This window comes from Alkalihalobacillus pseudalcaliphilus, from assembly GCF_028610675.1.
Taxonomy (GTDB): domain Bacteria; phylum Bacillota; class Bacilli; order Bacillales; family Bacillaceae_D; genus Alkalihalobacillus; species Alkalihalobacillus pseudalcaliphilus.
Map to the genome: position 1 here is coordinate 1 of NZ_JAQQWS010000011.1, position 57,671 is coordinate 57,671.

At 38.1% G+C, this 57,671-nt stretch carries 61 protein-coding genes, 1 tRNA gene and 1 pseudogene (1 of these 63 running past the window's edge); 21 read left to right on the forward strand and 42 right to left on the reverse strand.

The window, feature by feature from the left end:
• The first annotated feature begins 738 nt into the window (after window positions 1–738).
• The 6 genes from PQ479_RS17570 to PQ479_RS17595 all read left to right on the forward strand — a co-directional run bounded on the left by PQ479_RS17570 (window position 739) and on the right by PQ479_RS17595 (window position 7,815).
• The gene (locus PQ479_RS17570) at window positions 739–2,388 is read left to right on the forward strand and encodes a BCCT family transporter (protein WP_047987419.1); all 1,650 of its coding nucleotides are present in this window, start codon (window positions 739–741) and stop codon (window positions 2,386–2,388) included.
• Window positions 2,389–2,888: 500 nt separating this feature from the next.
• Complete coding sequence (locus PQ479_RS17575) at window positions 2,889–3,566, forward strand: response regulator transcription factor (protein WP_273717136.1); 678 nt, start codon at window positions 2,889–2,891, stop codon at window positions 3,564–3,566.
• A gap of 11 nt (window positions 3,567–3,577) precedes the next feature.
• Window positions 3,578–4,615: a sensor histidine kinase gene (locus tag PQ479_RS17580; protein WP_047987417.1), complete on the forward strand. Its 1,038-nt coding sequence runs from the start codon at window positions 3,578–3,580 to the stop codon at window positions 4,613–4,615.
• A gap of 164 nt (window positions 4,616–4,779) precedes the next feature.
• A complete protein-coding gene (locus PQ479_RS17585; protein ID WP_047987416.1) occupies window positions 4,780–5,559 on the forward strand; it encodes an ABC transporter ATP-binding protein in 780 nt (259 codons plus the stop codon).
• Window positions 5,556–7,478 carry an FtsX-like permease family protein gene (locus tag PQ479_RS17590; protein ID WP_047987415.1) on the forward strand — a complete coding sequence of 641 codons (1,923 nt, stop codon included), beginning with the start codon at window positions 5,556–5,558 and terminating at the stop codon, window positions 7,476–7,478. The genes PQ479_RS17585 and PQ479_RS17590 overlap by 4 nt, the downstream gene beginning before the upstream one ends.
• Window positions 7,479–7,494: 16 nt before the next feature.
• A complete protein-coding gene (locus PQ479_RS17595; protein ID WP_047987414.1) occupies window positions 7,495–7,815 on the forward strand; it encodes a YxeA family protein in 321 nt (106 codons plus the stop codon).
• 543 nt (window positions 7,816–8,358) lie between these two features.
• Here the strand turns inward: PQ479_RS17595 and PQ479_RS17600 are convergent.
• From PQ479_RS17600 to PQ479_RS17635, 8 genes are all read right to left on the reverse strand, one after another.
• Window positions 8,359–8,431: transfer RNA gene (locus PQ479_RS17600), tRNA-Ala, on the reverse strand.
• 74 nt (window positions 8,432–8,505) lie between these two features.
• Window positions 8,506–8,667: a hypothetical protein gene (locus PQ479_RS17605; RefSeq protein ID WP_273717128.1), complete on the reverse strand. Its 162-nt coding sequence runs from the start codon at window positions 8,665–8,667 to the stop codon at window positions 8,506–8,508.
• Between the two features lie 298 nt (window positions 8,668–8,965).
• On the reverse strand, window positions 8,966–10,888 hold the full coding sequence (locus PQ479_RS17610) for an ABC transporter permease (protein WP_047987413.1): 1,923 nt from the start codon (window positions 10,886–10,888) through the stop codon (window positions 8,966–8,968).
• Entirely contained in the window at window positions 10,878–11,642 is a 765-nt protein-coding gene (locus tag PQ479_RS17615) for an ABC transporter ATP-binding protein (protein ID WP_047987412.1), read from the reverse strand. Before PQ479_RS17615 ends, PQ479_RS17610 begins: the two co-directional genes overlap by 11 nt.
• A gap of 102 nt (window positions 11,643–11,744) precedes the next feature.
• On the reverse strand, window positions 11,745–12,116 hold the full coding sequence (locus PQ479_RS17620; RefSeq protein WP_273717129.1) for a hypothetical protein: 372 nt from the start codon (window positions 12,114–12,116) through the stop codon (window positions 11,745–11,747).
• Between the two features lie 110 nt (window positions 12,117–12,226).
• On the reverse strand, window positions 12,227–12,637 hold the full coding sequence (locus tag PQ479_RS17625) for a YugN-like family protein (RefSeq protein ID WP_047987410.1): 411 nt from the start codon (window positions 12,635–12,637) through the stop codon (window positions 12,227–12,229).
• A 163-nt stretch (window positions 12,638–12,800) separates the two neighbouring features.
• Window positions 12,801–14,150, reverse strand: coding sequence for a glucose-6-phosphate isomerase (locus PQ479_RS17630; protein WP_047987409.1), 1,350 nt, complete (start codon window positions 14,148–14,150; stop codon window positions 12,801–12,803).
• Window positions 14,151–14,218: 68 nt separating this feature from the next.
• Window positions 14,219–15,382, reverse strand: a complete 1,164-nt coding sequence (locus PQ479_RS17635; RefSeq protein ID WP_047987408.1) for an iron-containing alcohol dehydrogenase — start codon at window positions 15,380–15,382, stop codon at window positions 14,219–14,221.
• A gap of 295 nt (window positions 15,383–15,677) precedes the next feature.
• Between PQ479_RS17635 and PQ479_RS17640 the strand changes: the two genes are divergently transcribed.
• A complete protein-coding gene (locus PQ479_RS17640) occupies window positions 15,678–15,902 on the forward strand; it encodes a DUF378 domain-containing protein (protein WP_047987407.1) in 225 nt (74 codons plus the stop codon).
• 69 nt (window positions 15,903–15,971) lie between these two features.
• Here the strand turns inward: PQ479_RS17640 and yugI are convergent, their stop codons facing one another.
• The 6 genes from yugI to PQ479_RS17670 form a co-directional block, all read right to left on the reverse strand.
• Window positions 15,972–16,394 (reverse strand): S1 domain-containing post-transcriptional regulator GSP13, encoded by a 423-nt coding sequence (gene yugI, locus PQ479_RS17645; protein ID WP_047987406.1) that lies wholly within the window; start codon window positions 16,392–16,394, stop codon window positions 15,972–15,974.
• A 193-nt stretch (window positions 16,395–16,587) separates the two neighbouring features.
• Complete coding sequence (locus tag PQ479_RS17650; RefSeq protein ID WP_047987405.1) at window positions 16,588–17,736, reverse strand: DEAD/DEAH box helicase; 1,149 nt, start codon at window positions 17,734–17,736, stop codon at window positions 16,588–16,590.
• Complete coding sequence (gene thiM, locus PQ479_RS17655; protein ID WP_047987404.1) at window positions 17,733–18,539, reverse strand: hydroxyethylthiazole kinase; 807 nt, start codon at window positions 18,537–18,539, stop codon at window positions 17,733–17,735. Before thiM ends, PQ479_RS17650 begins: the two co-directional genes overlap by 4 nt.
• A 744-nt stretch (window positions 18,540–19,283) precedes the next feature.
• Window positions 19,284–20,471 (reverse strand): aminotransferase, encoded by a 1,188-nt coding sequence (locus tag PQ479_RS17660; protein WP_047987403.1) that lies wholly within the window; start codon window positions 20,469–20,471, stop codon window positions 19,284–19,286.
• Window positions 20,468–20,962: an Lrp/AsnC family transcriptional regulator gene (locus PQ479_RS17665; protein ID WP_047987402.1), complete on the reverse strand. Its 495-nt coding sequence runs from the start codon at window positions 20,960–20,962 to the stop codon at window positions 20,468–20,470. The genes PQ479_RS17660 and PQ479_RS17665 overlap by 4 nt, the downstream gene beginning before the upstream one ends.
• Before the next feature lie 152 nt (window positions 20,963–21,114).
• The gene (locus PQ479_RS17670; RefSeq protein ID WP_273717130.1) at window positions 21,115–21,402 is read right to left on the reverse strand and encodes a hypothetical protein; all 288 of its coding nucleotides are present in this window, start codon (window positions 21,400–21,402) and stop codon (window positions 21,115–21,117) included.
• Between the two features lie 558 nt (window positions 21,403–21,960).
• Here PQ479_RS17670 and PQ479_RS17675 point away from each other — a divergent pair.
• The gene (locus tag PQ479_RS17675; RefSeq protein WP_053070303.1) at window positions 21,961–22,551 is read left to right on the forward strand and encodes a cysteine hydrolase family protein; all 591 of its coding nucleotides are present in this window, start codon (window positions 21,961–21,963) and stop codon (window positions 22,549–22,551) included.
• Window positions 22,552–22,584: 33 nt separating this feature from the next.
• Here PQ479_RS17675 and PQ479_RS17680 read toward each other — a convergent pair whose 3' ends face one another.
• Window positions 22,585–23,061, reverse strand: coding sequence for an S-ribosylhomocysteine lyase (locus tag PQ479_RS17680; protein ID WP_047987401.1), 477 nt, complete (start codon window positions 23,059–23,061; stop codon window positions 22,585–22,587).
• Between the two features lie 75 nt (window positions 23,062–23,136).
• A complete protein-coding gene (locus tag PQ479_RS17685; RefSeq protein WP_047987400.1) occupies window positions 23,137–23,550 on the reverse strand; it encodes a hypothetical protein in 414 nt (137 codons plus the stop codon).
• A 131-nt stretch (window positions 23,551–23,681) separates the two neighbouring features.
• Here PQ479_RS17685 and PQ479_RS17690 point away from each other — a divergent pair, with 131 nt between their 5' ends.
• The 3 genes from PQ479_RS17690 (at window position 23,682) to PQ479_RS17700 (ending at window position 25,661) form a co-directional block, all read left to right on the forward strand.
• A complete protein-coding gene (locus PQ479_RS17690) occupies window positions 23,682–24,530 on the forward strand; it encodes a YihY/virulence factor BrkB family protein (protein WP_047987399.1) in 849 nt (282 codons plus the stop codon).
• 83 nt (window positions 24,531–24,613) lie between these two features.
• The gene (locus PQ479_RS17695; RefSeq protein ID WP_047987398.1) at window positions 24,614–24,886 is read left to right on the forward strand and encodes an HU family DNA-binding protein; all 273 of its coding nucleotides are present in this window, start codon (window positions 24,614–24,616) and stop codon (window positions 24,884–24,886) included.
• Window positions 24,887–25,070: 184 nt separating this feature from the next.
• Window positions 25,071–25,661 carry a biotin transporter BioY gene (locus tag PQ479_RS17700; protein WP_047987397.1) on the forward strand — a complete coding sequence of 197 codons (591 nt, stop codon included), beginning with the start codon at window positions 25,071–25,073 and terminating at the stop codon, window positions 25,659–25,661.
• A 74-nt stretch (window positions 25,662–25,735) separates the two neighbouring features.
• On the opposite strand, the gene PQ479_RS17705 is transcribed toward PQ479_RS17700, so the two are convergent.
• From PQ479_RS17705 to ehuB, 6 genes are all read right to left on the reverse strand, one after another.
• Complete coding sequence (locus PQ479_RS17705) at window positions 25,736–27,070, reverse strand: Na+/H+ antiporter family protein (protein WP_047987396.1); 1,335 nt, start codon at window positions 27,068–27,070, stop codon at window positions 25,736–25,738.
• A gap of 214 nt (window positions 27,071–27,284) precedes the next feature.
• Complete coding sequence (locus tag PQ479_RS17710) at window positions 27,285–28,088, reverse strand: GNAT family N-acetyltransferase (RefSeq protein WP_273717131.1); 804 nt, start codon at window positions 28,086–28,088, stop codon at window positions 27,285–27,287.
• A 401-nt stretch (window positions 28,089–28,489) separates the two neighbouring features.
• Window positions 28,490–29,311 (reverse strand): ectoine/hydroxyectoine ABC transporter ATP-binding protein EhuA, encoded by an 822-nt coding sequence (gene ehuA / locus PQ479_RS17715; RefSeq protein ID WP_047987395.1) that lies wholly within the window; start codon window positions 29,309–29,311, stop codon window positions 28,490–28,492.
• Window positions 29,308–29,994, reverse strand: coding sequence for an ectoine/hydroxyectoine ABC transporter permease subunit EhuD (gene ehuD, locus PQ479_RS17720; protein ID WP_047987394.1), 687 nt, complete (start codon window positions 29,992–29,994; stop codon window positions 29,308–29,310). Before ehuD ends, ehuA begins: the two co-directional genes overlap by 4 nt.
• Window positions 29,991–30,662 (reverse strand): ectoine/hydroxyectoine ABC transporter permease subunit EhuC, encoded by a 672-nt coding sequence (gene ehuC, locus PQ479_RS17725; protein ID WP_047987393.1) that lies wholly within the window; start codon window positions 30,660–30,662, stop codon window positions 29,991–29,993. Before ehuC ends, ehuD begins: the two co-directional genes overlap by 4 nt.
• A gap of 132 nt (window positions 30,663–30,794) precedes the next feature.
• Window positions 30,795–31,649, reverse strand: a complete 855-nt coding sequence (ehuB, locus tag PQ479_RS17730; RefSeq protein WP_047987392.1) for an ectoine/hydroxyectoine ABC transporter substrate-binding protein EhuB — start codon at window positions 31,647–31,649, stop codon at window positions 30,795–30,797.
• Window positions 31,650–32,320: 671 nt separating this feature from the next.
• Between ehuB and PQ479_RS17735 the strand changes: the two genes are divergently transcribed.
• Window positions 32,321–32,770 (forward strand): hypothetical protein, encoded by a 450-nt coding sequence (locus PQ479_RS17735; protein WP_273717132.1) that lies wholly within the window; start codon window positions 32,321–32,323, stop codon window positions 32,768–32,770.
• Between the two features lie 97 nt (window positions 32,771–32,867).
• On the opposite strand, the gene PQ479_RS17740 is transcribed toward PQ479_RS17735, so the two are convergent.
• Entirely contained in the window at window positions 32,868–34,349 is a 1,482-nt protein-coding gene (locus tag PQ479_RS17740; RefSeq protein ID WP_047987390.1) for a leucyl aminopeptidase, read from the reverse strand.
• Between the two features lie 867 nt (window positions 34,350–35,216).
• Between PQ479_RS17740 and PQ479_RS17745 the strand changes: the two genes are divergently transcribed.
• Window positions 35,217–35,693, forward strand: a complete 477-nt coding sequence (locus PQ479_RS17745; RefSeq protein WP_047987389.1) for a divergent PAP2 family protein — start codon at window positions 35,217–35,219, stop codon at window positions 35,691–35,693.
• Between the two features lie 66 nt (window positions 35,694–35,759).
• On the opposite strand, the gene PQ479_RS17750 is transcribed toward PQ479_RS17745, so the two are convergent.
• From PQ479_RS17750 to PQ479_RS17760, 3 genes are all read right to left on the reverse strand, one after another.
• Window positions 35,760–36,461 (reverse strand): 3D domain-containing protein, encoded by a 702-nt coding sequence (locus PQ479_RS17750; protein WP_047987388.1) that lies wholly within the window; start codon window positions 36,459–36,461, stop codon window positions 35,760–35,762.
• A 612-nt stretch (window positions 36,462–37,073) separates the two neighbouring features.
• Entirely contained in the window at window positions 37,074–37,391 is a 318-nt protein-coding gene (locus PQ479_RS17755; protein ID WP_047987387.1) for a YuiB family protein, read from the reverse strand.
• 183 nt (window positions 37,392–37,574) lie between these two features.
• On the reverse strand, window positions 37,575–38,792 hold the full coding sequence (locus tag PQ479_RS17760; RefSeq protein WP_083991164.1) for an NAD(P)/FAD-dependent oxidoreductase: 1,218 nt from the start codon (window positions 38,790–38,792) through the stop codon (window positions 37,575–37,577).
• A gap of 342 nt (window positions 38,793–39,134) precedes the next feature.
• Here PQ479_RS17760 and PQ479_RS17765 point away from each other — a divergent pair, with 342 nt between their 5' ends.
• Window positions 39,135–40,127: an NAD(P)/FAD-dependent oxidoreductase gene (locus PQ479_RS17765; protein WP_047987385.1), complete on the forward strand. Its 993-nt coding sequence runs from the start codon at window positions 39,135–39,137 to the stop codon at window positions 40,125–40,127.
• A gap of 194 nt (window positions 40,128–40,321) precedes the next feature.
• Here PQ479_RS17765 and PQ479_RS17770 read toward each other — a convergent pair whose 3' ends face one another.
• Both PQ479_RS17770 and PQ479_RS17775 read right to left on the reverse strand, forming a co-directional pair.
• Window positions 40,322–40,675: a HesB/IscA family protein gene (locus tag PQ479_RS17770; RefSeq protein WP_047987384.1), complete on the reverse strand. Its 354-nt coding sequence runs from the start codon at window positions 40,673–40,675 to the stop codon at window positions 40,322–40,324.
• A 96-nt stretch (window positions 40,676–40,771) separates the two neighbouring features.
• Entirely contained in the window at window positions 40,772–40,972 is a 201-nt protein-coding gene (locus PQ479_RS17775) for an aspartyl-phosphate phosphatase Spo0E family protein (RefSeq protein WP_047987383.1), read from the reverse strand.
• Between the two features lie 496 nt (window positions 40,973–41,468).
• Between PQ479_RS17775 and mqnE the strand changes: the two genes are divergently transcribed.
• Window positions 41,469–42,563 carry an aminofutalosine synthase MqnE gene (gene mqnE / locus PQ479_RS17780; RefSeq protein ID WP_047987382.1) on the forward strand — a complete coding sequence of 365 codons (1,095 nt, stop codon included), beginning with the start codon at window positions 41,469–41,471 and terminating at the stop codon, window positions 42,561–42,563.
• A 201-nt stretch (window positions 42,564–42,764) separates the two neighbouring features.
• Here the strand turns inward: mqnE and dapF are convergent, their stop codons facing one another.
• From dapF to PQ479_RS17795, 3 genes are read right to left on the reverse strand one after another with little or no spacing between them, the layout of a single operon-like run.
• Window positions 42,765–43,613 (reverse strand): diaminopimelate epimerase, encoded by an 849-nt coding sequence (gene dapF, locus PQ479_RS17785; protein WP_047987381.1) that lies wholly within the window; start codon window positions 43,611–43,613, stop codon window positions 42,765–42,767.
• A gap of 10 nt (window positions 43,614–43,623) precedes the next feature.
• Window positions 43,624–43,863 (reverse strand): hypothetical protein, encoded by a 240-nt coding sequence (locus PQ479_RS17790; RefSeq protein WP_047987380.1) that lies wholly within the window; start codon window positions 43,861–43,863, stop codon window positions 43,624–43,626.
• 30 nt (window positions 43,864–43,893) lie between these two features.
• On the reverse strand, window positions 43,894–44,130 hold the full coding sequence (locus PQ479_RS17795) for a YuzB family protein (protein WP_047987379.1): 237 nt from the start codon (window positions 44,128–44,130) through the stop codon (window positions 43,894–43,896).
• A gap of 175 nt (window positions 44,131–44,305) precedes the next feature.
• On the opposite strand from PQ479_RS17795, the pseudogene PQ479_RS21930 reads away from it, so the two are divergent.
• Together PQ479_RS21930 and PQ479_RS17800 are read left to right on the forward strand one after the other, a co-directional pair.
• Window positions 44,306–44,464: pseudogene (locus PQ479_RS21930) on the forward strand (TetR/AcrR family transcriptional regulator); the annotation flags it as partial.
• A gap of 402 nt (window positions 44,465–44,866) precedes the next feature.
• Complete coding sequence (locus PQ479_RS17800) at window positions 44,867–45,937, forward strand: NAD(P)/FAD-dependent oxidoreductase (protein WP_047987600.1); 1,071 nt, start codon at window positions 44,867–44,869, stop codon at window positions 45,935–45,937.
• Between the two features lie 388 nt (window positions 45,938–46,325).
• Here the strand turns inward: PQ479_RS17800 and PQ479_RS17805 are convergent, their stop codons facing one another.
• On the reverse strand, window positions 46,326–46,637 hold the full coding sequence (locus PQ479_RS17805; RefSeq protein WP_047987378.1) for a YuzD family protein: 312 nt from the start codon (window positions 46,635–46,637) through the stop codon (window positions 46,326–46,328).
• 351 nt (window positions 46,638–46,988) lie between these two features.
• On the opposite strand from PQ479_RS17805, the gene PQ479_RS17810 reads away from it, so the two are divergent.
• The gene (locus PQ479_RS17810; RefSeq protein ID WP_420535562.1) at window positions 46,989–47,270 is read left to right on the forward strand and encodes a NifU family protein; all 282 of its coding nucleotides are present in this window, start codon (window positions 46,989–46,991) and stop codon (window positions 47,268–47,270) included.
• Between the two features lie 63 nt (window positions 47,271–47,333).
• On the opposite strand, the gene PQ479_RS17815 is transcribed toward PQ479_RS17810, so the two are convergent.
• The 5 genes from PQ479_RS17815 to yutH all read right to left on the reverse strand — a co-directional run bounded on the left by PQ479_RS17815 (window position 47,334) and on the right by yutH (window position 52,523).
• The gene (locus PQ479_RS17815; RefSeq protein ID WP_047987376.1) at window positions 47,334–47,561 is read right to left on the reverse strand and encodes a transcriptional regulator SplA domain-containing protein; all 228 of its coding nucleotides are present in this window, start codon (window positions 47,559–47,561) and stop codon (window positions 47,334–47,336) included.
• 86 nt (window positions 47,562–47,647) lie between these two features.
• A complete protein-coding gene (gene thrB / locus PQ479_RS17820) occupies window positions 47,648–48,577 on the reverse strand; it encodes a homoserine kinase (protein ID WP_047987375.1) in 930 nt (309 codons plus the stop codon).
• A complete protein-coding gene (gene thrC, locus PQ479_RS17825) occupies window positions 48,574–49,638 on the reverse strand; it encodes a threonine synthase (protein ID WP_047987374.1) in 1,065 nt (354 codons plus the stop codon). The genes thrB and thrC overlap by 4 nt, the downstream gene beginning before the upstream one ends.
• Before the next feature lies 1 nt (window position 49,639).
• Complete coding sequence (locus PQ479_RS17830) at window positions 49,640–50,935, reverse strand: homoserine dehydrogenase (RefSeq protein WP_047987373.1); 1,296 nt, start codon at window positions 50,933–50,935, stop codon at window positions 49,640–49,642.
• A 556-nt stretch (window positions 50,936–51,491) separates the two neighbouring features.
• Window positions 51,492–52,523 (reverse strand): spore coat putative kinase YutH, encoded by a 1,032-nt coding sequence (gene yutH, locus PQ479_RS17835; RefSeq protein ID WP_047987372.1) that lies wholly within the window; start codon window positions 52,521–52,523, stop codon window positions 51,492–51,494.
• 153 nt (window positions 52,524–52,676) lie between these two features.
• On the opposite strand from yutH, the gene PQ479_RS17840 reads away from it, so the two are divergent.
• The gene (locus PQ479_RS17840; protein WP_047987371.1) at window positions 52,677–53,177 is read left to right on the forward strand and encodes a phosphatidylglycerophosphatase A family protein; all 501 of its coding nucleotides are present in this window, start codon (window positions 52,677–52,679) and stop codon (window positions 53,175–53,177) included.
• Window positions 53,178–53,243: 66 nt separating this feature from the next.
• Here PQ479_RS17840 and PQ479_RS17845 read toward each other — a convergent pair whose 3' ends face one another.
• From PQ479_RS17845 to PQ479_RS17855, 3 genes are all read right to left on the reverse strand, one after another.
• Entirely contained in the window at window positions 53,244–54,014 is a 771-nt protein-coding gene (locus PQ479_RS17845; RefSeq protein WP_047987370.1) for a TIGR01457 family HAD-type hydrolase, read from the reverse strand.
• Window positions 54,015–54,273: 259 nt separating this feature from the next.
• Complete coding sequence (locus PQ479_RS17850) at window positions 54,274–54,903, reverse strand: helix-turn-helix transcriptional regulator (protein WP_047987369.1); 630 nt, start codon at window positions 54,901–54,903, stop codon at window positions 54,274–54,276.
• A gap of 73 nt (window positions 54,904–54,976) precedes the next feature.
• On the reverse strand, window positions 54,977–55,426 hold the full coding sequence (locus PQ479_RS17855) for a DUF86 domain-containing protein (RefSeq protein WP_047987368.1): 450 nt from the start codon (window positions 55,424–55,426) through the stop codon (window positions 54,977–54,979).
• Window positions 55,427–55,531: 105 nt separating this feature from the next.
• Between PQ479_RS17855 and PQ479_RS17860 the strand changes: the two genes are divergently transcribed.
• A complete protein-coding gene (locus tag PQ479_RS17860; RefSeq protein WP_047987367.1) occupies window positions 55,532–55,786 on the forward strand; it encodes a hypothetical protein in 255 nt (84 codons plus the stop codon).
• A gap of 89 nt (window positions 55,787–55,875) precedes the next feature.
• On the opposite strand, the gene PQ479_RS17865 is transcribed toward PQ479_RS17860, so the two are convergent.
• Complete coding sequence (locus PQ479_RS17865; RefSeq protein WP_047987366.1) at window positions 55,876–56,151, reverse strand: YutD family protein; 276 nt, start codon at window positions 56,149–56,151, stop codon at window positions 55,876–55,878.
• 156 nt (window positions 56,152–56,307) lie between these two features.
• Window positions 56,308–57,231, reverse strand: coding sequence for a lipoyl synthase (gene lipA / locus PQ479_RS17870; protein ID WP_047987365.1), 924 nt, complete (start codon window positions 57,229–57,231; stop codon window positions 56,308–56,310).
• A 215-nt stretch (window positions 57,232–57,446) separates the two neighbouring features.
• On the opposite strand from lipA, the gene PQ479_RS17875 reads away from it, so the two are divergent.
• Window positions 57,447–57,671: the beginning of a M23 family metallopeptidase gene (locus tag PQ479_RS17875; RefSeq protein ID WP_047987364.1), read on the forward strand. The gene runs 783 nt beyond the window's last position; only the first 225 of its 1,008 coding nucleotides appear in the window; the start codon lies at window positions 57,447–57,449; its stop codon lies off the right edge, out of view.

Below are 57,671 nucleotides of genomic sequence, written 5' to 3' on the forward strand. Positions count from 1 at the left end.
TGGCCTCTGTATCTTCACATTAACCCTCTCTTTGTGCAGTTACTCCAAGGTTTGGCCTCTGTATCTTCACATTAACCTTCTCTTCGTGTAGTTATTCCAAGGTTTTAGTCAGTATCTGTACAAAACTTAATTAATCGTTAAGTTGGCGAGAGATGACTTTCATATTTGTTGGTGGCGAAGTGTATGAGGCTTCGCCATGCGGGTTTTATTAAGAAATTTATTGTATAACTCAATTAAGTTACTCCACCGAAAGCTTCTCTAGCTATTTGGTGGATTATTTTTGTAGGCTTAACGCCACCTAAATTCTTTACTCTAATCGATAAGCCGTTGATAAAGGCGTTTGTGGAAGAATTGAAAATCCATTCCTTGCGAGTTTTTTATGCCCCAATCTTGGACAAAGGTGCTCAAGAAATATAAACAAATGAGCAAGCCCCTTATACCTACTACAAATCATTTAATTATAAAACAGTTTATCCATTCGTTTGATGGTAGTTTAGGTGGGATTAATCCTGATGTCTGTGTAACTTTTTAGGTTGACGTCAACTTAAATTCATTCTAGAATGTACCCTTTGACTTTTGGATAAAGGAGCGTTCGATAATGAGATGACTCTGAGCAAATTACCAGACATGTTTGAATGAATATAGTGGTGTTTTGTCATACTATAGTTGAGAAAATGAAAGAAAATATTTAAAGACGAAAGGTGTGAACTCTGAGTTTTTTAAACTGAAGAGGCAATCATGAAAACTAGTAAAAGCAGTTTATCCATTGTATTTTGGGTTTCATTAGGAATTGCAAGTATATTTATTTTGTGGGGAATCTTATTTCCTTCCAATGTAGAGTCTGTTCTCGGGACTATTGATAGCTTTTTAGCAAGTTATTTTGGTTGGGTATATATTATTGCAACAACTTTGTTTGTATTATTAGCCATTTTTCTTATAGTTGGCCCATTTGGTCGTATTCGTTTAGGAAGGCCAGATGAGAAGCCAGAATATAGTTACTTCACGTGGTTTGCTTTTCTATTTACAGCAGGTATGGGAGTTGGCCTTGTCTTCTTCGGAGTTTCCGAGCCTTTAACACATTATCACAATCCACCCTCAGCGAACCCGATGTCTATGGCTGCTGCTGAAGAGTCATTGCGTTACACCTTATTCCATTGGGGATTTCACCCATGGGCAACTTACGCAATTGTCGCATTGACATTAGCTTATTTTAAATTTAGACACCATGCACCTGCTTTAATAAGCTCAGCTTTAACTCCTATTCTTGGTAAAAGAACGAATGGAACATTAGGTTTCAGTGTAGATATTTTAGCCGTTTTTGTCACGATTTTCGGTATTGCAACATCACTGGGACTGGGGGCATCACAAATAACAGCTGGTCTAAGTTATACATATAATGGATTTGAAAACAATACGACCATGACTATGATTGTCATTGCTATTGTTACCGTATTATTTATTTTATCTGCCATGAGCGGTTTAGATAAAGGGATTCGTTACTTGAGCTGGGCTAATATCATTATTGCCGTCGCACTCATGCTGTTTGTGTTTGCACTTAGTTCACCTGTTCGAATTTTTGAAGGCTTTACTACTACAGTAGGTAACTATCTCCAGAATTTACCTAGTATGACTTTAGGAATGAATACATTTACAGGGGAAAGAGAATTTCTCAATGATTGGACGCTTTTCTACTGGTCATGGTGGATTGGGTGGTCTACATTTGTCGGGACATTTATTGCCCGTGTCTCACGTGGAAGAACAATAAGAGAATTTGTATTGGGTGTCATGGCTGTTCCAGTAGTATTTAGTGCCCTATGGTTTGCTATTTTTGGAATAGCAGGTATTGATTTAGACAATGCTTATTCTGGAGCTTTATATCAAATCATACTTGACCAAGGAAATGAAGTGGCCTTATTCGCTTTCTTAGAGCAATACCCATTTAGTCCCTTAATACTCGGAATTGCTATTTTGTTAATATCATCATTCTTTATCACATCAGCCGATTCCGCTACATTCGTGCTTGGTATGCTAACAACAGGCGGACGATTAAATCCTCAAGTAAAAGTCAAGGTAATATGGGGATTAATTCTTTCAGGGACTGCATCTGTTCTTTTACTTTCAGGCGGGTTACAAGCATTAGAAATGGCCATGTTAATCGCTGCTTTCCCTTTTACCTTCGTTGTCATCTTAATGATGGTCTCATTGTTAAAAGCCCTGAGTAGTGAATACGATATTCTACGCTTAGAATTAAAACACAAAGAGTGGGGAAAGCCATATCAAGAAGAATCCAAAGAAGAATTAAAAGTGATGAAAGAGGAATTCGAATCTACGATGCCTGAAGAAATTGTAGATGAGGCAATGAAAGACCAAACAAACCATGAACGTTAAAGCTTGTCATAGAACCTTCCCTTTGGGTAGGTTCTATTTTTCGAGGAGAGCTATATAACTGTTGAAGACATTCGCCCTTTTTATCGCTTGGATTACATCAATACTAAGCAATATTGGGAGTAGTTGAAACGACCTTCACTTATAAAATGTATTGTTGGCAAACTTGACCAATTTGTTGCGAATAGGCTATCCTTTTTATGTATTGTAAAATTGACTAACGAAATAGAGCTTAACAATGATCCTTCCATCAAACACTAAGCTTCTCGTATTTTAAGATAAAATGACAAAATTCGGTTTTGTTACTCACTACCATGTAACCAAAAGCCCAAAATAGCCTTTAAACCTATTAATATTCCTCATAAATACTATACACATACAAAACCCATATGGCGAAGCCCAGTTCACATCACATCGCCAACAATCATATTGAGAACCTTTAGATTCCTAATCTTAATAAGGAAGAATCGATCTGCATAAAGGAAGGAGGACACAACTTGAACATGAATATCTTTATTATTGAAGATGACCCCCTTATTTTAGAGGCGTTAAATGAAGGATTAAGCCAGTGGTCATATCAGGTAAGTAGTCCAAGCGATTTTTCTTTGGTTATGGAGGCCTTTGTAGCAAATCGCCCCCACTTAGTCATCATTGATATACAGCTCCCTAAATTTGATGGCTTCCATTGGTGCAGAGAAATACGTGCTATTTCAAAAGTACCCATCCTCTTTCTCTCCTCAAGAGATCATCCGATGGATATCGTGATGGCCATGAATTTAGGGGCAGACGATTACGTCCAAAAACCTTTTCATATGGATGTTCTTCTCGCCAAAATTAGGGCGATTCTACGGAGAACGTATACATATGAAGAAGCTTCAGCTGATGTGATTGAATGGAATCAAGCGATGATCGACTTAAAAAAAGGAGAAATCCATAAAGATGGAACAACGATAGAACTAACTAAAAATGAATTTTTTATTCTTTCAATATTAATAAAATCAAATAATGAGATTGTTTCACGTCACGAATTGATGAGAATACTTTGGGATGATGATCAATTTATAAATGACAATACATTAACTGCTAACATTACACGGCTACGCCAAAAGCTTTCCGCTCTTCAATTAGCCGATGCAATCGTCACAAAAAAAGGGCTTGGATACATGTCCATTACACTATAGGAGGGTCAAAATTGGTCATTGATTATCTAGTTTACAAAAAAAGTTGGCTCGGTCTCCTGGCGACACTCCTTCTATTAACAAACACGCTCATCCTAATTGATGCAGGCATTCGTGTTGAGTCCCTTTCAATGATTTATTTAAATGGGCTGTTCCTAACAGTCTGTATTATTTTTTTTGTTTGGAGGTACAAAAAAGAAACCGCCTATTATAAATCTTTGCTTACCGTTTTTAACGACCTAAGCGATGATTGGTTTCAAAGCATACCACCTCCAAATCAATCGTTTCCTGACCATTACTTATATAAAATTTTTCAATCCATTGATGAGCAAGAGCAAAACAAACGTCGTGAGGACCACTTCTCTCAACAGATGGGCCATAATGATCTTGCTTCCTGGGTGCACGAAATGAAAACGCCACTTACGGCGATGAAAATAACCATTGATGCTTACCCGTCGAATGAGTTAGCTCAAAGGCTTCAAACCAATTGGCTAAAGTTACATATCTTACTTGACCAGCAGCTTTATATGTCACGATTAGCCACTTTAGACGCGGACCTGTTGCCAGAGAAGCTAGAAGTAGACGCTTTGTTAAAAGAAGAAATTCGTCAGCTAGCTACCTGGTGTATGGAAAAAAATCTAGCGGTGGAGCTATCAGGAAACACAAAAATTACCGTATATACGGATAAAAAGTGGTGCGGGTTTGTCATGCGTCAACTTCTCACAAATGCCATTAAATACAGCCCGGCAAATGGAACAATTGTCATTCATATTCATTCAGATGATAACGATTCCGTTTTTGTAAATGTGACAGATCAGGGACCTGGTATTCAAGCACATGATCTCCCCCGAATTTTTGACCGAGGCTTTACAGGAGAAAACGGACGCATTCAACATAACGCTACCGGAATGGGGCTTTACCTTGCTCGAGAAATAAGCAAGAAGTTACATATTCAACTTCATGTTACTTCGGCTATAGGTGATGGCACATCCGTTTCCATGAGTTTTACTCGAACGAATTCATTTGAACAGATTAGACGATCCATGTTATAAAATTACGAAAAAAGTAGTCAGGCCTTATTCATTGTCTGCCTACTTTTTATTTGCCTAGGTGACAAAAATATCACATTAAACGTCATTTTATCATGTAAAGCGTACGACCTAGAATTGAAACAGAACTATACTATGTGTATACAAACAAGATAGGAGTGTACGGAATGATGAATCAAAAGAAACTTAAAACCATTTTAAATGCTGAAGGTGTAAGTAAATCCTATGGTTCCAAGGGCCATGTTCAAAAAGTCTTAAATGGTATAGACCTTCGTGTCATGGAAGGTGAATTTGTGGGTATCATGGGACCTTCAGGTTCAGGTAAAACGACTCTTCTAAATACGCTGGCAACAATTGATCGTGCCTCAGATGGTCAAATTTTTATACATGATCATGAAATTTCGAGCATGAAAGACAGCCAGCTTTCGAATGTACGCCGCCAGCATTTAGGATTCATTTTTCAGGACTATAATTTACTCGATACATTAACGGTAAAAGAAAATATATTGTTACCTGTCTCACTAACAAAAATAAGTAAAAGTCAGGCGGTGGAAGAATTTAACGCCATCGCAGAGATGTTAGGAATTAAGGAACTAGCGAATAAGTACCCTTCTGAAATTTCGGGCGGTCAGAAACAAAGAACCTCTGCAGCTAGAGCGTTAATTCATTCACCATCACTTGTATTTGCTGATGAGCCTACTGGTGCCCTTGATTCAAAAGCAGCCTCCAATTTATTAGAAAATTTACATGACATTAATCAATCGCGGCAAGTCACTATCGTGATGGTTACCCATGACCCTTTGGCCTCTAGCTATTGCAACCGTGTCGTCTTTCTAAAAGATGGAAGAATTTTTTCTGAATTATACCGGGGAGAGAAAACGAGAGAAGCCTTCTTTAAGGATATTCTTGATATGCAAGCCGTTCTTGGAGGAGGCAACCAAAAATGAACACACGGAAATTAGTGATCCGCAGTATGCGAAAAAACATCAAAATGTATTACCTTTATTTCTTCGCGATGATTTTCAGCATCAGTTTGTATTTTATCTTTTCCACTCTACAAAATGATCCGATGATTATCGAGATGAATCAAGCTAGCATGAACTTTGCAACAAGCTTTCAAGTGGCAGGAATTTTACTCATTCTGATTACCATTGTGTTCACGATGTATGCTACAAACATTTTCATTAGACGGCGTAGTCAAGAAATAGGCATGTATCAATTAATAGGCTTATCCAAGGCTTGGGTCGCTAGAGTACTCATCTTAGAACATACGATTCTTGGTCTAGGAGCTTTATTAATTGGCATGCTAGTTGGAGCTGTACTAGCACGACTTTTTCTTTTGCTGTTTATGAATCTTATAGGATTAGAAGCTATGATTGGTCTAACTTTTTCTGGTCAAGCAGTTATTCAGACTATGGCTGTTTTTGCTTGCCTGATTGCTGCGACATCGTTACAAATTATGATCACGGTTTATCGAAGTACACTCCTACAATTATTTCAAGCAAATAATCAACATGATCACTTTGTCAAACGTCCAAGTATCGTTAGCGGCATTTTAGGGTTCACAGGATTAGGTCTAATAGGATTTGGTTATTATGTGTCTACTTTAATCGTAGACCATGCCGATTTACTGATGTTCCTCATGTTAGCAGTCCTAGTCAGTACCATACTCGGAACCTATTTAGTCTTCCATACGACCATAAGCTGGCTCTTATATGTCTTTCGTAAAAAGAAAAATGGAAATCTTGGCTTGTATAATAGCCTTTCGATAGCACCATTAATGCATAGAATGAAAGGTCACGCCAATTCATTAACCTTAATAACGGTATTATCTGCGATGACGATTACGATGATTTCACTTTCCTATTCCTTATACTATTCGACCGAAAACGATGTGAGATTGGCGATGCCCTTTGATTTTGCCGTGGAAAACATGCAAGAGGAAGCCACTGTCATATCAAACATGTTAGAAGCAGAACAAATTGATTTTGAGCATTACCAACTAGATGCGATCCGATTTGACGGTGCATGGGTGGAGCAGGATTCAACTGCAGATAATCGTCACAGAACCTTTATGCTTTTCTCAGCCACTCAGTTAGTGGAGGCAGGCTTAGACGTTCAGAGTCCTCCATTTGGTGAAGCCATCTATTATAATACGCGGGCCATTATCGAAGGAAACGACATTTCCTTCCCCAAAGACGTACAGTACGCATCAGACAATGAAACAAATCAGCTGATAGTCTCTCAATTTTTGCTTGACAATGTAATGAATTACAGATTTTATGGTGAACAATTACTTGTTTCTCATGAGACCTTTGAAAGTATGAAAAACAACATTCAGGAAAATGAATATAAAGAAACTTTGAGCTTTGATGTGTTTCATGTCTTGGATACCGAACAATCAGATATTGCCTCTAGCATTTTTCTAATGAATGTAGACGATGACATGTATATCACTGACTTTTATACCGCTTACGAGGAATCTCGACAAACATTCGGCCTGCTCATTTTCATCGCTGGTATTTTAGGTTTTGTTTTTATCCTTTCAACAGGAAGTATTTTATATTTCAAACAAATGACAGAGGCAGAACAAGAAAAAACACATTATAAGACTTTGCGACAACTTGGATTTCAAGTGAACGATATCATGAAAGGCATTATCCGTAAACAGCTGTTTGTTTTTTTAATCCCGTTAGGAATTGGCTTAATTCACGCTGCTTTTGCTCTAAACGTCGGTTCTGTTCTCATCGCTGCAAGTATGCTCACGCCCATTATCATTAGTATGGCAGCCTATATCATCATCTACTTAGTCTTTGCAGCACTCACCATCCAATACTACAGAAGCATTGTCAAAAGTGCTTTATAGAAAGGAATATCTGTATATGAAAAAAGCGATAATCTCCATTCTCATTCTTATTGTAATCATAGGAAGCCTTTACGTTCTTTTTCGCGAGACATTCGACCGATTCAACCCATTCATTTCCGAAGACTATATTTATGTGGAAGTTCAAGATGAAGATGAACCTAAAGACGATAACGGAAGATTCACGTATGATTTGAAAGGAATAAACGAAAACAAAGAAACAAAACGTGTCGTATTTAGCACCAGTACACAGCTCGAACCAGGTACATTCATAAGAGTGCTCGCAAAAGGAATGTACGCGATAGAATATACATTGATAAGTGAGGATGACATGCCTTAGAAGATATGACTAGTAAGGTGTTTTAAACATGACAACTCATTTTACTAGTAAAACACTCACCACTTAAAACTTTATATGCTCACTATTAGAAAGTCGACTTCTCTCAGGAATCGACTTTCTTATATCACATACTCTTGCTACTATTACTTTTTAATTTCCTTTTTGAACTTTTTTCCTCTTTAAAACATTCAAAACACTTTCTAATTGTTGCTTCACTCATATTCTAAACCACTTTAATCATTATATGAAAGATAGTCTGTTAGAATGTAATACTTAGTGTCTTGATTACAATTCAAAAGAAACCCATGATCATCCATCCATACAGCAATCAATAAAAACACTTTTGAAGACCCCAGTAAAGAAATCGGTAATACCCATCACGAGAGATGACCAAAGTACATAAAAATTAACCAATACTCTACTTTGATAGTTGACAGAATCACTCCACTCTTTAGTACTACCTTGAATTTATTGTAAGAACAATTAAATAACGCGAGATTCCGAAAAGCCGAAATCCCACGTCATGATTGGTGTTGCGTATGATGGAGCATAGCGGGCTCGAACCGCTGACCTCTTCGCTGCCAGCGAAGCGCTCTCCCAGCTGAGCTAATGCCCCGTATGTTGCATCTAGATGCAATGTTATGTACAAAATTATTATAGAAGTTTTGAGCCTTTTGTGCAACTATTAATTTAACCTAAAAGCAAGCCGAGCCCCCACCAAGCCAATGCCGCAATGACCCCTATAAAGGCCGAGGCTAAAATAAGTTCTTTTTTTAATTTCTTTTCTTTCACAAAATCAAATAATGTCCACCCTACAAAAACTGTAAAACCAAAAACAATTGCATCAACCATCAACTTTTCCTCCCCGTTCGCACTTAAACCATTGTAGCAGATATCGCTTTTTAAATCCAAGTCGACTTAACGGGGTTTATATAGAGTGGATACCATGATTAAACTTTTCTCATTTCAACCTTAATAGGAAAGCTTCTCGCACCTATGACTCCTATCCTATCAAACCAATCACTACGATCAATGACAGAAAAAATCTGAGTACCTTCCTCTAAAGAAGTTGCAGATAAATCTTCCGTAAAATCTACAGTTTTGTTTCCTGTTTTTATATAATTCGCTTTTGTTTTCTTTGAAGATTCTTTTACCCCACAAGTACACGATACAATTTTCTCTTTACATTGATATAAAATAAGTATTGCACCGCTAAATAGCCAAACGAAATCGCAAAAAAGTAAGAACTCACGATAGGTGTTCGGAAAAAGCCACCCATATCATAAACCATCGCTGTTACATATAAGAAGGCTAGTATGAGGCCCACAGCAGTGGGTGTAAAAAAGATAATTCGTAATTCACTTCGTACAGCTCTTTTTAATTCTGTCCCTGTCATGCCAACTAGTTTTAATTTCTCGTACTTATTCTTTTCACGATCAGCCTCATAAAGAATATTCAAATAAAGTAACATAAACGAGGCAATGAAAAAGATCACACTCAGACAGGCAACGACCATAAAGGTTAACTGATCCGTAGTGCTTGTATCGTTGATTGATTTTGCCTGAATCATATATAAATCAGAATTACTCCTATCTGATAGTTCCGATGGTTCCCCATTTTGCCTGCGCTTTTCTAAGTGCGCTTCCAACTGCTTGGCCCCTACTGCCGTCTCCTGCCAGTCGTCAACATTTAACATATGTACGTGGACGACCTCACCATCAAATCCTCTGACCAATTCATTAAATGTCTTTTCATTCACCACATAAAGCTCATAGAAAAAGTTTAATACACGCCCCGCATATTCGTCTTGCTTCACAAATTGAAAGTTTTCCCCATCACCCTCCATCGTAAAGTCACCTTGGAAGTTGATATCCTCTTGATTCAAATCAATCTGATCATTAACAAAAAGTACATAAGCGTGCTCTTCTAAATCTAGTTTAATGCCCGTTAATTGATAAAAATCGCTTTCCTTCATAAATCGAAATGTATCTATCCACTGACTAGATAACTTCTCATACGTAAAGACAGAAACCGACTCATGCTCTGTTACCTCATTTTGTTCACCCTCGATTAACCCGTACAACCAATCATGTGGTGGTGAACCTTGATAGGTAAACGCAATATCAAAAGGATTAAGCTCAAAATGATTGGTCTCATTCATTTTGGCTTGAGATAACATCACCGTACTATAAATGACGGTAATCATAATCATCATTGACACAAGCATCATCACAGACGTTAGCTGTTTAAACTTATAATCTAGACTTGAGATCATCATCAGCCTTTTATAATAAAAATCATTATTTTTTTTCGAAAATCGAATGACTAGACTCATCACTTGATTAAATACCAAATATAGTCCTATAAAGGTCAGCATCGCCCATAAGTAAATAAAATCACCTACACCACTCGCATAGACCCCGTACATACCTACAATCGATATCACAATAAATACGAAACCAAGTGCACCTAAAGCAGGGCTACGAAAAACATGAGACTCTTTTATTTGGTCACTACGCAAATGCTCAATAATATTCTTTTTCGCAATGAAATAAAGCGAGCTTGTAACGGCCAGAGAAAAAATAACAAGATATACAATAAGAGCGGTAAGATACATGGAAGGCTGAAGCTGGAAAAAGACATCTTCCATTTTTGTCATTTGAATAAAGCTAACAAAAAATAAATAGGCTGTAGCTGTTCCGAGTAAAAGACCCGTCATAATCGATGCTACAGCGACAAGTGCATGTTCAATCAGAACAAGTTTGAACACATCGCGATTTGTCATTCCTAAGCTGACAAATAGACCAAGCTCTTTTTTTCTTTTTTTCATAAATAACTGGTTGGCATAATGAATAAAAAAAATGGAGAAAAAGGCCATAGCAACAAGTGGCAATGCTAATATGAGGGAGATACTCTTAGCCTCTGGACCTGTTAATGCTTGTATTTGCTCATTCAGAAACAAACTAGCAAACAGAAAAAAGAATAACACCATAAAGCTATTACACAAATAATAAAAGAGGTATTTCTGATAATTATGTCTAACCATCTTCATAACGACTTGATTAAAAGACATGGTGTCCGCCCCCTAGACGTGCAAGGTTATCAATAATAGCTGCTAAAAACTCCTTTCGTTCTCCATGACTAGTAATCTCTGAATCAATTTCACCGTCTTTGATAAAGACAACTCTTTGACAATAGCTAGCCGCAAACACATCATGAGTAACGAGTAAAACCGTCGTACCCAATTGTTTGACGACCTTCTCAAAGCAATCCATAATCACCGCGGAGGATTTTGAATCAAGATTACCTGTCGGTTCATCAGCAAAAATAATGTCCGGTTCATTCATTAAAGCTCTACTAATTGCTGTTCTTTGCTTTTGTCCACCTGAGATATGGTAGGGATATTTATCTAGAATCATTTCAATCCCAAAGAGCTTCGCTATATGATCCGTTCTTTCTTCTATCTCGAACGCATGCTTCTTTTCTAAAATCATCGGCAACATGATATTTTCTTTCACGGTAAGACTATCAATTAATTGAAACTCTTGAAAAACGAAACCTAATTCTCTCCTACGAAACAATGCTAATTCATCATTGCCCATCGCACTTAGTTCTTTTCCATTAATAAAGACGGTACCTGATGTTGCATCATCAATACCACTCATTACATGGAGTAAAGTTGTTTTTCCACTCCCAGATGGACCCATAATTGCAACAAACTCACCCTTGTTTACAGTTAAACTGACTTGATGCAAAGCTTTTGTTGCCTGTTCTTCACCTTGCTCTCCATAGATTTTATCTAGGTCTTCCACTTCAAGAGTTCTCATTCCGACACACCCTCATCCTTAACTGTCCTTTCATAAATTTTACCAGTTATCCACTTAAATCCTCACTGATATTTAAGACTTTTCTGTGTATTTTGCAGAGTCTTACATCGGATCACATGCCGCTACAACTATTACTAAAAACGTAAACAGAAACAAAATCATAGTTATCGCAGATGTTCCAATAGCAATAAGGCGATTATTGGACAACTCCTTATAACTCATAAAAGCACCAAGCCCCGTCAGTAAACACCACATCGGTATAAAAATCAAATCCGAAATACTTGTCGGCAGTGTTGCGTAGAATCCACTAAAAAAAGCCAAAAGATGTAGCAGTAAAGCTGAAAAGAAAATAAATGTCCAATTGTACGGTCTCTGAGCCGGAAGCTTTCCAGAGACAAGTGTATAGACCACTATAAAACCGCATGATATGACCACGATTACAGCGACTAAAGATAAAACCATTGTCAAGCTCACCTAACCACTCCTATCAAAATATGATTAGGTATTATCATAAAACAATATTTATTGTTTTTCAATAAATAAATATTAAATAAAAATAAAAAAACACCTTTAGTGGTGTTTTTTTAATGCAATAATGTTAACTCAAGCTCCGAAATTAGATTTTGAGCAACGGACATGTATTTGGAAGGAACCTCTGCGTCCTTGTTGGTCGGTGCTTGGAATTGATTGACAGAACTTACTAACACGCCACTTCCTGGTGTATCATCATTGTCTATTCCGCTTTGATATTCATGAGCTAATAAAAATGGCTGACCTAATTCAACAGAAACTCCACGCTGGTCTAAATCACCATCTACCGCTTTAAAAGGAAGCCTTAAAAATATATATTGGTCCTGCTGGTCAATTTTATAGTCAAAATAGCCATGATCATAATCCCAATTACCACCAATACTATACCCCAATGGCTTCAGTTCATCCTCCAAATATTTCAGCTTGAATTGTTGGCCTTCAATTCGAGTTGGCAATGCTAACATATCCTTCACCCTTTCAAAGTTATCGCTATCGTTAGCATACCACCACTTATTTTAATTATGCTTCCACGATGTTCTATTTACTTTTTGTTGTCGTCACCCTCTTTTTGCGACAATTTGCACAGCTAGAAAAAACCTCGTGCCCTAAACACGAGGTTTCCATTCATTATTTTAAACGCTTTTCCAATTCTGCTTTTTCTGCTTCAAATCCAGGCTTGCCTAGTAAAGCAAACATATTTTTCTTGTAGGCTTCAACCCCAGGCTGATCGAATGGGTTGACTCCTAATAAGTAACCACTGATTCCTACTGCTTTTTCAAAGAAATAAACTAAATAACCGAAATGATATTCGTTAAGCTCAGGAATATTGACAATTAAATTAGGAACATCTCCATCCGTATGAGCAAGCATTGTACCTTGGAATGCTTTTTTATTAACAAAATCCATCGTTTCACCAGCCAGATAATTTAAGCCATCTAAATCACTAGCGGCTTCTTCAATTGTTATATGCTCACGAACATTTTCTACATTTAAGACCGTTTCAAATAAATGACGACGTCCCTCTTGAATATATTGACCCATAGAGTGAAGATCGGTTGAAAAGTCAACAGAGGCTGGGAATAAGCCTTTATGATCCTTTCCTTCACTTTCACCAAAGAGTTGTTTCCACCATTCAGAAACAAAATGGAGCGATGGTTCATAATTCACCATTAACTCGATTGCTTTTCCGCGAGAGTATAAAATATTACGTACTGCTGCATATTGATAAGCTTGGTTTTCGGCTAAGTTAGGGTTATTAAAGTCTTGACTAGCATCTGCCGCACCCTTCATCATCGCTTCGATATCAAGTCCAGCTACAGCAATCGGTAGTAAACCAACAGCCGTTAAGACGGAGAACCTGCCACCAACATCATCTGGAATAACAAAGGATTCATAGCCCTCATCATTAGCAACTGTTTTTAAAGCACCTTTTTCTCGATCCGTTGTCGCATAAATACGATGTCTCGCTTCTTCTTTTCCGTATTTCTTTTCTAAGTAATCGCGGAAGACACGGAAGGCAATGGCAGGCTCTGTCGTTGTTCCCGATTTTGAAATGACATTGACAGAAACATCTTTGCCTTCGATAACAGATAATAGATCTCTCATATAGTTTGAGCTAATATTGTTCCCAACAAAAAAGACTTGAGGCGTTTTACGCTCTTCTTTATCTAAGACATTATAGAAAGAATGAGTTAGGGCATCAATGGCCGCTCGTGCCCCTAAGTATGACCCTCCAATCCCAATCACGATCAGTACATCTGAATCATTTTTGATTTTATCTGCTGCTTTTTGAATACGGGTAAATTCTTCCCGATCGTAATTAGTTGGTAAGTCAATCCAACCAACGTAGTCATTCCCTGCACCTGTTCCTTTGTGCAAGGCATCGTGTGCAGCTGTTACTGCGTTTTGTAAATAATCAATTTCGTGCTGACTAAAAAATGGTAAAGCTTTTGTATAGTCAAACTGTACTTTTTTCATGAAAAATCCTCCTCTAATTTTAAACGTTGTGGCTAACTGAACTGTTACGTCCCCACAAACAACCTTTTCTAAAGAGCTGCAGTTAAGATTTTTTCGACGTCTGCTGATTCAAGAGATTTAAAATTGCCAAATGCACCTCTTGCTCCTGCAATTTCAGCCATTTTTTTCACTTGACTTGCATCAATATTGTAATCAACGAGACGATTTGGAGCACCTAGGCTCGTCCAGAATTCAGAAAGCTTTTGAATACCTTCTAAAGCAACCTCTTCGTCTGATTTCCCTTCTGTCTCAACTCCGAACACGCGCGTAGCAAGTTGTACGTGACGCTCAATACGTTCATTTAAGCTATTACGTAACCAATGAGGAAAAATAATCGCTAATCCACCTGCATGAGGGATATCATATACGGCGGAGACGGCATGTTCAATATTATGAGATCCCCAGTCTCCACGAGCTCCCATTTGTGTAATCCCATTTAGAGCCATTGTTCCACAGTATAATACCGTCTCACGCGCTTCGATATTTTGTAAATCCTCTACAAGTGTAGGAGCTGTTTCTTTAACTGTTAACAAAATCGACTCACAGATACGGTCTTGTAAAGGTGTGTTTGTCGTATGGTGGAAATAAGCTTCAAGCACATGGCTCATCATATCAACAATTCCATATATCGTTTGATCCTTTGGAACAGATAAGGTATTAACAGGGTCGAGAATGGAGAATGTCGGAAACACATATGGACTTCCCCAGCCAACTTTTTGCTCTGTTTCCCAATTCGTAATAACCGATCCTGAATTCATTTCCGAACCAGTTGCTGCTAAGGTCAAAATGGTTCCAAAAGGAAGGGCTTCTTTTGCATGGGTATTTTTGATAATAATATCCCAAACATCACCATCATATTTAGCCCCTGCTGCAATAGCCTTTGTTGCATCAATCACACTGCCTCCACCGACAGCCAAGATGAAGTCAATTTTTTCTTTTTTACAAAGTTCAATTCCTTTATGTACAGTTGTTAATCTTGGATTAGGTTCAACCCCAGCTAACTCATAAACCTCTTTATTAGCTTGATTTAATTGGTTCACAACTTGATCATATAATCCGTTCTTTTTGATACTACCTCCACCATAAACAAGCAAAACCTTATCGCCGTAAAGGCTCATTTCATTCACTAATTCTGATGTTTGTTCTTGCCCAAATATTAACTTGGTTGGATTTCTGAAAACAAATGAATCCATTTATAAGTCACTCCTTCTTTTGGTTAAACTAACAATCCGTGGATAAATATCTTAACACTAATTGATGTATGACTTTATTCTATTATTCCCGAAAAGCGTCAACGCGTAAAGGCTTTTCTCAATTTTTTTACATTATTGACACGCTCTCATTTTAACTTTTTTCCTTAATAACTTCAAAGCTGTAGCCTCCATCATTAGGAGATATGTTCCTGTATATTATTCGTTAACTAACCTCATCCTAAACACAAAGCATCACTTTTGTATGCTTAAATTCCGAAGAAGGAGGTGATTTAGGATGAGTGGTTTACAACGAACAGCCCTAACCTTAGCAATTATCGGAGCGATTAACTGGGGGCTTATTGGTTTTTTTCGATTTGATTTAGTCGCTGCCATTTTCGGAGGACAAGCAGCTGTTATTTCAAGAGTTATTTATGCTATAGTTGGTTTAGCTGGATTATATTGTATCTCCCTTTTATTTAAGCCATCAGAAGAAATAGAACGAGTACCCGAAATTGAATAATATGGATTACGTATAAAAAATAAAGCACCTCAATGAGCATTCACTCATTAGGTGCTTTATTTTTAGTACTTATTTTTTAGCTCTTTTATTTAAGTCAGCTTGAATTTCATTTGATTGCTTTAACCACTCTTTTAATTTATCTTCAAGAGTATTGAAGCCTTGTTGAGATTTTTGCTGTTGAGCTTGTGGCTTACGTGCTCCGCCACCACCTTGGTTGCTTGGACGAGGTTTACGTGCTGGACGCTCAGGCGCCTCTTGTGTAGCACGGATAGATAAAGAAACTTTACCAGTTCCCTCATCAATTGACATGATTTTTACCTTTACTTCATCTCCTACAGTTAAGACATCGTTAATATCTTTAACAAAACCATGTGCTACTTCAGAAATGTGTACTAAACCTTGTTTTTCTTCGTCAATGGCAACGAAAGCACCAAATGGTTTAATTCCTGTAACTTTACCCTCGATGATACTTCCAACTTCATAGTTTGACATTTACATACAACTCCTAAATAATTTTTAACCTTTTAATATTAACATAGGATCTACGAATAAGCAAAAATATGTCTCAGGAGAAAAAATGTCCAATAATCGCTTGTTACAAGGCTTTCACACCGATTGTAAGGAATTAGTAATTTTTCCATTGATCATTTTTTATCGTAGTTAAGGATATTTTTAGTTTTAATCGTTATGCTTCATTTTTATTTAGATATAAAGAGCCTTGACTCACATTTACTTCTGATATCGTTGCCCCTAACTCACGCTCATATTTAGCTAACTTGTATTCGTCTTTTTGGGCAATCAACGATAGGACTATTCCGTCTTTCCCCATTCGTCCAGTACGACCAGCACGATGTAAATAACTATTTGGATCTGAAGCAGGGTCTAGTTGGATAATATGTGTGACATCATCAACGTCCAACCCTCGTGATGCAACATCTGTAGCAATCAATACGTGTACGTCACCATCACGGAATTGTTTTAATGCTCTTTCTCTTTCCTGCTTGTTCTGTTCGGATGAAAGAGCTGCAACTTTTATACCGCGGTAATCAAGCTTATCAAAAGTTTCATTCAAGCGCTCAAGCTGGTTCACAAACACAATCCCTTTTTTGATATTATCTGCGTGGATGATTTTCCGTGCCGTATCAATGCGATTACGTTCCTCTACTTTGATATAATAATGATCGACATTCTCTACTAAAAGATTGCCTTCGGATTCTAACTGAACAATAAAAGGAGCAAAGTCCTGAACCATCTCATGAAAACCAGGAGGAATTGTCGCTGATACAAATAAATATTGACGCTCACGTCCAACCCGCTTGGCGATACGCGTAAAGTTTTTCCATGCTTCATCCTCTGCGACCATTCGGTCCGCCTCGTCTATCGCAACTATTTCCACTTCATGTACTTTTAATTTTTTTCTATCAATCAACTCAAGAATTCTTCCTGGAGTGCCAATTGCAATTTGTGGTTTTTCTTTTTTTAATTTATCAAGCTGTCTATTAATGTTTGCGCCGCCGATAAAAGCACCTAATTTAATTCCGGTTCCAGCTGTTAAGGTTCTTGTTACATCTACAATTTGCATCGCAAGTTCTTGGGTAGGAGCTACCACTAATGCTTGCAAACCCTTTTTTTCCGATTGAATCTTACTTAAAAGCGGCAAAAGAAAAGCTAATGTTTTTCCCGTACCGGTTTGTGAACGAGCAACAATATCTTGTCCTTCCAAAGCTTCTGGAATCATTTTTTGTTGAATCTCGGTTAATTGCTCAATTCCCATTTCCTTTAATGCTGCTAATATGCCTTCTGATAATACATTACTTTTTAAAATATCTGTCATTCTGTCCACCCTTTTGCTTCTTCTACTTTCTTTAAAACCAGTACATCTTGATCAGAGATTGTAAATAATTGATTTAAAAACTCCGTTTGAAAAGAGCCAATTCCCTTTTCTTTCGTCTCCTGATAGGCTTTTTCTGAAGCAATATTAAAACTCGCAATTCCGTCGACAATCGCTTCTATAAATTCTTCTTCCTTGGCAACCGCTAAAAAGCTTGCGATATATGCTCCTAGTAAGCAACCTGTCCCAACGACCTTCGTTAACCAAGAATGGCCATTTTTTAATTTGAAATTCTTGGAATGACCATCACTTACATAGTCAACTTCTCCTGTGACAACCGTCAGACAGCGAAAAAGCCGAGATGCTTCACTAGCTAATTGATCGAATTCACCGTTAACCGCCCCATCGACTCCTTTCACCTGAACATCTTGTCCAACTAAAGAAGAGATTTCACCTGCATTACCGCGCAAAACGGTGACTTGAACTTCTTCTAAAATTCGTTTGGCTGACTCGGTTCTTAATGTCGTAGCTCCTGCCCCAACTGGGTCTAAAACGACCGGTACACCGTGTTTATTGGCAGATTTACCAGCGAGAATCATCGCCTCTACCTGTTCTTCACTTAGAGTTCCTATATTTAATAGTACGGCACCTGCCACCTTAGCCATGTCCGCGACTTCTTCTTTCGCATAGGCCATAACAGGTGAAGCTCCAATTGCGAGTAGACCATTGGCAGTAAAATTGGTGACAACTACATTGGTCATGGAATGAATTAAAGGCTGCTCTTGCCTAATTCTTTCTATATACATCCTCTCACATCCTCATTTTAATCTTATTCAAAGCTTACCTTGTTTCTTTTTTAAAAACAATTAAATCAATTTTCTAATATCATGTAGTTTCGTAACTATTGCCTGAGGAAGTGGACGATTAGTCTTTAACATGTCAGTTGCTCTTTGTCATGGCGGGAGTAAATGCTCGAATACGCCTCATCATGTCACTTACTCTTGGTCAAGGACGCTGTAACTACACGATTAACCCTTTTCATGTCAGTTACTCCCCACAATGGTCACAGTATCTACACGATTAGCCCCCTTCATGTCTGTTACTCCCCACAATGGTCACAGTATCTACACGATTAGCCTTTTTCATGTCAGTTACTCGCCATCAAGACCGGAGTAACTACACGATTAGCACTTTTCATGTCAGTTACTCCCCACAATGGTCACAGTAACTACACGATTAGCACTTTTCATGTCTGTTACTCTTCATCGCTGCGGGAAATGACCAGCCTCGACCTACTTAGGACGTAATAATATATTAAATGTGCATCAAGGTAATGGTTCTAGAATCAAGCTATTCCATACATTTTTTTATGAACCGAGTATAATATTCGGAATACTGTCAATACTTATGACTAGTAACGTATTCCCCCTTTAGAGAACATGAGCTACCCGCTTATGTTCTTTTTTTATCTACCTAAACCCATTATTCAGAAGTATAATCGTTATCAAACGACGAACGGAACTGTTATCAGCTAACAGTTCCGTCACCATTCATTCATTTTGATATTTTTTAACAAAGCGCTCCATTCGCTTAACAGATTCCTGTAAGTTTTCCATGGAAGTTGCATACGAACAGCGAATATGTCCTTCTCCTCCTGCTCCAAACACATTTCCGGGAACAACAGCAACTCGCTCTTCATATAAAAGTTTTTCAGCAAATTCTTCTGAGCTCAATCCCGTAGAGCGAATCGATGGAAATGCATAAAAAGCTCCCCCCGGCACATGGCAGTCTAATCCTATTTCAGAAAAGGACTTCACGAAGAAATTACGTCTTTGCTTATATGACTGCTTCATTCGCTCGACATCGTCCATGCCATTTTGTAATGCCTCTAGTGCTCCGTATTGAGCCATTGTCGGTGCACACATTAAACTATACTGATGTATCTTTAACATCGCTGCAAGGATATCTTTTGGAGCCATCACAAACCCTAGTCGCCATCCAGTCATCGCAAAAGCCTTAGAAAATCCATTAATTAAAATCGTTCGCTCTTTCATCCCTTTTAAAGCCGCAAAGCTTATATGCTGATAATCATAACTTAATTCAGCGTATATCTCATCAGAAAAAACGAGTAAATCATGTTTTTCTACTAATTCTGCAATTCCCTTATAATCTTCTTCTAACATAATAGCTCCTGTTGGATTATTGGGAAAACTGATGATTAGCGCTTTTGTTCTTTCCGTTATCGCTGCCTGAATTTGTTCTGCCGAAACTTTGAAATCATCCTCTATATGTGTACCAACTGAAATAGGTACCCCGCCAGCCATAGCAATCAAGGGTGCATATGATACAAAACCTGGCTCAACGACAATCACTTCGTCACCTTCATCTAAAATGGCTCGACAACCTACATCAATCCCCTCACTCGCTCCAACTGTAACTAGAATTTCTTCCTCTGGATCGTACTCAACTTGAAAACGTTGACTCATGTATATAGAAATCGCTTCACGTAGTTCTAAAATCCCTGCATTGGCTGAGTAGGCAGTAAAGCCCCTTTCCATGGAAGAAATACTCGCCTCACGAACACTCCACGGTGTAATGAAGTCAGGTTCGCCAACACCTAAAGAAATGATATTATCCATTTTTGATGCCAAGTCAAAAAAGCGACGAATACCAGAAGGCTGTATACTTTGCACTCTGGACGACAATCTTTGCTTCTTATTAATATTTACGTGTGTCATGGTGTCACCACAATTCTTCTATCTTCTTCCCCTTCTTCAAATACAATGCCATCATGTTTATATTTTTTCAGCTGAAAATGTGTAGTTGTTGACAAGACAGAGTCAATGGAAGAAAGCTTTTCAGATACAAATCGAGCAATTTCATGCATTGTCTTGCCTTCGATTACAACTTGCAGATCATAGGCACCAGACATTAAGTACAAGGCTTTTACTTCGGGGAAACGATAAATACGTTCTGCTACTTCATCAAAACCTACGCCACGTTTTGGAGCAACTTTTACGTCAATCATTGCTGTGACGGGTTCTGCTTGCTGTATTTTACTCCAATCAATCACTGCTGAGTAATTAAGAATAATTTTATTTTTTTCTAACTTACGTAAAATTTCTTCGACCTCATTTTCGTTCAAGTTAATCATCTTCGCTAACGTATTAAAGTCAATTCGGGCATCTTCTTCTATAATTTTTAAGACCTCTAGCTCTTTTTCTGTCATATTCTCCACTACTCCTTCCATACATGGTCATATGGATTCTTCATTTTATTTTACCTATCATACCATATTCGTCGGACTGAATTAATCCTCTTTTTTGAATATTTTTTCGTTTTGTTTTTGATAAAAGTTTACTGGCGGCTGGTTTCACTGCTTCATTTAAAAAAAGCTTGAGTAAACCCGAGCAAACGTGGAATCTCGGGGTTGCAGTCGGAAAAAGCGGGAGTAAACCCGAGCAAGCGTGGAATCTCGGGGTTGCAGGAGGAAAAAGCAGGAGTAAACCCGAGCAAACGTGGAATCTCGGGGTTGCAGGATGAAAAAGCAGGAGGAAACCCGAGCAAACGCTGAATCTCGGGGTTGCGGTCGGAAAAAGCGGGAGTAAACCCGAGCAAACGCTGAATCTCGGGGTTGCGGTCGGAAAAAGCAGGAGGAAACCCGAGCAAACGTGGAATCTCGGTTTAGCCTTTTTCGTGTGTGCAGTTACTCACCTTCTTCCCTCGAGTATTTCATTTACTCCCTATTAACGACCAGTTTTATCGCTTCATTGCCCCATATTTTCACTTACTCCGCATTGGCCGTCGGTTTCACTGCTTCATTGCCGCAAAACCACTTTCATGACTTTCATATTTGTCCTTAACTTGATGGATTTTCGTTTAATTTGGTTGTTTTTTTATTCGGTGGCTTTTGATTCACTTTGTTTTTGTTCTTATTCATTTTTATCATTTTTGTAAGGATGTTTTTTTGAACTTGAGAATTAGCAGTACCCAGCGGACGAAAATATGCGGAGACTCCCGCGGGAAATAGTAGCCTTCTGAAATCCACTGGCTGTGCCAGGTCAGCGCCGCAGGTCGCAGAGCATAATTTTCGGTAGCAGCGAGCAACGCACCATGTTCGCACTAACTTCAAACAAAAATACATCTATCGAAGTTCGTATAGTTTGAGCGCATCAGTGGGAAATCTATGGGGTGGATGTTACATTTACATAAGGAGGAGGTATTGATATGGTTACCAATGCGATTAAAAATCATAAAACCGCTTTATTAATTATTGATATGATTAACGATCTAGACTTTCACGAAGGCAAGCAATTACTCACATATGCCCTTCCCGCCGCAAAAGCGATCAAATCATTAAAAGTAGAAGTGAAAAAACAAGGGATTCCAGTCATATACATCAATGATAATTATGGGCAATGGCAGTCTGACTTCCGTTCTCTCGTTACGCATTGTAAGGATGGTGACTCTCTAGGGGCACCGCTCGCTCAACTACTGGAACCAGATGAAGATGATTATTTTGTTTTAAAACCCCAGTTCTCTGCTTTTTTTGGCACACCATTGAACATATTACTCGAGCACCTTGGTATTGATACGTTAATTCTTACAGGGGTTGCTGGCAATATGTGTGTACAATTTAGCGCCAACGATGCTTACATGTTCCATTATCACCTTTTCACGCCGTCTGATTGCATCGCCTCCATAAACAAAGAGGAAAATGAACAAGCACTGAAAACAATGAAACAGGTTAATAAAGCTGATATTAGACCTTCAACTGACTATCATTTTCCACTTCAATCAAATAAAAAACTGTCATGAAGGTATTAGAATACCGACATGACAGCTGCACGTTTATGAAGCAAAAACTTGTTTTAATGAATCTTTATCGTGGGACAACCAATATTTCATTAGCTTTTTTGCCCCGTCTAAATCATGGAGCTTCGCTTGCCCACATTGTTTTTCTGTTGCTGCTGGAACTTCCTCAATTTCAAGTGAATAATGCATCGTTTTCTCTAGAACATCAATGATCTCATCAACAGATGGATCACCATTCATAATAAGATAAAATCCCGTTTGACACCCCATTGGTGATAAATCAATCACATCAAAATGATGATAATCTTCGGCAAAGCGACGAATGTTGAGTGCTAATAGATGCTCCATCGTATGAATAACATCGGGCTTCATCGATTGCTTATTTGGTTGCGAAAAGCGGATATCGAATTTATTGACAACGCCATCCGTTCCAATTTTATGAGTACCGCAAGGACGTACATAGGGTGCTTTGACAATCGTATGATCTAATTCAAAACTTTCAACTGTAGGCATACTCTCACTCCTCATTTTCAATCTATCATCTAGTATATCTAGAAATCAGTGATGATGTCGAGTCATAAAGATAGACTACTTCCGAGCTGTCATTTCCTCTTTTTTAATCTCATGCTGTTTTGCAAACATCCGAACTCTTCCAGAGAAATGCTCAGGCACAAAACGGTGCAGCCTAATTCGCTTTCCATCCTTTTTCTTAATAAAAATAACATGCCTTCGAATTAAGTCAACAAATTGAATCAGTTCAATCTCTTGAGCGGTTGCCTTCTTTTCAAAAAGTTTAAAAGACAATATTTTCACTTCAAGACGAATTTCATTTTCAGAAAAAAACAACTCATAATGAATCATCATCGCTGCCGCAAAAACAAACAATAATCCGTATGCAACATAGGAAAGACTTGACTCAAGTAAGTACGCATACGATAAAGTAATAACAAATAAAAGAATCCACAATAATTTCGGTTCACGTGCTGTATAATGATCTTGCATAATGCCTCCATATTTTTTATTCTTATTTACTAAGCTTATGGTAACATATTTTTACGAAGATCGTTTACTGTTAACCCTTTTACGGGAAGGATAGTATCAAGAACTTGAACATTTAAAAGGAGAACCTCGGCATGGATAAACCATTTTGGCAATATTTATATACACAAATCAAAAAAGATCCGATTTTAGATTGGTCTGCAACGCTTGCCTATTATTTTATGTTATCTATTTTTCCGTTGCTGATGTTCCTAATCGCCTTAATCCCTTTCTTTCATCTAGACGTTGCCCAAATCGAACAATTTATAAATGACTATGTACCCTATGCGATTGCCGAGGTCATTACTACCATTATTCTCGACACCATTAGCGAACCTCGTGGTGGCTTATTATCGATTGGGATTATCGTCACATTATGGTCAGCATCTAATGGAATTAATGCGTTTATTCGAGCCATTAATCGGTCTTACAATATCGAGGAGACACGAAATTTTCTTCATCAACGCATTCTGTCCATGCTCCTCACATTTGCGATTCTTGTCACCATGATCGTGACGTTACTTTTACCAGTATTCGGGTCATTTATTATTAATGTGCTCGATGAAATATTTTTCTTTCCAGAACAAACAACCGTTCTTCTAAATGTATTACGTTACATTATTGGTATTGTCCTTATGGTTTTAGTCCTTATTTTTATCTATTGGATAGCACCTAACATTAAAGTGAAGTTCCGCTACGTATTTTTCGGCGCTGTTTTTGCGACAGTTAGTTGGCAGGTTATCTCGTTAGGTTTTTCCTTTTACCTAAGCAATTTCGCCAATTTTTCTGCAACTTACGGAAGCCTTGGTGGCGTAATCATCTTAATGCTTTGGTTCTTTCTAACAGGCATATCTCTTATTTTAGGTGGTCAAATTAATGCCGCCTTATACGAAAGCAAGGAAAAATTAACAACGATACCAATCTCTGAATTTCAAAATAAATGACTAGAGCATGTATATTATTCTAGAAAATGGACATGATGTTACCAGTATGAATTATGAATATGTATTTTTGAGGAGATGAAATGATGAATAAAACAGAATTAACTCAAGCTTTAGCAGAACGTACCCAGCTTTCAAAAAAAGATGCCAGCTTAGCCGTTAATACACTTTTCGAACTCATTACAGAGTCCTTATCTAAGGGAGAGACTGTACAACTTATTGGCTTCGGTAACTTTGAAGTAAGAGAACGTGCAGCAAGAAAAGGACGTAACCCACAAACGGGTGAAGAAATTGATATAGCAGCAACAAAAACACCCGCTTTTAAAGCAGGTAAACAACTTAAGGATGCTGTCAAATAATCCTAAGAGTATGATAAAGAAGAGTTATCCTTGTATCGTTTAATGAGGAGCTCTTTTTTTATGTCCATTTTTTAAATAAGGCAGATAACACCACATTTGTTAACTTAAATAAAATATAAGTTGACAATTACTTTTGTTTCAACTATTATTTTGTTAACCAAATGATTATCGAGGTGAACAATACATGCATTCTACAAACCATGTTAAAAGCTTAGTACTCATCGCCATGTTTGCATCTTTAATGGCCGTTGGTGCTAATTTAACGTCCATGCTCGTCATTGCCGGTGTACCGATTACACTGCAAACTTTTTTTGCAATTCTAGCCGGTACCTTATTGGGCAGTAAACGCGGTGCCACTGCCATGATCCTTTATATGGTGATTGGATTAATTGGTTTTCCAGTCTTTTCTCAATTTCATGCAGGTTTATCCGTATTATTAAGGCCTACCTTCGGATTTATCTTATCATTTATTGTTGTTGCTTATGTAGCAGGAAAAATCATTGAAAAAAGCAATAAAAAATCATTACAAACATTCATGTATGCGAGCTTATTAGGTTTAGTCATCAATTATATAATCGGAACAAATTATATGTATTTCGCTTTTCAGTTTTTAGCCGCTACTGATGCCATCCCATACTCAGCGGCTTGGCTCGTGATGTTAGCACCAGCGATCAAAGATATTATCTTCACATGTATGGCAGCGATTTTAGCAAAACGAATTTATGAAACCGTTCAAACCAAACAACATCCCATGAAACAAACGATTACTCCTTAAATCGTACATTTCCATAAAATCACCAAAAAGCCCCTTGACCTTTTTTTAGTCAAGGTGGGCTTTTCTTTTCTAAACTATAAAATCATTGCTGCTATCCATCCAAAAATAATCAGTGGAATGTTATAGTGTAAAAATGTTGGCACACATGTATCCCAAATATGATTATGCTGTCCATCTGCATTCAAACCGGCCGTTGGACCTAACGTGCTGTCAGAAGCTGGAGCACCCGCATCGCCAAGTGCACCTGCCGTTCCTATTAAAGCAATAATAGCTACCGGACTAAATCCGACCGCCATGCCTATAGGAACAAATATCGTTGCGAGTATCGGCACTGTAGAAAAGGCCGAGCCAATACCTAATGTTAAAATCAAACCAACCAACAGCATTAACAATGCCGTCGTTCCTTGACTTTCACCAACTACAGCTAACACCTGCTCCACTAAAAGGTCCACGTGTCCCGTTTCACGGATTACTTCTGAGAAACCCGCTGCACTAATCATCACAAAGCTAATAAAAGCCATCATTTTCATTCCATCTGTTAAAACTTGATCAGAGCCATTCCACTTTAACGCTCTAGTCAAATATAAAACGATGATACCTGCTAAACCCGCCATAATCATTGATTCCGAGTACGTCTGTACTAGTAAAGTGATAAAAATAGCCAGAGACGCTCCGATAATCGACCATACTTTTTGTTGTCCCGACTTTTCTTTATCCACTTTTGTCGAAACACCCTGAAGCTCTTTTTGTTCATATGATCTGGATTTCCTATAACTGAAAAGCACGGCTATGAATAAACCGATAACCATTCCAAAAACGGGAATGACCATAGCTGGCGTCACTTGACTCATTGAAACATCTAAACCATTTTGTCCAATGTTCTCTACAACAATACGATGAAATACATTCCCAAACCCATAAGGTAACAACATATACGGAGCTATTAATCCAAAAGTCAAAATCGAAGCGATAGCTCTTCTATCAACCTCTAATTCATTTAAAATATTGATAATTGGTGGAATTAGAATAGGTATAAAAGCAATATGAATTGGAATTAAGTTTTGGGAGAAACAAGCCATCACTAGAATAAAAAGAAATATGAGTGCTTTAGAAAGTACTTTTCTTCTAGAGTCTGACTGGTTTCCGACTAGTTTAATGACTAGATTTACTAAGGAATTTGGTAAGCTAGTTCGAGAAATCGCTACAGCAAACGCACCTAGTATCGCGTAGTTTAAAGCGATAGTTGCCCCACCACCTAAACCATCTGAAAATATATAAAGGGTTTCCTCCAAGCTCATGCCTGCACTTATCCCACCTACAAGTGAACCAATAATAAGAGCCATGACTACATGTACTCGTAATAAACTTAAAACTAACATGACAACAACAGCAAGTAAGACAGCGTTCATTTATAACAACTCCACATATACTTTATTCTGATAAATTGGTAAATCACTAAATCATTATTATCTTAAACTAACATTACCTACTAAGAGATGTCAATCATTTTCTTTATTTTGATAAAGTGATAACGTAGTAAAGATTCACTTTAAGGTAAAAATATAAAAAACTCAATACCACAGTCGGACATTGAGTCTTCTAGATTTTTATGTATCCAATGTTTCAGCTACCCCAAATTGCTTTATGATAAGCTATATTAAAGCCTGCTTTCTCCATATTATTTTGACTAATAGATATGCTCGCGGCTTGCCCAACAATTAAATGACAACCCTGCCTTAAAGCTTGTACCATTCTTTTCCGAATGAAAGCTGCGTGTATTCCTTTTCCTCGATACTCAGGTAAAGTCGCCGCTGCTGCAAGATTTGCAACTCCATCTTTTACAAACAAAACGGCAATTCCTACATCTACGCCACCTAGACTAGCCAAATAAAAAGACCAGCTTGGAAGCTCATGCAAAATTTGATTATTTTGAGCCACACTATTTTTCAAGAAATCAGGCATTGCAAATGATTGTGTATATATGTCTGCAAAAATCGGAAATTCTTCTTCTTCAAGCGGCCTAATTGATAGATTTGCCAAATGATTCATCAAGGTATCTTCTATAACAAGTGGAGCATATAAACTCGTATGAAATCCTTTCTGATAAAAACCCTTTTGTGCTAAAAGTGAAAATAACTCTGGCGATGTTTGCCCAGGTGTTAACTCGAATTGCACTGGAATATTTAAGTCTCTATAGTGTTCTAATAGTTCATTAATGAATCGCTCATCTCCAGCCCTTAACCCTTTAACAGTGTTGAAAGAAGGCCCTGGGATATGTTTAACAGCAAAGGCATAAGCATGACCAAACCTCCGAATCGTTACGCCCATTGGATTATCTCGCATCGCCTTGATTGCTTCTAATCTGGATTTCATCATGTCAATTTCAATTGCTTCTATCTGTCTAACCGTTTCTATATTAACAACCACTAGATTTCCTCCTATCAAAAGTTTACTAACAAACCATTCTATAGAAACGACTCATTCTCCTTTTCAACTTAGTATGATTCGAACATGTCCTTCCATAGATTGAATCGTAATCAGGGACACTCAATTCTCCAATATGTACTGAGTAAACTAAAGTCGATAGCTTTCACGTATATCCATTCACTCAGCATAAACTGTGAAAACTTCACCGTCTATGTGTTGTGCTTCTCATTCTGATACATTATTCTTCCAAGTTGTTAGTGGAGGAGTGTACATAAGGCTTAGCCATATTCGTATTGTATAGAAGCTCATACTGATGCCAATATAGACATCCTACTCCTCATTTGAAAGAACGAGAAAATCCAAAGAAAGCCTTCACCATGGAGGTAAAGGTTTCTTGAATACTATGAATGGAATCTACTTAAGAATGACTGTAACCTCTCACTCTCAGGATTCACTAATACATCTTCTGGCTTACCGTATTCTTCAATTTTTCCTGAATGAAGGAAAAAGATTCGGTCAGCAATATCACGTGCAAAATCGATTTCATGGGTAATTAAAATCATCGTTGTCTCACCATCTGCCGCGATATCTTTAATGACCTCAAGTACTTCTCCAACAAGTTCAGGATCAAGAGCTGCCGTCACCTCATCAAATAACAGCACCTTAGGATTCATGACGAGAGAACGAGCAATCGCAACACGCTGCTGCTGACCACCTGAAAGCTGGGATGGATAAGCATCCACTTTGTCTCCTAAGCCAACTTTTTCTAGCATTTCCTTCGCCCGAGCTTCAGCTTCTTCCTTTTTTATCCCTAACACATTTATCGGAGCTACCGTACAGTTTTTCATGATCGTCATATGTGGAAACAAATTATACTGTTGGAAGACCATCCCAATCTTGCCTCTTACGTTTCGTAAATGCTTTTCATCGGCTGGTGATAGCGAACCATCAGGCTGTTCTTTATGCCATAAGTACTCACCATCTACTTCAATTGTACCTGAACTAGGTTCTTCAAGTGTCATTAACATCCGAATAATCGTTGTCTTACCTGACCCAGATGGTCCAATTAAAGCGATTTTTTCTCCTTGAGCAATATCTAAATCAAGGTTTTGTAAGACGGTTGTATCTCCGAATGATTTACTAACATTCTTATATCGAACGATCGGATTCTCAATCGTTTCTTCCGATTTTTTTTCTTCTTTATTCGTTAATTGTTCACTCATGCTTTCACGCCCCTTTGTTGAACTGGACTATTTTTATCAACCTTACCAAATCTCTGCTCTAAATAACGGATAAATAAGGCTGAAGGATAACTTAAGACAAGGAATAATAATCCGACAATAGTGATTGGCTCTACATAACGGAATGTTTGACCACCAATTGATTGAGCAACCTGTAACATTTCAACGACAAAAATCGCTGATAATAATGGCGTTTCTTTAAAAAGGACGATCAAATAATTTCCAAGCATTGGGATAACTGGTGGGATCGCTTGTGGTAAAATAACCTTTCTCCACGTCTGAGCATTAGTGAAGTTTAATGCCTTACTAGCTTCCCATTGACTTTGCGGAACCGCTTCAATCCCAGAACGATATATCTCAGAAATATACGTACTGTAATGCAGACCTAACACAATTGCTCCTGTCTGAAATCCATTAAGATCGGTTGCATAATAAACAAAAAACAACTGAACTAAAGGTGGTGTCGCCCGAACAAATTCGATGATTCCACCTGTTACCCACGAAATAATTTTAATTTTTGAACGTCGTAATAACGTCAGCAGCAAACCTATTGTTAAGGCAATAAAAAAGGCGATGAACGTCACACTAATCGTAACTCCAATGGCTCTGATAATATGTGGGAATACTTCAAATGCAAATTCCCAGTTCCAAGCATTTGTATTCACGTAGTACTCACCCCTTTAGATGCTCGTTTCTCTAACCACCGTGATAAGAAAATAAGTGGTAAAGCTAGCAAGAAGTAGAGAATGAGTAAATAAGTAAAGATCTCCACCTGTGAAGCCAAAGAAGTATTACTACTTCGTAACAATGTGGCACGGAATGTCATGTCCGATAATGAGATAATCGAGACGAGTGAAGTTCCTTTTAACAGTTCGATAGAGTTATTACCAAAGCCAGGAAGCATTAAACGAACGGCTTGTGGTAAAATAACGAACCTCAGTCGTTGCCATTTGCTCATATTTAAAGAAATCGCTGCTTCGGTTTGACTATGAGCAATGGATAAAACAGCGCCTCTCACAACTTCAGAAGCATAAGCCCCGTAGTTTAAACCTAATGCAAGACCACCAGCAACAAATGTAGACATCGACAAACCTGGAAAAATTAACGGTAAGGCAAATACAAAGAAGAACATTTGTACAAGTAATGAAGTTCCTCGAAACAATTCAACAAATGTTGTTGAAATAAACCGGATGATACCAACTTGTGATGTTCGTCCAAGTCCAGCAATAAAAGCAATCGTGTAAGCAATAACCGCACCTAATAAAAACACTTGAACGGTTACCTCTAATCCTCTTAATAGGACCGGAATAAAATAAGAAGCGTTGGAGAACATCCTTTCACCTCTCTTCTTTTAATATGTAAATCCATTGCATCTTCTAGAATATTACTTCGAATAGAAAAAAAGCATGGCGGAAGCCTCTACGAAACAACACACCATGCCATCCATCACTATTTCTTGTTTGAATTAAGCATTACAACGGTCTTCTGTCGTTACATCACCAGTTGGTACGTTATCCTCACCAAATCCAAATTCAGAAATAATTTCTAATAACTCACCAGAATCAATTAACTCTTGTAAATGTTCATTATACTCATCACGTAATTCTCTACCCTCATCGGAATCAGCAAATACAGCAGCACCATATGCTACAGCTGGTTCCCCATCAATAACAGGTTGCGTGAAAGGCTCTACTCTTTCAATCGCATCAAGATTGGCAGATTCTAATGCCGCAGATAAACTCGCATCCGTCATCACGGTTGCATCCACATTACCAGATTCTAAAGCAGCAATATTATCAGCAATCGAATCAGCTGTAATAATTCGACTTTCATCCATACCTAATTGCTTTAACATTTCAATCTGATTAGCAGCTGACATAATAGAAACAGTTAAATCTTCAGCAGCAACAAGATCTTCATAGCTTTGAAGATTATGCGGGTTCCCTGCTGCTACGGCCATTCCTTCACCGTAAACTAATTCAACATTTGCAAATTCAGCTTGCTCACAACGCTCTGGACGAATATCCATCCCCGCTGTTACAACATCATAGTTTCCTGCATTTAATCCAGGTAATAATGAGTTCCAATCCGTAATTTCACCTGTTACATCCTCGTAACCCATACTTTGGAACACAGCCCTTGCAATCTCGGCATTTGCCCCCGTTACTTCATCTGTCGCTAAATCAACATAGCCATAAGGCTCTTCATTTGCGACCCCTACAGTAATCGTGTCACCTGATCCACTTGCCCCGGAACCACCACAAGCTGCTAATAAAACAAGCAGACCAGCTAACAAGATTCCAAACGTCAATCTTTTCATGAATTGATCCTCCTCGTATTCTATCTATTTATTTATAAGTAATATCCAAATAAGTAATAAAAAGGATATTAACATTATAACTCTTTAGAAGTTCCAACTAAGGAGTTCCTTGTTAGACAACTTATGTAACTTACAATTGGTGTATGTTAAAAACACACTATTTGGTTGATTTTACTTAGTTCAATCTCATCTCCAGTCATGATTCAAGCAATTATTTTTTAATAAAAAGACTTTTTGACAAACGTCAATATTTATAACTACCACGAATGAAAGATCTTTAAACTAAAAATCTAGTCAAAAATAACTAAATTGCTTGTAGATTCTTTTAAATTACTTCACATATTAAATCATAATCGAAACAAGATTTGCACTCAAACCCAGTATCTTTGTCTATTATCTCATTCTTTTTAATAATCTAGCTTCAGATACTCTGAAATAACTCAGCTAACTAAATACTAGCTACACCTCTCAGATCATCATCGATCCGAATAAATTATCTGACAATTAACAGAGGATGCAATCAAAAAGTCCTAAATATTTTACAATTTGGATATAGATGTTATTCCCGCACGGAAATTCGATTTCTCTCGCTTATTGGCTCGCAACCTAGGATTCAATATTTCCACGGGGTTTCGTGCGCTTTTTTCACGAGCAACCCCACGATTCTCCGTTTGCTCGGGGTTACTCCCACTTTTTTCACCAGCAACCCCACGATTCTCCGTTTGCTCGGGGTTACTCCCACTTTTTTCACCAGCAACCCCGTGATTCTCCGTTTCCTCGGGGTTACTCTCCCTTTTTTCACCAGCAACCCCGTGATTCTCCGTTTCCTCGGGGTTACTCTCCCTTTTTTCACAAGCAACCCCGCGATTCTCCGTTTCCTCGGGGTTACTCTCCCTTTTTTCACCAGCAACCCCACGATTCTCCGTTTGCTCGGGGTTACTCCCACTTTTTTCACGAGCAACCCCGCGATTCTCCGTTTGCTCGGGGTTACTCCCGCTTTTTTCATGAGCAACCCCGCGATTCTCCGTTTGCTCGGGGTTACTCCCGCTTTTTTCATGAGCAACACCGCGATTCTCCGTTTCCTCGGGGTTACTCTCTTTTTATCAGCGTGCAACGCTTAACATTTCTATGCACCCTATATATGCACAACTTTATAATTGCAAAAAAGCTTCCTTACGATACCGAATGGTAAGGTAAGAAAGCTTTTCATTTATGTTTTTATTTAACTAAATGTGCTAATGTACGGGCCATAACGCCTGTTCCACCTGGTTGTCCTGTGGATGTTTTCTTGCTAGTCCAAGCAGTTCCGGCAATATCAAGATGTACCCATGGTGTATCCTCTGCAAATTCACCAATGAATAAACCAGCTGTGATACTACCACCTAAGCGGCCAGGTGCATTATTAAGATCAGCTACGTCACTTGATTTCAATAAATCATGGTAAGGTTTATGCGTTGGGAATGCCCATACTGGTTCTCTTGAGCGTTCACTTGCCTCTTCTACTTTTGCATACCACTCTTTATTATTATGAACTACACCTGTCGTTGAATTTCCTAATGCTATAAGAACAGCACCAGTCAACGTTGCGACATCAACTAAATAATTGGCACCCAGTTGCTTCGCATAGGCAACGCCATCGGCTAAAATTAAACGACCCTCTGCATCTGTATTACGGACTTCGATCGTTTTACCACTCATCGCACGGATCACATCACCCGGCTTTAAGGCAGAACCATTAATTAAGTTTTCACTTGAAGGGATTACAGCTAGGATATTACGATCCGGTTTTATTTGACCGATAATTTCCATAGCTCCTAACACTGCTGCGGCTCCACCCATATCCATCTTCATTTCATGCATATTAAGCCCAGGTTTTAAAGAAATACCACCTGCATCAAAAGTTAATCCTTTTCCTACAAAACCAACAACATCTTCCCATTTCTCTTTTGCTTGGTACTTGAGGACAATCATTTTAGGAGGCTGATCTGTACCTTGAGCAACCGCTAATAATGCACCCATGCCAAGCTTCTCCATGTCTTCTCTTTCTAGAACATCAAATTCAAAACCATGCTTATCTGCTACCTTTTTTGCTTCTTCAGCTAAAATAGTAGGTGTCAGCATATTACCAGGTATATTTACAAGTTTTCTTGAAAGGTTTGTTCCCTCACCAAAAGCACGACCACCTAACGCAGCCTTTTCCCATTCTTCATCTGCTTTTTCTCCAACTAACGTAACCGCTTCTAACGAGAATTGTTTTTCGTTTGTTTTCTCTTTATACGTGTCTACCACATAACTAGCAAGCTCGACTGACTCTGAAATAATATGAACAATTTCATTTGTTTCTGTATTTGCAATTGAAAAACTGTCTACATCAATAGCTAATTGTGCAAGTTTTCCTTTTTTAGCTTCGCGCACAACTTGTCCGATAATATTTTGTAAATCATCTAATGAGAAATCTGCTTGTTTCCCCAATCCGATTGTATAAAGCACCTGAGCAGATGATTTTCCAAAAGTAAATACCTTAGTAAGTTCGCCTTTTTTCGTATGTAATTGTTTTAACTTTTTTAACTCTGAAACTTGGCCATCTAGCTCTTGGTCCACATTTTGTAATAAAGGAGGAAATTCTCCCTTTTCATGAATCCCGACAATGAGGGCATCATAAGATTGTCCTTTTTTTAATTCTTTAGAAATTGTATACATCATTTCAGCTCCTTTTACTTATCTAAAAATATTATACATTCTTTCGACTTACGAAAGAAAGACTTTCTTTAAATAAGCCAGATTATTTGTTCTTTTGTATGAAAGTTACTTTTGGGAGATAGTTTGTGCCGTAAAGTTAGCTCATCATCCATCTTGCGATCAATGACCTTAGCAGGACAGTGCTCCCTGTTTGTTCAGGCCGACTCCTAATGGAGATCGAGTTATAAACGGGCCAACAGTTTGAACAGTCGCCAATACTTTCATCTTTGTTGGTGGCGAAGTGAACCGTCTTCGCCATGTGGGTTTTGTATGAAAGTGATGCTGATAATTATGTGCGGAATTCTAATTGTCGCTACTGAAAATCATGCTTTGCGTCCTGTAGAGTGGTGCTAAGCTAATTGGTGCAGCTGCCAACGGATCGCAGCTCTACTACTTTGTCTCTTGGGAGTCTTCGCATGACTCGCCCTCTTGTGGTGGGCTAACTCTACAAACAGCATCAATATTTACTAAAACCTCAAAGTAAAAAAATAAGTTGAACGGTTTTGAGGATTCTTACACTCTGCTGTAGCCCCATCAATTTTTGGGAGATAGCTCGCTCACAAATAGCCACCAACAACAAAAAAAGAGAGAGCAGTTACTCACCAGCATCAGCTCTAACTTTCATACAGAACGAAGTGCCTTAGACAAGAACAAATCCACTCATCTAGACAGAAAACATACCCTCTTACATTCAAAGATTGATGCCTTAATTAGACTTGGTATTTGTCTTACTACCCGTTAATGCGGTGCAAAAAAGAGTGTGTTATAATGGACACATCTCAAAGAGAGTTTATGTTCAGTCATTCAGAAAGGAAGATTAAATGACATATGGAAATCTTACATAACTTCCCCTTATGGGCAGCTTTATTTGCTATTTTCTTTGCTCAGTTTATTAAAATTCCATTAGCGTATATCGCAACGAGAAAGTTTGACTGGACTTTATTTACAAGTACCGGTGGAATGCCAAGCTCACACTCAGCCGCAGTAACAGCATTAACCACAGCTGTTGCACTTGAGTTCGGTCTAGGCTCAACGATATTTGCTGTCTGTGCTATTTTTGGTATCATTGTTATGTTTGATGCAACTGGTGTGAGACGCCACGCAGGTTATCATGCTACCGTATTAAATCAGCTTGTTGCGGATTTTAATAAGTTGGTCGGAGAGTTTAAAAGCTGGCCTAAGAAAGAAGAAGACGAGAAAAGAAAAGAATTAAAAGAATTACTAGGTCATCAACCAATTGAGGTTTTCTTTGGAGGGCTACTCGGAATTTTGCTAACCTTATTACTCGACTTTTTCATTCATTAATCAATAAAAAGCTATCGATAAGTGCTTATATAAGCACTTGCCGATAGCTTTTGTTATAGATAAGTTTTATCTATCAATTTGTGATCTAAATACCTGTACAGCCTCATCCTCATTTAGTAGGTCCAAATCTTCACTTGTTACTTTTCCATCTCCCATTTTTATTACATACACGTCTAGCTCTTGCTTACCCCACTTGCTATAAACATCATCAACCGTTTCATAATATAAATCAATTTTGTTCCCTTTAATAGCGGACCCTGTATCTGCAACGACTCCATAACCATAATTAGGAATAAAAAGAATCGTACCTAAAGGATAAACAGATGTATCTGCGGCAATTGTCGAATATAAATCACGACGGACTTCAATCCCAGAAAATGTAATACCATATCCAGGATGTCCCGGAGATTTCCCGGTCGATTCGACACCCGCTGTATAACCAGTCGCCACAACACGATTCACAGGAAATTGGCTCCAATCAATCGCTTCTTCAATCGGAACCGGTTCTGATTGAATCGTATCTAGTGATTTAGACAATTCATCACGTTGAAAAAACGGTAAAACCTTATCCCTTAATTCTCCTAATTTCGATCCTACTTCTTCACCAATTTGCTTTAATTTTGTTTGTTGAGTATGTAGAGGCTCCACATCCCAAGCACCTAAGCCCGCAGCATTAACACCTGATAATGTATGAAAAGTTGACAATAAAGCAACTAGAAATAAAGCTGTCATACATACTCGCTTCAATAAAGTTTTCAATTTGCTCATTTCACTCACTCCTCTCATTTTGTAATCTTCTCCAAGAAGTGAGTTTTTTATTCATAACAGTCAAAAAAAATCTAACTATTCAAACAATAATACTGAAGCTTTGCTTTCATAAAACGATTTTAAGGATGCTCACATCCCTCTGTTACCCAGCCATTTTTTGGAAGACTGTTCATCATATAAATGACTAATGCCTAATCTAGGAATGTTCAAAACGATTAAATTACAAAGTACAGTTTTGTGTGGGTAAAAGTGCTGCTATGTTGTAGGAAAAATGAGCAAGTTACTTCATAAACCGAACAAAAGCACACTGCACAAACAGCCACCACCAACAAAAAAAGATAGAATAGGGACCCATCAGCATTGATATCTATGAACCAAGTGTTTTTGGACCGTTAGCCAAGCTTGCTTGGCTTCTTCACGCTTTGGTGTGAAGTTTTGAAAATCGAAATGAACCTTAGACGAATTCATTCGTCTGTTAGGTCATTTCGATTTTCAAAATATGTTCCAAAAAACATCAACCAAGGAATCAACTTTATCGCACATTAGCACGAAGTTTTATATAAAACAAAAAGCACTACGTCCTCGCAGTGCTTTTCTAAACATATTATCTAACTAAAACATCTGATAACCGCGGACACGGAGCATCTTAATGACAACTCCTGACAAGATTGCTCCAACCAACCCAGATACAAGCACCATTATATCCCAAATAGCTAACGAGATAAATTGCTCCCATAAGGCAGGAAAAGCCTGTCCAGCCGAAGTAAAATATTCAAAAAACGACACATTATCAATAATTAAAATCACAATGATTGGATATATAACCGCCATCACCCATGTTGAACGAAGCACCATATTTAATAAGAAGCCGATCCCAAAAAACAGCACCATAAATAGTACCATCGAAATAACAAGCTGTGGTATATTCATCTTTTTGCACCCCCGTATCATTGTTAAGTTTACTGATTTGCTCAGTTTGCGTCAACTTCTAACCTTACACAGATAACTGTCAAGTGAAGATCTCACAACATTATTCTTCTTTCCACTTAAACAAGTGAAGCGGTAGAGAGTATCCCCTCTACCGCCTAAATCAATCATATCACTCGCTTACACTTATAAAGGCATTTTTCCGCGTTTAACCGCTAGACCTACGCCACCTAATAAGAATAAGTAACGATTATCAATCATCTTTTTCATAAAGTTAGCTGAGCTACCGTATAACTTACGAGACCCAACTACACCAATCGCTTCCTTACCTCCAAGTGATGCAACAGTACCTTTAATATCAGGTTTGAATGATTTTAAAGTACCTTGATTCATCACAAGAGATTTAATATTTTGAGCGACAACTTCCGCCATTTGCATCGCAATTTGTGCAGTTGGTGGGTATGGACGATTAATTTCTTCATTAATAATTAAAGCACAATCACCAAGAACAAAAATATCGTCATAACCAGGAGCACGTAAATCAGGCTCTACTTTAATACGCCCACGCATAGCTTCGAATCCAGAACGCTCAATAACAGCGTTCCCTCTCACACCAGTAGCCCACACAATAGTACCCGCCTTCACTTCATCACCATTCGCTAAAATGACGCCATCAGCTTGTACTTCTTTAATAGGACAGTTAATCTTGAATTCAACACCACGGTTCTCAAGTAAGTTCATTGCATATTCCACAAGCTCTGGATCAAATCCAGGCAACGCAGAAGGTGATGCCTCAATAACATACATCTTCACTTTTTCACGTGGAATATCGTAGTATTGGCAAAGCTCTGGCATACGCTCTGATAATTCTCCAATGAACTCAATTCCTGTAAAGCCAGCACCAGCAACTATAAATGAAAGCATATCATCATTTTTCTCTTCCATATTGTTATACTTAGCGAAAACGTATTCAATATGTTCCTTCACTTCACGGGCACCATTCACTGTCCACTTACTGAAGGCATGCTCAAATACTCCAGGAATACCAAAGGTTTCTGCTTCTGAACCAAGTCCAACTACAAGATAATCATAGCTCACTTCACCATTTTTTAAGATGACTTTTTTCTCTTCTTGTTTAATTTCAACAACTTCATCTTGAAGAAGTTTAACACGATTCGTATTTAATACTTCTTTAATTGGCATTCTCGTACGTTCTGCAGAAAGTGTTCCAGCAGCAGGCTCATGTAACCATGTTGTTTGGTAATGGTAATCATGTTTGTTCACAAGTGTAATGCTTGCTTCATTTGCTGTTAATTGTTTCGTTAACCTTGCTGCTGTAATCATGCCCCCGTATCCAGCACCTAAAATTACGATACTTGGCTTTTTCACAGTAATCACATCCATTTTCAAATTTTATAATATAACGCGCTCTTTTTGTGATCTATTTCACGAACTATTCCGTGCTAAATCCACAAAAAGTCACTTCGCAAATTAGTCACAAAATACACTTCTAATAATATGGCTTTTTTGACTTTTTTTCAACATTTTTTTTGTGAAATCCATAACCAAATTTTTGGTAGTAATAAATTATAACTAGTATCTTTCTTTTTCATCTAACTATTCACTTTAAAAAAATTATCTAAAAAGAATAGGAATCGTTCTTCAGTTAAGCAAATCCTTTTCTTTTCAGATTCTCTGTGGGTATAATAGGAGTGTTTGTACAATTGGAATATAAGGGGTGGCGAAATGAGTAGCAACGAACAAATGTATGATATTACAATTATTGGTGGCGGTCCAACTGGATTATTTGCTGCTTTTTATGCAGGTATGCGTCAAGCAAAAGTGAAGATTATCGAGAGTATGCCTCAGCTCGGTGGTCAGCTCAGTGCATTGTATCCAGAGAAATATATATATGATGTAGCAGGTTTTCCAAAGGTTAAAGCACAAGATTTGGTTGATAATCTTAAGAAACAAGCTGAGCAATTCAACCCAACTTTAGCACTTGAACAAACCGTGAGAACTTTAGAACAGCAAGAAGACGAGAGTTTTGTCATTACAACAGATAAAGAAACACATTATACAAAGGCAGTTATTATAACTGCGGGTGCAGGTGCCTTCCAACCTAGAAGACTTGAAGTTGAAGGCGCTGAACAATATGAAGGGAAAAACCTACACTATTTCATCCAAGACTTAAGTCAATTCACTGGCAAAAAAGTCATGGTTTGTGGTGGTGGTGATTCTGCATTAGACTGGTCATTAATGCTTGAGCCTTTAGCTAAGGAAGTTACCTTAGTCCATAGACGCGATAAGTTCCGTGCTCATGAACACAGTGTAGAGCTACTACACAAATCAAATGTAAACGTAATGACTCCGTATGAAATATCCGCTATTAAAGGTGATGGTGAAAACATTCAAGGTGTAACGTTACAAGAGATTAAAGGCGAACGAGTACATGAACTTGATATCGATGCCTTAATTGTTAACTTTGGTTTTGTTTCTTCATTAGGTCCAATTAAAGAATGGGGTTTAGACATCGTTAAAAATTCTATTGTGGTTAACACAAAAATGGAAACAAACATCAAGGGCATCTATGCAGCTGGTGATGTGACATCTTACGAGGGGAAAGTGAAGCTGATTGCAACTGGTTTTGGTGAAGCGCCAACAGCCGTAAACAATGCTAAAGCTTACATTGATCCAAAAGCAAGAGTATTCCCAGGGCACAGTACAAGCTTATTTTAATTGGCTCTATCAACCAGCGATTTCTCCTGAAATCGCTGGTTTTTTATGGAAGTCCCATTCATTAAAAAGCAAAACCAGAGACGTTGCCTTCAAAGCCAGCTAACAACTACTTAAACAAGTAGCACCCATTTTATCTGTACTTTCTCGTCCATTAACACAAAAAAAGAGCACCTAAGAAGATGCTCATAACTGATTTAACAATTTTCAGGTGTCCCAGCAACTTTGGCTGTTCTAAATGAAGTACCACATCCACAGGATGCAATGGCATTCGGATTATCTATTGTAAATCCGCCACCCATCATGTTTTGTTTATAGTCAATGATTAATCCCTCTACAACAGGTGCACTTTCGTCATCGACTAAAAGTGACAATCCATCTATCTCAATGACTTGATCATTATCTGCTTTTTCGTTATCAAAGCCCATACCGTATGTGAGCCCTGTACAGCCTCCACCTTTAACACCGATTCTTAAAAAGAGGTTTTCTTCACCTTCAGCGCTCATCATTTCTTTGACTTGGCTTACAGCTGCTTCTGTTAAAGTAATCATGCCTTTCCCTCCTTCATGAATTAAGAATGATTGCAACTAACTCTTTTATTCATTATATAACGTAGAAAAAGTCTCTTCAAGTTTAGTATATTCTTATTACATCAATTTGGTTTTACTTAGTGAATCCATATTTAATGATTGCAAGAATAGGATATAATTATGGGCACGGTCTAACTCTTGACTATATTGCAAAACTAAAGGATCATGTATCCCTTTTTGAGCGGCTGTGTCCATCATTTTTTCCCGTAGTAGCTCAATACGCTCAATACATGCATCGTATGTTATCCTGTTGCTCATCATCCATCCTCCTTCAGCTATCTAATGCCGTGCAATCGAATACAAAAATGTATTTAAATTACATTTTAATCAATTAAGTGTAAAAATACAACCAAAAAAATACCTAATTAATTATAATTTACAGTGAATAAACATACTATACCATTTTCTCCGCTCACTCTCCATCCAGCTTTCATAAGGCTTTAACTATTACAAAAACATCATGTTTGTCATATTTATGAATAATCTACTTAATTTTATGTAGCTTTTTTTATACATTTCATTAAGTTTATGATAAATTGTGATAGGGTCACTGAGACTATCACAAGCTAATTAGTTCCTTTTTTATCCATCTACAGGTTAATAAATTGACTATCTAGTTTGCTGTGCTAAGATAACATTAAAAGAAGTTTATTAATAGATTAACTTCAATTATGATAGTTAAGTAGTCATTTCGTTTAATTTCTATATTGGAAGCATTATATGTAACACTTTAAGATATTGGAGGAGAATAGGTATGTCAACAATTATTACCGATAATCGCTTACTCTCTATCGAAGAGAAAGTGAAAAACGGCCAGCGTTTAACAATCGAAGATGGATTATTTTTATATGAAACACCAGACTTATTAGGTGTTGCTCAATTAGCCAATAAGGTTAATTTAGAAAAGAACGGTAATCACGTTTATTTCATCGAAAATATGTACATTAACCCAACGAATGTATGTGAAGCTAACTGTTCGTTCTGTGGCTTTAAACGTAAATCAGGACAAGAGGGAGCTTATACGATGCATGAGGAAGAGCTCCTTGAGTATGTCTCTAAGCGTTGGAATGATGGCATTCAAGAGTTTCATATTGTCGGTGGTCATAATACAGATGTATCTTTTGATTATTACTTAGATACCATTCGTACATTAAAGAAACACTATCCACAAGTAACAGTCAAAGCTTATACAGGTGCTGAGATAGAGTTCTTCTCACGTATTTCTGGACTAAGTATGAAAGAGGTACTTCAAGAACTGATCAAAGCTGGACTTGACACACTTCCTGGTGGTGGTGCAGAAATTTTAACAGAACGCTATCGTGCTAAAATGAGTCCAGACAAGGCCTCTACCGATCAGTGGTTAGAAGCGCATGAAATTGCACATGGCCTAGGATTAAAAACACACGCGACAATGCTCTATGGTTCTATTGAAAGTACAGAAGAACGCCTTATCCATATGGACCGCTTACGTCAATTACAAGATAAGACGAATGGCTTTATGGTATTTATCCCACTTGCTATGCAACCAAGAAGTGTAAAAGCTAGCCTTAAGAGACGTACATCGGCTTATGATGATATGAGAACGATTGCGATCAGTCGTTTAATGCTTGATAATTTCCAACATGTGAAAGCTTATTGGATTAACATTGGTGTACAACTTACTCAAATGGCCTTATCATTTGGTTCAAGTGATATACATGGTACGTTAATCGAAGAGAGAATTTCCCATTCCGTTGGTGCTCTAACTTCTTCTGGAATTACGCGCGATGAATTAATTCACTTGATTAAAAGTGCTAATAAAATCCCAGTTGAGCGTGACACATTCTATAACGTAATTAAAGAATATTAAAGATTATAAGTTCAAAAACCACCTTCACAGGTGGTTTTTTGTATGAAAGTTTTATGGGTGATTCTCATTTCTCAAGATAACATGACCTAAAAAGTAGCGGGCTACGGCTAATTATGGGCAACTTCAAAAACATTTATAAACGATGCTTTTCACTTTGAAATTAGCTGGGCAGCGTATGTCTCATTCTCTTTTTCCTGTTTCTTAAGCTTTTAAATAAGTCCCTTCACAAATCGTTTCAGCTGGTCCAGTCATAAGAACTCGACCGTTCTTTTGCCAATTTATGAGTAAGTCACCACCTAATAAGTGAACGGTAATGTCCTGTCCTTTTTCGGAATACCCATTTAATACAGAGGCAACAGCAGCAGCACAAGCTCCTGTTCCACACGCTTGGGTAATGCCTGACCCACGCTCCCACACACGGAAATGTAATTCATTTGCTTCAACCACTTCGACAAACTCAACATTGATCCACTCTGGAAAGCGTTGATCTTTTTCAATCACGGGACCTAATTGCTCAACTGGTGCGGCCACAATCTTTTCCTCAAAAAAGACGGCATGAGGATTCCCCATAGATACCGTGGTCACATATAAGGTTCGGTCATTCACCTTAAAAGCTTCATTTACCACTTCATCCGTTTCTTCTCCAAGCATGGGGATTAAACTTCGCTGTAGACGTGGCTCTCCCATATCTACCGTTACCGTTTCGACCGTTTCTCCTTGAAGATGGACAGTCGCTTCTACTAATCCTCCAAGTGTCTCTATTACAAAGGTATTAGTTTGGACATAGCCATGTTCGTAAGCAAACTTTGCCACACAACGTAAGCCATTTCCACAGTTCTTCGCTTCTGAACCATCATTATTAAAGACACGCATTTTTACTGCCGCAACCTCTGATGGTGCAATTAAAATCATACCGTCTGAACCAATTCCTGTATTCGGGTTGGCGACCGCTATAGCCGTCTTGGAAAGTTCAGTTTCTTCTAAGGTTTCCTTAAATAAGTCCACATATATATAACTATTCCCTAAGCCATGCATTTTTGTAAACTTCATATATATTCCCCTACTTCCTTAACTTCTGATCCGTCCATAAATAATCTTCATCGGCTTCAAGGATTGTAATGACCTCATGACAACAAGGCACAATTAACCTTACCTTAATGGCTTGTTGAGCTTTTTCTAAGTCTTTTATTTTCAAATTAGTAAGCACATTACTTTCTTGGCAAAAAGGACAAGTATGAAAATAAATATCCTTCATCTGTTTCTCATATGGCCAAGTGTTTACAAATGGTATAACATCCATTCCTTTCCCCCCAAGCCTTTTTATTCTATGTTAAAACATTGGGTTCTCTTCTAAATGCTGATAGACATTTTCAACTAGTTCTTCTGCTGAATCTGCAGACACATACTCACCATTTACAAGAGCAAACAATTCATAAGAGCATAAACCACAATTAGATGTGCAACCGTATTCCACAATATCCAAATTAGGATCCTTCTCTAGCTCTTCCATTGCTTTTTGAGAACCACTAGCTAAATTACTCACGCAAAACTCTATAATTGGTCTCACTTGCTTATCACCTCTACTTCTTCACGTACTATGCTACTCTGCCCTAAATATAAAGTCAATTTTCAACATTCTCCAATAAAAAAGGAAATAATTTGTTGAGAATTTGTGACAGTTTCGTTATAATCAAAACTGACCAGGGTCATTTTTAGAAGGGATCATATTCAAAATGAACGAAATGAAAAAAGCCAATAAAACCAAAAAGAAAATTGAAGATGCTGCCTTAGCATTGTTTCGCGAAAAAGGTTTTCAAGCAACAACCGTTCAACAAATCACAAAAAAAGCTCATGTTGCAAAAGGAACCTTCTTTAATCATTTTCCAACCAAGGATTCCATCATGAAAGCTTTAGCGAATGAACGGCTAAACGATGTATTGTCCTATGTAAACCAACCGAGTCTTCAAAATCGGCCGTTACAAATTAGAATTCGCTCTTATTTGCAATTCATTTTGGATGAGTATGACACCCACCCTAAATTAACGATTCACATCATTACGTATGTGATTGAAGAAGAAAATGTGCTTAGAAACCATATGCTTCAATTACTTAACAACTCAATGAAGATGAATGAAATCGACCGCTCATCTTCCATAGACATTTGGAGCCACATTTTGGCGGCTGTCATTTCCTATGGGCTAAAAAATCAACAAGAACCTAACAAAACACAGCTAATTGAAAAAATCATGGCGATGGTCGAAGTAAGTATTGAATCAATCATAATAAAAAGGAGACATCTTGGAATGAAGAAACTTGTACTTTTAGGTGGAGGTTATGGCTCAATGCGAGTCATGCAACGCCTTTTACCAAATGATTTGCCAGATGACACTGAAATTATTTTAATTGACCGCTTGCCTTATCATTGTTTAAAAACTGAATATTATGCTCTTGCTGCTGGTACTGCTTCAGACCAACACTTGAGAGTTTCATTCCCGGAGGATCCACGCCTTAAAGTAAAATATGCGACAGTGACTGCTATCCAAATCGATGAGAAATCCATTGTTTTAGACAATGGTGAAGTGGTTGATTTTGATAAACTCATTATTGGTTTAGGTTGTGAGGATAAATATCATAATGTTCCAGGGGCTGATGAACATACATACAGTATTCAGACGATGAACAAAACTCGACAAACATATGAAGTATTAAATAATGTTCGTCCTCAAGGAACGGTTTCTATAGTAGGAGCTGGACTTAGTGGCGTAGAATTAGCAAGTGAGTTAAGAGAAAGTAGACCTGATTTAACCGTTAAATTATTTGACCGTGGTGAGATGATCCTTTCCATGTTTCCAAAGAAATTAAGTGTTTATGTTCAAAATTGGTTCGTCGATCATGGTGTCGATGTTGTCAATAAATCCAATATCACCAAAGTGAGCGAAGATGGCCTCTACAATCACGATGAATTCATTCAAAGTGACGCTGTTATTTGGACAGCAGGCGTTCAGCCGGTTGAAGTCGTTCGCAATCTCGATGTCGAAAAGGATAAATCAGGACGCGTTATCTTAACACCTCAGCATTTTATCCCTAACAATGAAGATGTATTTGTTGTCGGAGACTGTGCGAGCCTTCCGCATGCTCCAAGTGCTCAACTTGCGGAAGGCCAAGCCGAGCAAATTGTGACCATTCTAAAGAAGCAATGGAATAACGAACCTCTTCCAACTGAATTACCACGAATTAAACTAAAGGGAGTCTTAGGTTCCCTTGGAAAAAAACATGGCTTTGGTTTAATGGGCGAACGTACCCTTCTCGGAAGAGTACCACGTGTATTAAAATCAGGCGTCCTATGGATGTACAAATATCATTCCGGATCATAAGCAAAAAAAAAGCCATCAATCGATGGCTTTTCTTATATAGAATACATGACTCCCCACATAATCAAAAGCACTAACTTACATACAAAACGCTGATTCACTTTGCCACCAACAAATATGAAAGCGTGGTTTTGCTCTTTAAGTGGTTGCTTTTCATTCATAAACGGTTTTGAGGATTGTCACACTTTGCCGTAGCCCCGCCACTTTTTAGGAAAGAGCTCGCAAGAGCTTTCCTAAAAAGATTCAGCGCACCACAACCAGCCACCACCAACCAAAAAAGGTGTAGTATTCTTTCAGGATTAGTATCCAAAAACAAAGACCGAAAGGTCAAGTTAACTTGAGAAATGAGCACCACCCAAGTAACTTTCAAATAAAACCACACTCTCTTCACTTAAAGATTAGTTAATTTTTCTACTTGAAGTGAAATTGATTTTAGGTTTGGATTCCCCTCACCGACTACCTCTCCATTAAGAACAATTAACGGATAGAAATATTCATCATCTTTAATTGCCTCTGAAAAATGAATATCTTCTTCTTGCTCTAACTCTTGATCAATATCAATGTATTGAAATGTAATGGAGCTCCCAGGAAACCTTCTAACCAATGCCGCTTCTAACCACTCACTCGTCTCTTTTGCAGAAGGTAAGTGAACACAGCTAGCACATTTTTGTTTGGCACCATATACTTTAAATGAAATCATCATTGAGTCCATCCCCTCATCAGCTGATACTACAAGCCTTGTTTTTTCGCTCTAGTTCGCATTGAATACGTTACAATTATCTTAAAACCAATTACATACTTTAACCATATGATGATTTAAACAAAGTTTCAAGCAAAAGATAATTAAACCTCTACCTTGAACCCAATTCTCATTACCATTCGCTTTTTTTCATTAGCCAACAAAATAAAGTCGCTAACGCCATTAAAAAAAGCATGACGGCAAGCTTGTTATAACTTTTCCAATCTTTATCTCTTGCACATTTGTCCCGTTTAATTTATAGTTGTTCTAAATAAGTTGTTAAAAATCAACGCATAAGCATGGATTTTTTTAACGATGACTAGTATAATATTTAGTAGAAAGGAGTTGTTCAAAATGTCAGCATCTGTTGAAACTATTGACCAAGTCAAAGAGGTATTAGATAAGCTTCGCCCTTTCTTGCTTCGTGACGGTGGAGACGTTGAACTTGTAGATGTTACGGACGAAGGTATCGTTCAAGTTCGTCTATTAGGTGCATGCGGCTCTTGCCCAAGCTCAACTATTACTTTAAAAGCAGGGATTGAGCGTGCTCTTCTTGAAGAAGTACCTGGAATCACTGAAATCGAGCAAGTATTTTAATGAACGACCAAACGCCTGAATCACTGGATTCAGGCGTTTTTTTCATCGAACTATATTTAGACATTAGAAATATTGATTATATAACTGCTCAGCTTCTTGGAGTGAAGTAAAAATCGCATCATCTGCTTCAATCGGATGATAGAAATCATACAGAAATAAAGACATTTGCTCTGGTTTTTCTGGGTTGGGCAAAATCGTTGCTTCTTGAATAGTGGCAACTGTTTGCGTATGAGGATTTCGATAAATAACATACACCGACTGGCCCTCATAGAGTTGATTTAGATCAAGCATTTTCTTACCTCCCTTAATCATTTCATTAAGGTTGTTTTACCCCACTTCCCAACTATTATTCCTCACACAGGCTCCAATCATAATCTTTAACTGATCTCTTTTTTTCTACCATTTAATACATATTCAACGTGTAAGCCTTGCGTATCTGGCTGTAATATTTCCACTTCAAAAGCAGGATACTGTTCTTGTAAGACCTGCTGTATGAACTTACCTTTACTTGCTGGAACTAGACATAACATCGTAGGACCTGCTCCACTTAAGGCTGCACCATATGCTTCTGTATTTTTTTGAACATACTCCATTACGTCTTGAAGATGCGGAATTAATTGCCCACGGAAAGGTTGATGAAATTCATCGCGGGCCATCATTTTACCGACAAGCTCCCAATTCTTTTGAAAAATAGCGGCCACTAGCACATTAGCCACACTACTCCCCCGAATAGCTTTGCGAAAAGGTAGCTCCTCTGGTAAGATTCCCCGAGCAACTTTTGTTTTTAATTCATCAGGAGGGACAAGTAGAACCAATTCTATCTCTGGTACACCAACATGAACAACATCTGTCTCGTTCTCTGTATGTGTACCAATCGTTAAACCTCCGTAAATGGATGGTGATACATTATCGGGATGCCCTTCCCACAAACTCGCAAGTCTAACCTTCTCTGTGACCATTAACTGTAAATCTAACACCTGGTTCGCAAGCTCTATGCCAGCAACTATCGCTGAGGCACTACTCCCCAAACCTCTTGCTAATGGTATCGTACTTTCCATTTGGACGGTATAAGGTGCGAGTTGTTTCCCTTTTAATTGAGCAATATGTTCTGCCACTTGATAAATTAAATTATCCTTGCCTGCAGGAATCCCTTCCAAATTTCCAGAATTAGCTTGGAAAGACCATTGGTTCGCCTTATCTACTATAAGCGTTAAATAACGATTTACCGCTAAACCAATAGAATCAAAACCAGGGCCAAGATTTGCTGTACTAGCAGGTACCGTTATTTTAATTGGAAACCGACTCATTGCATGACACCGCCCTTTATGTGGGCAAGAAAAGCTTCCATGTCATTTGGAAGTACAGTCGGTTTAACCGTAATTGTATCCATTGCGGTACTTGGATCCTTTAATCCGTTGCCTGTCAGTACACAAACAACCTTTGATCCTTTCTGTATTTTCCCTGCTTTGATATGCTTTTTCAAACCAGCAAGTGATGCGCAGGAAGCAGGCTCTGCAAAAATCCCTTCCTCCTTTGCCAATAGTTGATAAGCTTCTACTATTTCTGAGTCTGTGACATAATCAATTTCTCCATTTGATTCCTCAGCAGCTTTTACTGCAAAATTCCAGCTCGCTGGATTACCGATTCGGATCGCGGTCGCAATCGTCTCTGGTTCTTCGATTACTTTATTTCTTACAATCGCTGCGGCACCTTCTGCTTCAAACCCATGCATTTGCGGTAATCCCGTTCCTTTTTTTTCATGGTACTCTTTAAATCCCTTCCAATAAGCAGTAATATTTCCCGCATTACCAACGGGAATGACCAATATATCTGGTGCCTCTCCTAACGCATCACAAATTTCAAATGCTGCTGTCTTTTGACCTTCAATGCGATAGGGATTGACCGAATTTACAAGAGTAACAGGCTCTGTCTCACTAATCGCTCTAACAATATCTAATGCCTGATCGAAATTCCCCTTTATCTCAATAACTTCTGCCCCATACATAACAGCCTGAGCTAATTTCCCTAAAGCAATCTTCCCTTCTGGAATAACCACGATACAACGTAAGCCTGCTCTGGCACCATACGCCGCTGCAGCCGCTGATGTATTGCCAGTAGAAGCACAAATAATCGTCTTACTACCTTCTTCTTTTGCCTTGGCAACCGCCATAACCATTCCTCTATCTTTAAATGAACCAGTCGGGTTTGATCCTTCGTATTTTACATACAAATCAACACCCCAATCCTTAGATAAAACCTCTAAAGGAATCAATGGTGTATTACCTTCATGTAAAGTTAACGCAGGGGTATCGCTATTGACTGGTAAAAATTCTTGATATTCCTTTATTAAACCATTCCAACTGCTCATATTAATGTCCTCCCTCAACCCGATAGCTGCTTTCTAGTGATTGAACAACAGATAGTTCTGCCAAACGATTTAATAATCGTTCGTAGTTTTCTTTGTTGGTTTGATGTGTAACAATAATTACCTCAGCTGCTTCTTCTTTTTCGAGCGGCAACTGTAATAGTTTTTCAAAACTCACTTCATGTTCAGCAAATAATGAGGTAATCGTTGAGAATGTTCCCGTTCGATCAAGGGCTTTTAAGCGAATAAAATATTGAGATTCGATTTCTTTTTCGCCCTTTAACACACAATCATGCAGAGGCCCTTGAAGCTGCTTTCCATTAACACCGAGTCGCATATTCCGGATCACCTGTACTAAATCCGACATAGCTGCTGTTGCAGTCGGCAAAGAGCCTGCACCTGGTCCATAGAACATCGTCTCACCAACGGCTTCACCATAAACATATACCGCATTAAATTCATTATTAACAGCCGATAGAGGGTGTTCATTTGGTAACAAGGTTGGTTGCACACTGACTTCAATGCGATTCTCATCACGCTGAGCGAGACCGATTAATTTCATTGTATACCCTAGTTGCTTTCCGTAATAAAGGTCTGCATCTGAAACATTTGTAATCCCCGTTACACTGACATCATTTAGCTTTACCTGAGCCGAGAACCCCAGTGTAGCCAAAATAGCCATCTTTCTTGCTGCATCTAAACCTTCAACATCTGCTGTTGGATCACTCTCTGCAAACCCTAACTTCTGAGCCTGCTCCAATACATCATGATAAGAGCTTCCTTCTTGACTCATTTTCGTTAAAATATAATTCGTCGTCCCATTAACAATCCCCATCATTTTTGTAATCCGATCAGCAGATAAGCCATCAGATAATCCCTTTAAAATGGGAATCCCCCCAGCAACGCTTGCTTCATAAAATAAATCACACTGATTTGCAGCAGCCGTTTGTAAAAGCTCCGATCCATATAAAGCCATTAGATCTTTATTAGCGGTGACCACATGTTTTTTTTGATTTAATGCGTCTATTAATACCTTCTTCGTATCTTCGATTCCACCCATAACTTCAACAATGACATCTATATTTGGATCGGATAACACATCTTCCACATTCTCTGTAAGAATACCTTCTTCTATTTGAACCGATCTTATCTTTTCAAGATCTCGAACTAAAACTCGCTTTACTTCAACAGCACAGCCAACTTTATGCTGTAACTCTTCTTGATGACGTTGAATGATTTCAACTACACCACTACCAACAGTTCCTAAGCCAAGTAACCCAACCCCTACTACCTTTGCCATAAAACCACTCCACTCCTATCAACACAAGATGTTCCCCTTGAAAATACAATTGTTTATCTATAAAGGACATTATATGCCTCTTCCCTTACAAAAACAAGAGTAATTTACCTACTTTCTAAATATTCTTTTAATAATTTTATTATCTTTATATAAAAGTTCCCCTATAGCTGACATGCTCTTCTTCGCTTTTCCTACAACAAAGCACTGCGTTTTGTCGACTCAATAACGGCCCAAAAACAAAGTCCGAAAGGTCAAATTATCTTGATAATGATCATGACTCATTGAACTTTCATACAAATCCACATGGCAAAGCCCCATTCAATTCGCCACCAACAAATATCAAAGTAGTGGCGACTATTTAAACTGTTGGCACGTTTACAACTCCATCACTATGAGGAGTCGTACGAACAAAAAGGGAGCAGTTTCCTGTTAAGGTCATCTATCGAAAGATGGAGGACCAGCTAACTTCAAGGCACAACCCCTTGCACCTAAGTTACACTTTCGTACAAAACAAAAGAAGCTCATACCTCCTCAAAAAGAGATATAGCCTCCTTCTTTACACCCAATCAATTCTTGGTGTTCTCCCGCTCATCCTAGGGAGCTTTACTTTTTCTTGGAACACTTGCAAAAATAACTCATTTTCCTTCTCGTGGTCTAATAATTGCCCGAAATTCTGACCAATTTCTAACCTCTCTTCTCTAATCTGACTTCGATAATAATCTTCAATCGTCTCAAAATAATGAACTGGGAATAACAACCTAGCATACATCAATCGCCAAGCATAACTTGTAAGTTGCTCATGCTGACCATAACCCTCTAAGAAAGGATCTAATAACTCACTATTGCGTTGTTGCAATAATTCAATCCTCTTCGAGCGAATCCACTCGGCAATATCACGACAAGGATGATCAAACACAAATTCAGATGGACATTTCACAATTCCACCTCGGTCAGACAGCGGCAACCATGTTTGTTGATGAAAACGGCGATGACAAATGGTACCTACTTCATATTCGCTACTTCTGTCATCTAAATTAGCGTCGACAACATACTGTATCGCATTTTCCGTGATCCCCATATAATAAGGGTACGTATACAAAAACATCTCATCGATGGTCGTTTGCGGGCCTTCATTACTTACTTGAAAATACCACTCTTCCAGTTGCTCCAATCTTCTTTTCCACAGGTTTGGCCATTGTCCAAAATAGTCAAACTGCTTCCTATTTACATTAGCTTGTTTGCCATAATGGTGAATGATAGCCAAATGCTCACCATATTCAAAGTCATTTTGTAAATCTAATACGGTTCTCTCTTCTTGATTAGGGATTTTAAATACATACACATCTTGACCATCAATAAAGCCGCTGTTTTTATTTAATTTGGTCGGTACTAGTTGTAAAACTGTCGTATCCCCTATAGAACGTAAATATTCACTATAGTACAACATTTCTTCTTCCGTCGAAGCTAATTGCTGTTTTGGGAATAACATATATTGATCTGTCTCTGTTCTAAACCCATCATAAAAACCAAGTCGACATTGCGAATCACAATACAGACCATAATAATCATAAATATTCCTCTCAAACATGCATTCACCACCTTTTTACATCAGCCCACTAATATAGTCTATGACCCAAAGCATAAAAAGTTTACGCCCACCGTAAACTAAGTAGAAGAGAGTTTTTAATTATGTAACCTTCGATACATGATTAATAAAAAATGTTCGAAAGGGGGATTTTTTATGTCTGAAAAGAAAGAGTATGGAATGGTGGAAAAAGCAGCAAGAGATTGGTTAACAAAACGAGGCGTTCGTATAGAAGATATTGCTGATCTCGTTTATTTTTTACAGGTGAAATATCACCCTGACTTAACCTTAGATACTTGTATTGAAAATGTGGAACGTGTGATAAGAAAAAGGGAAGTACAAAATGCCATCTTAACAGGGATTCAATTAGATATAATGGCAGAAGAAAAGAAATTATTTGCGCCATTACAAGGTATTATTGAGCGTGATGAGAGCTTATATGGTGTCGATGAAATCATCGCTTTATCCATTGTTAATGTGTATGGTTCCATTGGATTTACGAACTATGGATATATTGATAAACAGAAGCCTGGCATTCTTGAGATGCTTAATGATAAATCTAGTGGCGAATGTCATACCTTTTTAGATGATATTGTTGGAGCCATTGCTGCTGCCGCCTCTAGTCGTCTCGCCCACCGTATCGCTAATGTTGAGTAACAGCCAGCAAAAATTAGACAGAAGGCCAGAGTACCTGCACTTAGGATTCTGGCCTTTTCATTTTATTTATGATTTGAAGTTCCAATCGGCTAAACTAGCGAGAGTAAATGTTGGTTGCTGCTCTTTCTTAGCTAATTGCTCAAACGAGGTTACTCCTGTATGAACACATAGAGTATCAATCCCAGCCTGGATACCAGCTAATATATCGGTATCATAATTATCACCAATCATCAATGTCTCTTCTTTAGGCAAATCTAATACCTCTAATGCCTGTTCTACAATTATTTTTTCTGGTTTACCAATAAAAATAGGCTGTACGCCTGTCGATACGGCAACGACAGAAACAATTGAACCACAGCCTGGCATTAAACCACGCTCAGTCGGCAACGCAACATCACCATTCGTTGCAATAAATATTGCACCTTTACGAACTTCTAACGTTGCTAAAGCAAGCTTTTCATAGGTTATCTCTCGGTCTAGTCCCATGACAACAAAATCGGCATCCGATTGAACAAGTTGGTGTCCTTCTTCTTGAAGTGCTTGTCTTAGTCCTTTTTCACCGATTACATGGATTTTCGCCTTTTTTTGTCGTTCTGTAACATAACGAGCGGTCGCCATACTCGTTGTAAAGATATGATTGGTTGTAGCCGGAATATCCATTGATTGTAATAATGCCGCAACATGCTCCGGTGGTTTTGTGGAATTATTCGTCACAAATAAATAGGATAATCCTCGCTTCTCCAGTTCCTTTACAAATTGAACAGCTTCGTCGATTTTCTCATTCCCTCGGTAAACCGTTCCGTCTAAGTCTATTAAAAACCCTTTGTATTGTTTCATTTGTTTCTCCTTTTTCATATGAAAGTTAGCGCGAACATGGAGCGTTACTCGTCGCTACAGAAATGCTCGATCCGCGTCCTGTAAAAGATAACTTTCATCCTTGTTGGTGGGGGAGCTGGTTTTGGCTTCACCATGCGTGTATAAACGGTAAGCAAAGCTCAAAAAGACCATAAGTTTCGTTAACCTATGGCCTTTTCAGTATCAAGCTTCGCGAATAATATCATTACGCCCGTATGTCCATGCTTGTTTATTCGTCTAATCATGCGTTTTTTATTGTGTATACACAAGCAGCATGATTGTCCTTTGCTGCACATGTTTCTCTGACGACATGATCAGTATTTAATAAATTCTTAAATAGCTTCTTCTCACAAGAGCATGCAATGTGGTAATCCTTCGCCACCTTTGCAATCGGACAATTATACTCTATAAAACGGTAGTCTCCATCCGCGGCTTGTTCCCATTCAACCATGTAGCCATTTTCATCTTGAATTTTGGCTAAAGCGGCAATTCTCTCTTCCAAACTTCCTTGAACAATTTCTTTATATTTATCTTCTAAGCGTTCTCTCCGCTTTTCAAAAAGCTCTTCAATGACTTGATTGCCGTTTAGAGATTCAAGGTCTTTTAAGAATTCTAATGATAAAGCTCCATAATTACGTGGGAAGCTTTCCTCTCCACTCTCTGTTAAATAATACTTATAACTAGGTCGGCCCATTGATTGTTTCTCAAGTCTAGCTTGAATTAATCCTTCCGTCTCTAGCCCTTGCAAATGTCGCCTGACAGCCATTTCTGTTATTCCTAACTCATTGGCAATATCAGACACCGTACGCTCTTTATGTCTCTTGATGAGTGATAAAATAACCTGACGTGTCGAACGTGTTTGCTTACCCATGGCCATCACCACCTTTATCCTTATTGTATGCGATGTAGGGATTTTTGCAAAGGTTTTGCTCGTTTCCTTCTTTTTACTCTTGAGGCAAAAAGGCAGAAACAGGACCTAATTCTTCCACCAAATACCTTCGAATCTGTTGTGGAAATCCTGAAATAGACGCAAAAGATTTACGATATTGATTCCAAATAGGTTGATGATCAATTTCTATAAAGGCTTGGACTAAAGGCTTTCTTAATAGGATTAAAGCTTTTAATGAGAGGCCATCCGACTCTTCCATCACTTTTTCGTCCACTAAAATATCAATAATATCTTCATAACTACCTGGATCTCTCATAATAAAACCATCAATCATACTGTTACCCACATCAATAATCGATTCAATTAATAAATAATTGACCCTTTCTAAGGCCAACTTCTCATACGTATTAAATGTATGAAGTTCTCGCTCAGTTGGAAACGTTTTTAAAAGCTCTTCAATAAAATGTAACGTCTTTTCAATTTTTTCACGATTAACGAAATACATCCTTATCACCTTGTTTCTCAGATTTATGGGTTTAAGAACTTACATAATGAATAACTGGATAAAAAGAAAAAAGAATGCTCACTCTAAAGCGTAGGAGGTGCTACAATGTTTTTCAATCAAGATGAACCAAAAGATTTCGACAATGTAGAAGAAGCAAAAGAAACCATTCTACCCGAGGATTTACCAGAAGGAGCTTACGGTTCTCCTTTTAAAAAAGATGAGACTGTAACAGGTAAAAGCTCACCATGGGAAGAAGGCCAGCATGCGAATAGTGCCTTTACGTATGAAAACAAACAGCTTCATCGTAACCACCAACGATTAGATCCTAGTAGTCACCCGACCCACCAAGAAAAAAAATAATAAAAATCCCTAAGGCACTCATGTCTTAGGGATTCCTCATATGTTCAACTGTTCAAGGCTCACATTCACGACTATAGAGCTTTGTGTGGTCATCCCTTGACTCTTTTTAATACAAAATAGGCACAGCCAAAGTTACAATATTCATATAAATAATCATCCAATGTACTGATTTTAGTATCAAACGTGGATTTCTTATGCTTATCGTCAAAAAAACCACGTAACCGAAGCTGATTATAGCCCCAATCCCCGACAATATAGTCGTACTTATTTAATACCTCACTATACCGTTCTTTAAAGGCCTCTTCATTCCAGCCATCTTTCACATCTTCAATCAGTTCAAATTGCATTGATTGAAGTCGGACCATAATCCATCACCTCACTTATTCCTACTCTATATTGTACCATATCTAAGCGATTTCACCTATAAGCTTTCCGATATTACCATTTCAAACCTACTGAGCCCCCGTCATTTCCTCGAAAAGAAAAAGGAATAGAGGAGCAACCTCTTATTCCTTTTTTCTTTAACCTTTAGTTAGCGTTTCTTCTTGTGCCTTCTTTGCTTCACTTCGAACTTGTGCTTCATTCACTTGTTCGTCCGCATGGTAAGATGAACGTACTAATGGACCTGCTTCACAGTGGCTAAACCCTTTACTTAAAGCAATTTCTTTTAACTCTGCAAATTCATCTGGATGATAATATTTAACAACCTTTAAATGTTTTTTAGTCGGTTGTAAATATTGTCCAATAGTCACGATATCAACATCGTGAGCACGTAAATCATCTAGCGTTTCAATAATTTCTTCCTTTGTTTCACCTAAACCAATCATAATCGATGACTTTGTCGGAATATCTGCGTGCATTTCCTTAGCACGACGTAAAAATTCTAACGTACGGTCATACTTTGCTCTCGCACGAACCCTTGGTGTTAAACGACGGACAGTTTCAATATTATGATTCATAATATTGGGCCTTGCATTCATTAATGTTTCTAGACTCTCACGATTGCCTAACATATCTGAAGGTAATACTTCAATCGTACAGAAAGGATTTCTTCTGCGGACTGCACGAACGGTTTCTGCAAATACCCCAGCACCACCGTCTTTCAAATCATCGCGAGCAACTGCTGTAATAACAACATGCTTTAATCCCATTTGTTCAACTGATTCGGCCACACGTTCTGGTTCTTGTAGATCTAATTCATTCGGCAGACCCGTTTTAACCGCACAGAAACGACAGGCACGGGTACATACATCCCCTAAAATCATAAATGTAGCCGTCTTACGAACTGCCCAACATTCATGAATATTAGGACATCTAGCTTCCTCACAAACCGTATGTAATTTCTTTTCACGCATCATTTTCTTTAGACCCGTGTAAGATTCATTCGTATTTAGTTTGATTTTTAACCATTCTGGTTTACGGATATGTTCTTCTTTTTTCGCCAACCTTACTCACCATCCACTATAAATTTCTGGATAAAGTAAAATTCTTGATACTTTTTCCAACATTTTCACTCTTTATATACTTTATCATGAATGTCCTCAAACAACCAACCGCTTTATCTTAAATTTACCATTGATTCACATCCATTTTTTTAGGATTTCGTTACATACTAAAAGGTGAGTTCAACGTTACATTAATTTAGAAAGGAGACCAGCTTATGAGGAAATTCCTGCCCTCTCTTATTATCACCCTTCTTACATGTCTATGGATAGCATCAAATGGCCAGGCGGCTGAACAAGAATTAACACTAGAAGAAAGAAATTTAGAGCGCCTTCACTTATATCAAAAAATAGAAGCGTTAACTAATATCCCTTGGTATTATATCGCCGCAGTAGATACGTATGAGCGCGGTGTAAGGAGAGCTCTAAGAGACCGACCACGT

Coding starts and splice junctions, on each gene's coding strand:
- PQ479_RS17570 (WP_047987419.1), top strand. CDS start 739: ATGAAAACTAGTAAAAGCAGTTTATCCATTGTATTTTGGGTTTCATTA.
- PQ479_RS17575 (WP_273717136.1), top strand. CDS start 2,889: ATGAATATCTTTATTATTGAAGATGACCCCCTTATTTTAGAGGCGTTA.
- PQ479_RS17585 (WP_047987416.1), top strand. CDS start 4,780: ATGATGAATCAAAAGAAACTTAAAACCATTTTAAATGCTGAAGGTGTA.
- PQ479_RS17590 (WP_047987415.1), top strand. CDS start 5,556: ATGAACACACGGAAATTAGTGATCCGCAGTATGCGAAAAAACATCAAA.
- PQ479_RS17595 (WP_047987414.1), top strand. CDS start 7,495: ATGAAAAAAGCGATAATCTCCATTCTCATTCTTATTGTAATCATAGGA.
- PQ479_RS17605 (WP_273717128.1), bottom strand. CDS start 8,667: ATGGTTGATGCAATTGTTTTTGGTTTTACAGTTTTTGTAGGGTGGACA.
- PQ479_RS17610 (WP_047987413.1), bottom strand. CDS start 10,888: ATGTCTTTTAATCAAGTCGTTATGAAGATGGTTAGACATAATTATCAG.
- PQ479_RS17615 (WP_047987412.1), bottom strand. CDS start 11,642: ATGAGAACTCTTGAAGTGGAAGACCTAGATAAAATCTATGGAGAGCAA.
- PQ479_RS17625 (WP_047987410.1), bottom strand. CDS start 12,637: ATGTTAGCATTGCCAACTCGAATTGAAGGCCAACAATTCAAGCTGAAA.
- PQ479_RS17630 (WP_047987409.1), bottom strand. CDS start 14,150: ATGAAAAAAGTACAGTTTGACTATACAAAAGCTTTACCATTTTTTAGT.
- PQ479_RS17635 (WP_047987408.1), bottom strand. CDS start 15,382: ATGGATTCATTTGTTTTCAGAAATCCAACCAAGTTAATATTTGGGCAA.
- PQ479_RS17640 (WP_047987407.1), top strand. CDS start 15,678: ATGAGTGGTTTACAACGAACAGCCCTAACCTTAGCAATTATCGGAGCG.
- yugI (WP_047987406.1), bottom strand. CDS start 16,394: ATGTCAAACTATGAAGTTGGAAGTATCATCGAGGGTAAAGTTACAGGA.
- PQ479_RS17650 (WP_047987405.1), bottom strand. CDS start 17,736: ATGACAGATATTTTAAAAAGTAATGTATTATCAGAAGGCATATTAGCA.
- thiM (WP_047987404.1), bottom strand. CDS start 18,539: ATGTATATAGAAAGAATTAGGCAAGAGCAGCCTTTAATTCATTCCATG.
- PQ479_RS17660 (WP_047987403.1), bottom strand. CDS start 20,471: ATGACACACGTAAATATTAATAAGAAGCAAAGATTGTCGTCCAGAGTG.
- PQ479_RS17665 (WP_047987402.1), bottom strand. CDS start 20,962: ATGACAGAAAAAGAGCTAGAGGTCTTAAAAATTATAGAAGAAGATGCC.
- PQ479_RS17675 (WP_053070303.1), top strand. CDS start 21,961: ATGGTTACCAATGCGATTAAAAATCATAAAACCGCTTTATTAATTATT.
- PQ479_RS17680 (WP_047987401.1), bottom strand. CDS start 23,061: ATGCCTACAGTTGAAAGTTTTGAATTAGATCATACGATTGTCAAAGCA.
- PQ479_RS17685 (WP_047987400.1), bottom strand. CDS start 23,550: ATGCAAGATCATTATACAGCACGTGAACCGAAATTATTGTGGATTCTT.
- PQ479_RS17690 (WP_047987399.1), top strand. CDS start 23,682: ATGGATAAACCATTTTGGCAATATTTATATACACAAATCAAAAAAGAT.
- PQ479_RS17695 (WP_047987398.1), top strand. CDS start 24,614: ATGAATAAAACAGAATTAACTCAAGCTTTAGCAGAACGTACCCAGCTT.
- PQ479_RS17700 (WP_047987397.1), top strand. CDS start 25,071: ATGCATTCTACAAACCATGTTAAAAGCTTAGTACTCATCGCCATGTTT.
- PQ479_RS17705 (WP_047987396.1), bottom strand. CDS start 27,070: ATGAACGCTGTCTTACTTGCTGTTGTTGTCATGTTAGTTTTAAGTTTA.
- ehuA (WP_047987395.1), bottom strand. CDS start 29,311: ATGAGTGAACAATTAACGAATAAAGAAGAAAAAAAATCGGAAGAAACG.
- ehuC (WP_047987393.1), bottom strand. CDS start 30,662: ATGTTCTCCAACGCTTCTTATTTTATTCCGGTCCTATTAAGAGGATTA.
- ehuB (WP_047987392.1), bottom strand. CDS start 31,649: ATGAAAAGATTGACGTTTGGAATCTTGTTAGCTGGTCTGCTTGTTTTA.
- PQ479_RS17740 (WP_047987390.1), bottom strand. CDS start 34,349: ATGTATACAATTTCTAAAGAATTAAAAAAAGGACAATCTTATGATGCC.
- PQ479_RS17745 (WP_047987389.1), top strand. CDS start 35,217: ATGGAAATCTTACATAACTTCCCCTTATGGGCAGCTTTATTTGCTATT.
- PQ479_RS17750 (WP_047987388.1), bottom strand. CDS start 36,461: ATGAGCAAATTGAAAACTTTATTGAAGCGAGTATGTATGACAGCTTTA.
- PQ479_RS17755 (WP_047987387.1), bottom strand. CDS start 37,391: ATGAATATACCACAGCTTGTTATTTCGATGGTACTATTTATGGTGCTG.
- PQ479_RS17760 (WP_083991164.1), bottom strand. CDS start 38,792: ATGGATGTGATTACTGTGAAAAAGCCAAGTATCGTAATTTTAGGTGCT.
- PQ479_RS17765 (WP_047987385.1), top strand. CDS start 39,135: ATGAGTAGCAACGAACAAATGTATGATATTACAATTATTGGTGGCGGT.
- PQ479_RS17770 (WP_047987384.1), bottom strand. CDS start 40,675: ATGATTACTTTAACAGAAGCAGCTGTAAGCCAAGTCAAAGAAATGATG.
- PQ479_RS17775 (WP_047987383.1), bottom strand. CDS start 40,972: ATGAGCAACAGGATAACATACGATGCATGTATTGAGCGTATTGAGCTA.
- mqnE (WP_047987382.1), top strand. CDS start 41,469: ATGTCAACAATTATTACCGATAATCGCTTACTCTCTATCGAAGAGAAA.
- dapF (WP_047987381.1), bottom strand. CDS start 43,613: ATGAAGTTTACAAAAATGCATGGCTTAGGGAATAGTTATATATATGTG.
- PQ479_RS17790 (WP_047987380.1), bottom strand. CDS start 43,863: ATGGATGTTATACCATTTGTAAACACTTGGCCATATGAGAAACAGATG.
- PQ479_RS17800 (WP_047987600.1), top strand. CDS start 44,867: ATGAAGAAACTTGTACTTTTAGGTGGAGGTTATGGCTCAATGCGAGTC.
- PQ479_RS17805 (WP_047987378.1), bottom strand. CDS start 46,637: ATGATGATTTCATTTAAAGTATATGGTGCCAAACAAAAATGTGCTAGC.
- PQ479_RS17810 (WP_420535562.1), top strand. CDS start 46,989: ATGACTAGTATAATATTTAGTAGAAAGGAGTTGTTCAAAATGTCAGCA.
- PQ479_RS17815 (WP_047987376.1), bottom strand. CDS start 47,561: ATGCTTGATCTAAATCAACTCTATGAGGGCCAGTCGGTGTATGTTATT.
- thrB (WP_047987375.1), bottom strand. CDS start 48,577: ATGAGTCGGTTTCCAATTAAAATAACGGTACCTGCTAGTACAGCAAAT.
- thrC (WP_047987374.1), bottom strand. CDS start 49,638: ATGAGCAGTTGGAATGGTTTAATAAAGGAATATCAAGAATTTTTACCA.
- PQ479_RS17830 (WP_047987373.1), bottom strand. CDS start 50,935: ATGGCAAAGGTAGTAGGGGTTGGGTTACTTGGCTTAGGAACTGTTGGT.
- yutH (WP_047987372.1), bottom strand. CDS start 52,523: ATGTTTGAGAGGAATATTTATGATTATTATGGTCTGTATTGTGATTCG.
- PQ479_RS17840 (WP_047987371.1), top strand. CDS start 52,677: ATGTCTGAAAAGAAAGAGTATGGAATGGTGGAAAAAGCAGCAAGAGAT.
- PQ479_RS17845 (WP_047987370.1), bottom strand. CDS start 54,014: ATGAAACAATACAAAGGGTTTTTAATAGACTTAGACGGAACGGTTTAC.
- PQ479_RS17850 (WP_047987369.1), bottom strand. CDS start 54,903: ATGGGTAAGCAAACACGTTCGACACGTCAGGTTATTTTATCACTCATC.
- PQ479_RS17855 (WP_047987368.1), bottom strand. CDS start 55,426: ATGTATTTCGTTAATCGTGAAAAAATTGAAAAGACGTTACATTTTATT.
- PQ479_RS17860 (WP_047987367.1), top strand. CDS start 55,532: ATGTTTTTCAATCAAGATGAACCAAAAGATTTCGACAATGTAGAAGAA.
- PQ479_RS17865 (WP_047987366.1), bottom strand. CDS start 56,151: ATGGTCCGACTTCAATCAATGCAATTTGAACTGATTGAAGATGTGAAA.